Raw genomic sequence first — 49,788 nt, forward strand, 5'->3', positions numbered from 1 at the left:
GCATGCCTTTAGGTTTTTGGCTTTGTTGTGATAAAAGCCTGTTGAGTGGATGTCTTTTTCGAGTTCTGTTATGTCGGCGTTGGCGTAGTCTTCTGGTTTTTGGTATTTTTTGAAGAGGGTTTTGGTGACGTTGTTGACTTGGGCATCGGTGGTTTGGGCGGAGAGTATGGTGGCTATTAGCATTTCAAGGGGGGTTGTGTAGTGGAGTGCGGTTTTGGCTGTTGGGTATATTGTTTCTAGTGTTTGGATTATTTTTGTGCATCTTTCTTGGGGTGTGAGTTGTGTTTTTGGTGTTGTCAATTTGTTTTCCTTTTCTTGGCGGTTCTCTTTTTATTTATTGTTGGGAGTGGTAAAATAGTTTTTGAGGGCGTGGTTGGGGGTTTGCCCCTGATGCCGGGTTGGCGTGTTTTATCGAGTTTTTTCGATTATTATTGGCTGAGTGTACAGTTTTTATTATTTTTTATGAACAAATCTTAACTATGTTTATATTATGTTGAACGTATAGTGATTCAACGGAAAAGGTGAAAGACATGATTGAAATAATTGCCCTACTCTCAGTCGCGCTATACCTAATCAACAGTGTCTACTTAGCCAAAAAGCTAACCCCAAAAAGGCACTAAACCCGCCAACCAAAACACTTCTGAAATCAAAAAAAAGTTAACCATTAAACTCCACTTCAACTTCTACTTCTGAAAACATTTCCCGCTTAGCCTTACAAATCGGACAAATATACGGCGGATCCTCACGGAAAGCCACATACCCACATTGCTTGCAGTACCATAACTTCTTCTTAACCCCTATCGTTTCCTGTTTGGGTGCTTCAGGCTTTTCTTGCTCTGGTTGCGGTGTTGCAGGTGTCCCGTATGCTCTTGCCATTTTCTCTGGTGGTCTTCTTTCGGGGACTTCAGGTAAGTTTTTGCTTTCATAAACAGCCTTGCTAACGTAAAGTCGGCAATAGCATGCTCCGTATTGTGCTACGTCTGGGTCACGGTAGTCGCAGGGACAAATTATGTCTCGGTCAAACTCAAATTTTCCTGAAGCCAGCCTGCATGGGCACAGTGGGTAGCCGTATCGGTCTTCATTGGTTTTTAATCCTTCAAAAAACGCCTCTAAAAGTTCGAGATCAGGAGTCAAATAGTAACCGTTGGTTTTGGCGTCGGCTTCTGCTCGTTTGCGAACCGCATCAAGACTGGTCAAAGTTGTAGTTCCTCTTTTAGACGGTCTTTTCGGAAACCCGTAATCAAAACATTATCGTCGATAATTGTGGTTGGGTAGCTGAGACTTCCGCCTTTGCTTTGGATTGTCTGGTGGATTTTTTGCCTATCTCCATCGTCACAGAGGTCAACGTCCACGTATTCGTATTCGATGTTGTTGTCTTTGAGAAACTGCTTAGTCATCTTGCACCATACACAGGTACTAATAGCATAAAGGAAGACTTTGTGTTTACTGTTCTTTCCAGGCACTTTAGAAATATTCAAAACAAAGTCACCACTAAACCATTCTTCTGCATCAATATATCCTTTTATGCAAGCCTTCTTGGCGCTATCACACTGGTTTTAAGGCTCCAAAAGCATTTTGAATCACTTCTGGCAGGGCAGGATGAATATGCATTGCTCTGGCAATCGGACCAAAATCTCCACTACCAGTTACCATCGCATTAATTATTTCCTGAATCAACATTGAAGCTTCAGGACCAATAATGTGCGCACCCAAGATTTTTCCTGTTTCCCGCTCAACAATCACTTTAACAAATCCTTCTGGTTCCCCCATAGCAGCACCCATCGCAGTGTCTTTGTATTGTGCTACCCCGACGAGAATGCTGTATTTTTGGTCTTTAGCTTGCTGTTCTTTTAAGCCTACAGAAGCGATTTGTGGATGGGTGAAAACTGCATGTGGCACTGCAAAGTAATCCATTTTTGCTTTATGATCATGGTTTGCATTGTGCCAAGCTAATCCTGCCTCATAATTGGCTGCATGCTTGAACATGGCTTTGCCAATCGCATCGCCCAACGCCCAAATATTCTTTTTACCCGTTTCTAAGTACTCATCAACTTTTATGAAGCCCCGCTCATCCAATTGTAGCCCTGTTGTTTCAGGTTTCAAAATGTCCGTGTTGGGAACTCTTCCAGCTGCAACCATGATTATCTGTGCTAAAAATTCCTTTTGGCTCCCGTCCGCCAAGTTTTTGGCAACAACAATTTTTGAGGAACCCACCTCTTTTGCCTCCAACACGTCATATCCAGTGTAAATATCCATCTTCCTTGACACCTCTGCTTTTAGCAAATCTGAAATTTCAGGTTCCTCATTTTGCAAAAGCTTGTCGGCTCTTTGAAGCACAGTGACTTTTGTTCCCAATTCTGCAAAGAAATGTGCATACTCCATGCCCACATAGCCACCGCCAATAATTATGATACTTTCAGGTTGCTTTTGTAGGTCCAAAACGGTGTCGCTGGTGAGGTAGCCAACATTTTCTAATCCTTTTATTGGTGGAATTGCTACTCTTGCGCCTGAAACAATGAAAATTTTGTCTCCACTTATTTTTTCTGTGCCGACCTGCATGGTGTAGTCTGAGATGAACTCGCCTGTTTCTTTGAACCATTTAAGGTTAGGCGTGGCTTCAACTGCTCTGGCCTGCATTCCAGTATCGGTGTTAACCAGCGTGTGCATTCTTGTCATGATGTTGCCAAAATCAATAGAGTTCACAGATGCGTTTATGCCGATTTTTTGTGCAGCTTTAAGAGCAGCGATAACGTCGCTGGGGTAAATCAGCATTTTTGAGGGTACGCAACCCCTGTTTATGCATGTTCCGCCCATTGTGCTTTTTTCGACAAGTGCAACTTTTAAGCCCTGCTCAACTGCTTCAGAAACGATAAGCATTCCAGAACCTGAACCAACTACTATAATGTCAAAGTGCTCCAAGCTAAAAACCTCAAGAATAGTTAATCTGGTTAGGTGAAAATAAACTTTTCAGGCCTTAGGGATAGATGTGTGTAAAAGTAAATAAGTGAGTTGGAGATAGATTAAGAGCAATCTATGCTTGAGGGGTTAAATTGAAGAGAATCATCGCAGTATTGGCAATAATTGCGCTTTTAGGTGTTTTCATTTACCCAACAATGTTTACTTCAAACGTTTATGCACAAACCAGCTACCCAATCTCAACTGTTGGCCACACAGTTGAAATCATGTATTCAGGACACATAGCAATCACTGACATTATACGTTTTGGCAGTTCCAGTAGCAGCGTCAATAATACTTTGCCAAGCACGTTCACGATGGCTTTACCTGTTGAATTTGCCCAGCACTTACTTAAGGTCAGAGCCTTTACAAACGACCTTACCCTGCCAGTAACACAAAATGTGCCCATTGATGGCCACTCTGAACTCTACGGGTTCCGCATTGATTTAGCTGGTGCAGAAGGCGATAACTTTAGAATTGTATTCATCTTTGAAAATTCCCTAATAAGCCAAAATGAAACTACCTACACAATGAGTTATCCAGCGTACCCCATCTTTACCCAAGATGTTGGAGGTTTTGTCTCCTCTGAAATAGAACTGCCATCCAGCATAACTCCCACTAACATGACCATAATTAAAAGTGATGGTCAAGTAAATCAAACTACTTACAGGGTGTCCTCTTTGGCTGCTTTTACTAATATTCCAGCTACAGCAGAATTTTTCTTGACCTCTGGAAGTCTCCAGTTATCACAGGTGCCAACACTGACCCGTAAAGTTACAATTAATCCATCTGGTGTTTTAGATATAATTGATACCTATAAAATTGTTAACAACTCACCAGAATCAATAGCTACCTTCCAGTTGGGTGTGCCTCTTTCTGCTTCAAACATTATTGTTAAAGATGGGTCTGGTCGTGAATTATCCTTTAATAATCCTTCAATCTCTGGTTCATACCAACGGCTCAACGTTAGTTTACCTTCTCCGCTGGTCACTGGTCAATCCCTAAGTTTGACAGCTCAATATAACTCGCAAGAAGTTGCGGAGTCCGGGTCAATTTACCTCGTAACTGCAGAAGTCTTCCCCTACTTTGAATATTACGTTGACTTAGCAACAGTGTCTTTTTATCTTCCCACAGGTGCTCAGATACTTTCTCCCTTAGTTAATGAGGCAGATGAGGCAACATTAACAAACCAAGGTTACCAACAAATATTGACAATAACTATTCAAGGAGTAAGCTTTGAAGACCATAGTGTTCCAAACGACGGCATCATAAGCTACGGTGTAATCCCGCTGGTTTATGCCTATAATATCATCTGGTCATCTTTTGAAGCAACCTTTGTTGCTTTCATAGGTATCTCGATTGTAGTTATTATCGTGATTCTTTTAAGAAAACGTCAAGCTTCCGCTTCCGAGCGTTCCATGCAAAAAATTGCGCCTGAAAAGAAAACTGGCGAACACCCAACAGCAGGTCAAAAGTTACATGACAAAATTGACTCCTTAACCGATGCATACGAAGAAAAAACAACAATAACTGAAGAAATAAAAGCCTTAAACTATCGTGTCCAAAAAAACAAGATTCCACGAAGACAATATAAAACGCAACATCAGGCTCTTGAACACCGTCTTGAGAATCTTAACAAGAGAATCGAAAATATCAAAGGTATCCTGCGTAACTCAGGTTCTGACTATGCTACCTTAATGCGGCAACTTGACCGTGCTGATGAAAACTTGGCTGATTCTGAGGCAGATTTAACAAAACTTGAGGGTCAAAAGGCACGGGGCGAAATTTCTCTTGATACATACCGTGAATCCCAAAGTAAATATGAGAAAGAGAGGGATAAAGCACAAGGTACAATCAACGGAATCCTGCTTAGGTTACGTGAAAAAATGTACTAAAATACCTAAATCCTTTTATTTGTCAAATCTGCTTTCAATGAAACTTAATAGAGGTAAAATAAAATGGTAAAAATTGTTGTTGATGCGAAATGTACCGGATGCGAAACATGCGTTAACACCTGCCCAGTAGGTGTCTACGAAATGAAAGACGGTAAATCAGTGCCTACCAAAGAAAGCGAATGCCTAGTCTGCAGAGCATGCGAAGCTCAATGCCCTGAAGGCGCAATCCAGGTAATCGAATAAACAAAATTTCGCTTACAAAGACCGAAAGTAATCTCTCAACAATGAGAGGTCACTCCCTTCTTTTACTTTTAAAAAATTTACTTTTGAAATAACTCTTCTATGTATTGACTCACGGTTTTACCGTGCTTTTTAGCTATCCTCTTAACAGCATTATTTATGCCCGTGGAGTACTGCACTGCCTTCTTAGGCTTCTCCACCATCAACGTTGGCAAACCCAAATCCAAAGCTGCCCTACGCAAAAGAATTTTCCGCTCAGAATCCGCCACAGCATTAAACTTTAACTCACAAGGCAGACTCATGGCGAACCGTGCCAGCGCAAACTCTCCAAAAGGTACTCGCAGTTCTACATCGTGGTAGCCGCAGATTTTGAGGTCCCGCTCCAGATTGCTCTCGTGAATCCCAACTACATCATTGAACATGGTTTGTCTTACTTTGTCCTCGTTGTACTCGCAAAGCTCAGTGACGTAACGTTGGTAACCACCAAACAACTCATCCGCGCCCTGACCAGCCAGCATCACCTTAAACCCAGCTTCCGCGGCAGACTGCGCCGTCCAGAAAAATGGAACACCAATACTTGCCTTAACTGGGTCCGCTTCTTCGATTAGCTCCACAACATTGGGCAAAACTGCTTCAACATCAGACTCCTTAAACAAGCTGACTTGCAAAGGTAAATCCAATAACTCCGCCGCCTTGATTGCCTCCTCCGTTTCAGGCTGATTCTCCAAGCTCACATGAAACAATTGCACTTTAACCCCTAGCTTCTTAGCTAAAAAAGCCACTAAACTGCTGTCCAATCCCCCAGAAAAAGCCACAGCAACCTCACTTACGCCCTTAAGCCTGCTCTTAACTGACTGTTCAAGAAGGCTTTGCAGTTTTGCTGAGGCATTCTCAAGCGTTATCTGCTGCGGTGGCGTGTACGACAGCTTCTTTATGGGTCTGAATTGGATGCCTTCTTTGCTGATGACTGCCAAGTTTCCAGGCGGGAAAGAGATGGCGCGTTCGATACCCAGTTTCCAGAGTGCTCTGCGGTTTGACGCCAAAGCCACAACCTCACTGTTTTCGCCGTAGTATAGGGGTCTAACGCCAACTGGGTCTCGCGCCGCCAAAATCCAGTCCTTGTGCAGTAGGAAAAACGTGTAGTCGCCGTCAGCTTGCGCAATAAAATCCTGCAGTATTGCCTCGCAAAAAACCGTCTGCTTAGCCAGTGTTTCCAGCTCGTTTGCGTGTTCAAGAGGTGCATAAATTGTACCGTCAAAAACCATGGTTGAATCACTCAAAACCAAATATTTAACGCCGCTTAGGGCTTTAGTGTCTGAACCAGCCAACGCCGCCGCCACGGGTGCCTCTGTGGTTTGCCGTGTTATTTTCTGTGGTTCTTTTGCGGGCAAAACCAGCTTTAAGACCTTTGAGTTTTCTGGGTCTATTGTTTTGAGTGCGTTTATTACGGGTTCAACGGCGTCTTTTCCTTGCTTGTTTAGCAGGGCGATTGCGGATTTCACGGTTTTTTGCCTCAACTTACCGTATTGTATTGGTAAAACATTAATGTTTAATCTGCATAACGCTACTTGAGGAACACTCATTGCCAATCCTACCCATAGATACTGGAAGATATGGAACCCCCCAAATGCTCAAAATTTTCGATGAAGAAACCCGCACCCAAAAACTACTCGACGTAGAAGCTGCCCTAGCATACGCACACGCACAAGTCGGCAACATACCCAAGGCTGACGCGGAAGTTATAGCGGAGAAAGCCTCCACCCAATACGTCAAAGTTGAGCGGGTAAAAGCCATTGAGAAAGAAATCAAACACGACATCATGTCTCTTGTTCGTGCGTTAACTGAGCAGTGTGGTGAGAGTGGTGCGTATGTGCATTTTGGCGCAACCAGCTATGATATTGTGGATACGGCTAATGCTCTCCAGTTAAAAGACGCTATAGCTGTCCTTGAAAATCGCCTCACAGACTTCAAGGGTATTCTGCAAAAGCAGGCAGGTACATACAAGGACACAGTTATGATTGGCAGAACCCACGGACAACACGCCCTCCCCATCACGTTGGGCTTCAAATTTGCGGTCTGGGGCTACGAAGTAAACCGCCACCTGCAACGCCTCGATGAATGCAAAAAACGTGTAATCGCAGGCAAAATCAGCGGTGCCGTCGGCACACAAGCAGGTCTTGGCGAGCATGCTCCAGAGATACAGGCGCTTGTCATGAAGAGGCTTGGCATTAACGCAGCCGAAATTTCCACCCAAATCGTGCAGCGCGACCGTTACGCCGAACTAATTAGCATCTACGCCATGATTGCCACATCACTTGAGCACTTCGCCACTGAAATCCGAGAGCTCCAGCGCCCCGAAATCGCAGAACTCTTTGAATCCTTCGAGGCAAAAAAGCAGGTTGGCAGCTCGACTATGCCTCATAAGCAGAACCCTGAAATCTGCGAGCGTGTCTGCGGCTTAGCCCGAATTGTGCGCAGTCTGGAATTGCCTGCGCTTGAGGATATGGTTACTTGGCATGAACGTGATTTAACCCAGTCATCCACCGAACGCTTTGTTCTGCCAGAATCAAGTATACTGCTCGACTACATTCTAAACCTCATGGTCAACATCGTCGCTAATTTGCGCGTGGACAGCCAACGCATGCAAGCCAACCTATCCATAACTGAGGGACGCTCAATGTCAGAATCCGTCATGATAGCTCTCGTTAAGAAGGGCGCGAACAGGCAGGAAACCCACGAGTTGCTTAGGCAATTAACCATCAAAAGTGCAGTTGAAAAAAAACCCTTCAAACAAACCCTCATGGAAGACCCAGTGGTTAGCAGCAAACTCTCACCAAAAGAAATCGAAGCTGCATTGGACCCCAAAAACTATCTGGGAACCGCGGTAGCTCAAGCAGAACGATTCGCTAATTCTGCTTAAAAATCAAAGAGTCCTTTTTGTTGGGGCTCCTCAGGTGCTTTTTTGAGGTTTTCCCAAGTCTCCAATTTTACGTGTCCGCCGACTTGTTCTTTGATTTTTCTGGCTAAACGCGCCCCAACTGTGGGCAAATCAGTCAACTCCTCAACGGAAGCGTGTTTGAGGTCTTCAAGTGTTTGGTAACCAGCATTAAAGATTATGCGTCCACGCACCCTACCCACGCCTTCTAACGCCACAATCGGTAGCAGTTCCCGTTTGATTCCTTTGCCCACACGTTCCACAAGTTCATGGCTCAGTGCTGCGAATTCCTTGTTTTTGGTGACAGCCGGAGAGATTTCCTCAGTTGCGTGCAGTAGCCATTTGGCGGTTTCGATGATGCGGTAGAGGTCGCCGGGTTGCACGTTGAAGCGTGCCATGATTTTGTCTTCGGGAAGTTCTTCTATCCAATTGTTCATGACCATGGCGGTTTTGACTTCGCCCAAAAATTCTGCGTAGCCGATGTGGTCGTCCCATTCGTTGGGGGGTAGGATGAAGAGTTCTTGTTTGTGTTCTTCGGTTTGTATGGCGAGCTTGTCCATTTCACGCTGATAGGGGCGCATTATGGGTCCCATATCCGGCGTGTGACTGATTAGGTGGAGTAGGCTGAATTCACTAAGCAAAGGCACCTTGCTCTTTAACGCGTCGCGGAGGATTACGCCTGAGAGGGGGTCAATGTAGAGTTCGCTTATGCGCCTGCCAAAATCCGTCGCCATAATCCTGTCCCCAACAACCACAATCATTTCCTCATCATGCAGAAACCGCAGGATTTTATCTACGACGCTTTTGATGGCTTTAACGTCAAACTGGTAAGCGTAAAAGGTTTTGTTGAAGAACTCGTACACGCCCTGCTCGCTGCTTGCGAACCCTGAGGCAATCGTGGCTAAGACGTGTCCGCGCATGATGCGTTCCACCGCCAGCTTGCTCCATATCCGCTCAGGTTTCGCCAGCACGTAGCCGTCCATAAGATAGTCGGCTTCGTCGGCGGTTTTGGCTAAAATGACGGATTCACCGTGTTTGTCATATTTGGGTCTGCCTGCCCTGCCTGCCATCTGCTTGTAGTCGAGCACGCTGATGGGGTAGTTGCCGTAGCCTGCCTCAAAGCGGCGGTAGTCTTGGATGATGACGGTTCTTGCAGGTAAGTTGACTCCCCACGCCAGCGTGGGTGTTGCGGTTAAGACTTTGATGGTTCTGGATTTGAAGCCGTCTTCAATGATTTTTCGGTGGGCTCCTGACAACCCTGCATGATGAAAGGCTGTAGAGCAGGAAACCAACGTTGCGAGCTCATCACTGAGCTGGGTTCTTTCTCCTGCGTCAAGAATTTTTTTTGCTTCAGCATCCAAAACCTTACGGGTCTGTTCCTCTTGGGAGCGCTTAACCAGTTTTGAGCCTGACTTAGGCAAAAGCACTTTATCCATGTGCGACGCCACGGTTTTAGCTGCGGAAACCGCGTTTCGCCTTGTCGACGCAAAAATCAGTGCCTGCCCCCCATTCTTAACTGTGTCTAAGACAAGGTTGACGACAGGTAGGCGGGTTGGCTGCTCAATTTTTCTTGAACTGCCATCGTTGAATTGGATTTCGTCTTGCAAAATGACGCCTTCTTTTAGGTTGATTGGGCGCCACTCAGTCGTGATGTATTTAGCGTTTATCCAGCCAGCGATTTCATCCACATTGTTAATCGTCGCGCTCAGCGCAAGGACTTGGATGTGAGGGTTAACCTGTAAAAGTCTTGCCAGCACAATCTCCAAAGTGGGTCCACGTCCTGCATCATTGAGCAGGTGCACTTCGTCGGCGATTACTACGGAGATGCTGTCCATCCATTTGGCTCGGTGCCGCAGAAGCGAATCCGCTTTTTCGTTGGTGGTTATGATGATGTCGTAGCGTTCCAGCCAATTGTCCGCGCTGTCAAAGTCGCCTGTGCTAATGCCCACGCTGACCCGTCTGCCATCTGATTTGCGGATTTTGGTGTATTTTTGGAACTCCTCAAACTTTTCACTTGCCAACGCCCGAAGCGGCGAGAGATAAATGGCTTTTCCGCCCCGTTCAAGCACGTGCTTTAAGGCGCAGAGTTCAGCGATGAGGGTTTTTCCTGATGCGGTGGGGCTGGCGAGCACGATGTTTGCGCCGTCGAGTAGTCCTGCTTCTATGGTTTCCTGTTGGGGAGGAAACAGTTTTGTAATCCCCAAGCCCGTCAGCGCGTCTTTGACTTCTTGAGGAACCACTAAACCCGAAATATCCAAGCCTTTCGCCCTAAGTATGCTGTTATTTTGAGTTGCTTTGGGTTATTAGAATTTTTAGTTAAAGAAAAACTTGTTTTCTCAGTGTTCTCTTCTATTTGGAGCCTAATAGCCAACTTATGCAGAAACGATAGAGAGAGGTCAAAGTCTATTTGGAGCCTATTAGAAAGTCAATGCAGAAACCATAGAGGGGAGGTCCATAATGGTGTGTTTTCAAGCCTTAAATGGTGAAAACCAGTTTGTATACAAAAGCATCAACCAAACACAGTCCGAAGCTGTCCCACCAAGCCCAGATAGGTTCCGTCCAGCAGGTAAACCTCGCCAGCCGCCACATCCACCGCGTCCGAACGTAAAACAGGTCCAATTAAACCTTCGCTGTCTTGCTCGTTTATAGGTCGTCCGCCTAGGAAGTCGTTGAAGCTGGGCATTATGAAGAGTTGGGTGGTTTTGGGTTTGATTTTGAAGTGTTCCCAAAGTGTTTGCTGTGGCGTACCCGTGATTTTGATGTTGTTTTTCTCCAGCACAACTTGTGCCAGTTTTTGGGGATTGCAGGGGATTTTGAGCCAGACTTGCCGTGTGAGTTTGAAGCCTGCGGGGTCACGAAGGACAACAACGGGGTGCAGGTGCCCCATAACCCACAACTTACAAACCAAAAGCTCAGGGCTGGGCCATTTGTGCCCGTGAAACACGCCCACATCACCGATGACTGCACCGCTTGCTGGAAGCATGCGGGTTTTGGGGGTTAAGAGGGGTTCAAGGTTGGCGTCGTGGTTGCCCCGCACAATTTCGATGCTGCCCACTGCATCCTCAATTTTTTTAAGAAACACGGGAACATCTTGCCACTCGCCCAAACCGCTTTTGGTGACGGTGTATTTGACGTCGCCCAGAATTATGAGGTGGTCGGGTTTGGTTTTGGTGATTATTTTGAGAAGTTTCTCCTCAAGTTTGGGGGTTTGAGAGGGCACGTGGATACCTTTTTGTTGGAGAGCGTGTTCCCATCCGATGTGCAGGTCAGCTATGAGGAGCACTCTGGCGTTTGGGGTTTTCACGATGGCTGCGGGATTGGGCAGGAGCAGTTTGAGCATTAGGGCGCAACCAGACCAAGGATTTCTTTGTGAATCTGCAGGTTGCCTGATGCCACAAAATCCAAAGTCTGCAACGGATCCAACTTCACATTCACTTCTTTTCCGTCTGGAGCAGTTACCAAGCCACCCGCCTCCTTAACAATCAAAAAGCCCGCGGCAACGTCAGTGGTTCGGATTTTTGCACGAATATCCACAAATGCATCCGTCAACCCATGCGCTACGTAGCAGATTTCCAAAGCATTAGCGCCAAAATGTCGCAGGTGCTTGGATTTCTCGATTAGCCCGATGAGTTTGGGGGCGATTTGGCGGATTTTGTAAGTGTTCAAATCCATACCCACCACGGCATCGCCAAGGCTGCTTTGTTGGGAGGTTTGGATTTTTTTGTCTTCAAAATATGCGCCCATGCCTTTTTGGGCGATGTATGTTAGGTTGCGTGAGAGGTCGCTGACCATGCCAGCGTAAACATCACCGAGTTGGGGGGTTTTGGATATGGCAATTGAGGTAGCATAGAAGGGCAACCCGTGTGTCAGATTGGTTGTGCCATCCACAGGGTCCACCGTAACAAAACAGTTTTCAGGGCAGTCGCCAAAGCTTTTGAAACCTGACTCCTCACTAATCAACGAAAATGAAACCCCGTTTTCCTGCAGCGCGTCCACAATGGCGGTTTCCGCGGCTAAATCCACGGGTTTCATTGGGTCGCCGCCTGCGCCTCGTCCAAGGTTGGGCAAGGGTTGGTTGGGGGTTAGGTGTGGCTGGATTGCAGTGTGAACGTTTGTTTGGCATTGTTTTAGAATTTTAAACCAGTTGGGCTCTGTGCTCATAAGGGTACCTCACTGTCTTATTGCACAGACAAATTGATAAAGGCATTCACAAAGAAAATTTTGGGTTAGGGTGTTAGTCTGATGCGGTCTCTTGGGTACAGTGTGACTTCGCGGATGTTCTTTTTACCCGTCAAAATCATCGTTAATCGCTCCAGCCCGATTGCCCAGCCAGCGTGAGGTGGCATGCCGTAGTCGAAGGCTTGCAGGTGATTTTTGAAGGATTCAGGGTTTAAGCCTTTTTCTTTGAGGCGACTGATGAGCAGGTCTTTGTCACAGATGCGGGTTCCGCCTGAAACCAGTTCGATGTAGCGCCACATCAAATCAAAGCCCTCGCAGATTTTGGGGTTGTCTTCGCAGGGTTGGATGTAGAAGGCTTTGGCGTGTGTTGGCCAGTCAGTTACGAAGTAGAAGTATGGGTAGAGTTTGCCGAGTTCGCGGAAGGCTTCGGTAGGTATGTCTTCGCCCCAGGGAATGTCTATGCCTTTGGCTTTGAGGCCCTCAAGAACCTGGTCATACGTTAAACGTTTGAAAGGCAACTCAGGCACATCAACGTGATAGCCCAAAGTGTGCAGTTCAGTGGTGCATTTTTCTTTGACAACTTTGCAGGCGTGATGAATAACTTGTTCTAGTAGTGCCATGACGTCTTTGGCGTTGGCAAATGCCTGCTCAATGTCAACTGAGGTGAACTCGCTTAGGTGACGTCTGGTGTGGGATTCTTCAGCTCGGAAAAACGGGCCAACCTCAAAGACTTTCTCAAAACTTAGGGTTAATTCTTCTTTGTATAGCTGTGGACTCTGGGCTAAGTAAGCTTTTTGTCCAAAATAGTCTACGCAAAATAGTTCCGCGCCGCCCTCAGTTGCTGAAGCAATGATTCTTGGGGTGTGAACCTCCAAAAACCCATTCTCAAAGAGGTAATCGCGGATTGCTGATAGCGCGGTGTGTTGGATTTTGAACGCTGCAAGGTTCTTGTCAAGTGTTAAGTCAAGAGCTCGCGCGTCCAGCCTTGCCTCGATTAGGGCAGGGGTTTTTCCTGTGATATCTAGGGGTAACTGCTGGCTTGCTGAGCTTAGAAGTTTGATTTCTTGGGGAATGATTTCGATGCCGCGGCTGGTCATGTTGGTTTTTTTCACGGTGCCTTTTACGGCGAGGCTGTAGCGTTTCTGAAGAGATTCAACCTTGGATAACACTTCAGGGCTAGCTTTCTTTTTTAGAATGGTAACTTGGGCGGTACCTGTTCGGTCTTGCAAAATTAGAAAACTAAGTGCACCAAGATTGCGGATGTCTTGGATCCAGCCGAAAAGCGTGACGTCTTTGCCGTCGAGCTCAGGGGTGAGGTTTGCACTATAGTGTGTTCTAGTCCAGTCGCCGATGGAATCAAACTTCATGCTTATGCAACCTGATTAGTCTGCGAATTCAACACGCAAAGACATCTTGCGTACTTGCCGCGCGATTTCTTTTAAGGCGGTTAGGTCAAAGGGCAACTGTGTTCCACGTTTGCGCTTCAGAATCACACGTGTCTCTGTGCTTCCATCTGGGAGCCAGATTGTGTTAATGGTTAAGATGCTGAAGGGCACAAATAGATCTTCGAGGAATTTGCGGTCATCAACTCCATACTCGAGGATTTTGATGTTTTTGCCGCTTTCATCGCCAAGTGCCTTAACAATTTTGCCGCCGTACCCTAGCAGGCGTGGTACATCGCCGTGACCGACAATTACTGCGAGGGTTTTCTCTACGTCGACGGCTTTGTAGAAGCAGACGTTTTGCAGGGAAGGATATTTTTCTTCCAGATTCAGAAGTAAACGAGCGATTTTTAAATCTAAGTCGCTGATTTCTCCGGCTTTTACTTTAGCTGAACATTTTTGGCATAGCATACCGCTTTTTAGACAGAAACTGCATAGTTCGGTTTTCATTTACTTTTTTGCTCTCCTGCAATAAAGGAGCCGCGAAATTATGGCTGAGCGGATGGTTTAGCGTTTGAGGGTTATTTCTATGGAGCTTATGTTTGAGAGTTGGTCGCTTTCTTCGTGTTGAACCTGCTCAGTTGCGATGCTTATGGATTTAACTTTGACATCGGGCAGGAATCTTCGTCTAACAACTTCCGCCACGTCTATTGCTCTGCAGATGGATTTGCCGCGTGCTTTGATGCTGACTTCTTTTGCTCCGCCGTGGAAGAATGTGATGCATGCAAGAACGTAATTCATTATCGGTTTTTTCCCGATTAACACCGCGTTAATTTCAGACATCGCTCTTCGCTAACTCCTAGTACTTAAATGGGCTTCACTAGAGCTTTTTTCGGGTAATAAATAGATTGTGGTGTGACCTTTCATTTTTGTCTGAAAGACACTTTTAAAAAAAAATCTACCGGCTGTAGTCTCTTCCTTCAATTTTTTTGCTTGGCATTTTTCCTGCTTCGGCGATTTGGGGCAGAGGAATCGGTGGAGGAATATTTAGGGTTCGGGAAACAATAACGGATTCGATGAAAACCATGTTGGAAATGGATTGAATCACTATTGGCGGCGGGGTTCTCTTTTGCTCGAATTCTTTGAGGGTTTTTTCGAGTTCTTCCTTATCACCCATAACTATAGCGCTGCCTTTGAGGCTCATCTGCGCCACTGAAGGGTTGTAACCTATGGATAAAACAAAGGGAACTTCCAAAGAGTCATCGGTTTTTTTCTCCATACCGATAACGTTAATGTTAGTGTTAATTTGAATGGGCGGGATAGGCTTTCTGATATCCCAGAAACGCTCTGCTGAAACGCTTGTTACTAATACGTTGACTCGTAGCATAGCTAATCATCAGAGAAACAGTACGGTTAGCAGAATTTAAAACTGCTTATTTCTGCTTGTAGCGGGTGAAGCCGCAGTGACCGCAAGTGTACCTGTTATGGTGGTCTGCCATGAAGTATCCTGGTCCGCAACGTTCACAGGTTGGACGTGCCTTTGTAACTTTGCTGCCTTCAACTTTGTACATTGTATGAATGCCGTCAGCGCCTTTTTGGGCTTTGGCTTTTGCTGGTGCTGCTTTAGCATCTGCTTGTGATGGCTTTTTTGACATTATGCATTCTCCTCTTTGGGCTTTGGTGGACTGTTACGTTTTTTGATGTATTCGGGTTCAATTTTGTTGGCGTCGTCCACTTTTTGGTAAACATTCGCAATTCCCTGCGTAATGTTTGTTCCTGTTTTTGTGTTCATTTTTTTGATGAAGACAACCTCGTCGCCGACTTTCATTTCGATAGCTACTGCTTTTCTTGCGGCTAGGCGTTCGGGGGTTTTCTCTTTTGAAGCATGAACTATTGTAAAGCTTACTTCTTTGCGTTTCAGAAGCGGGTTTTCCTTAATTGATACTATTTTGATTTCCATTGGAATTCACTTGTTAGAGCATTGAAGCATACAATTTGCTTCTTATTTAGCTTTTCGTGGAAATTTGCATCGCTTCTAAGAAATCTGTAGCTTCTGCTTTTTTCTGAGGCGACGCTCTAACTAAAACTATGCCCTCGTAAGGCTGTCCATACACTATCAGAGAGTTTTCAGGCGCAACAGAAACAGCAACCAAAGTGAGCAAGTCTTCTTCGCCGTCCACAACCACGTAAACGTGCTCATTGCTTTCTAAGGCGCGTTTTATTGCAAAAACTGCTTCGTCAGTTATTGTGCCTTGAGGATTTTTGGCATAAACTGCTTGCCCAGTGATTTTTTGGGGTTGCAGGTTTTTGCGCATACACTTGTTATCTATAACTGAAACGTTAACGGGAACATTGTTTTCGTGAATGTTTTTGGTTACGGTGTCTCCCACAGAAATAAGTTTGGGCGGTTTTTCTTTTAATAGAATCTCTTTTAGCTGCATCATAGTCTGCTCTGGGCTGCCTTTGATAAGGGTGCCGAAAGGTTGCTTTAGTTTAACGCGCAGTTCCACCGTGATTTTGTGGGTGACAGCCATCACTTTGGCTTCCAAAAACCCTAAAATGGGGGATTATCGGACTTTTAGTGCGTATCGTCCTTTTTCTTTAATGTTCATGGCTTGTGCAATGGCTGACTCTTCAGGGTCAAACATTACAACTAACCCGCTAAAGTCCTCGCTAAAGTTTGTGGATTTGCATTTGGGGCACACGTTTTCTTTAGTGATAAAATGGCAGTTTGCACATGCTTTTTCGCTCATTCAATTCACCTTATTCTGCTTTTGCTTTGGCTTCTTCAGCTTTCTTTTCGGGACTTTCTTTAAGCCAGTCAAGTTTGCCAAGGAAGGGTTGTCTTGCGGTTACACCGATTTTGCCGCTGCTTCCAGCTCTGCCCATTGAAACTGCTGTTATTCTGACGCGCACTTGGTCGCTGCTGGTTAGTTTGCGTTTGGTTTCTTTGCCAAGCAGAACGCCTTGTTTTTCGTCATAGGAAATGTAATCATCCATTAGCTGTGAAACGTGGAGTAAGGCGTCGACTGGCCCGATGCGTACAAAAGCGCCAAAGTCTGCGATTTCAACCACGTCGCCTTCTACGACTTCTTGGATTATTGGGTAGAAGGTGAGTAGTGAAAAGTTTACTTTGTGGTATGTTGCGCCGTCACCTGGAATGATTTTGCCTATAGGACTTACTTCTATTGCTGTTACGGCTATAACGTAGCCTAATTCTTCGTCCACTATTCCTTCATATTTTGCTTTAACCTGTTCCCTGCCCACTGTCTCTAGTGGGTTGCCAAAGGTTTCAGGTGGAATACGGATAGTATCCTGCAACGTAATGAGTTTAAACATTATATCAACCCGTCAAGTTCTAATCGCGATTTTTGCCTCACATAAATAACCGTCACACTTATATCTCTTAGCTTCTGCCTCAGTGCGCTATCATTGGTGAAAACAGGCAAATGCCAATCTTTTGCAACCTTAGCGATGACATCATCAACTTGCATCGATTTTGGCGCATCCACGGCCACAAATTTGCATTTCTCAGCAAGCTTCAGCGCATAAAAAGCTTTTTTTTGGGCTTGAGGCGAACCCTTTGCTGTGAGAAAGCCAAGCTCCTCTTTGACAGCAGAAAGCAAAATAAACTCTACATTACGATTCAGAAGCCGCCGCACTTCCTCAAAAATGTCAATTCTGAACTGGAGCGGAACAAACAAGGCATTAGAGTCCAAAATAACCTTAAGCGGTTCTTTCTTTGGCGCAACTGACATTTCCTTTTGCTCCTAACTGTTTTTTATGAGGATTCTGGTTTTAAACTGTTTGCTACTATAACTTTTAGCAGTTTCGTGTTTTGGGTTGCTTGTTTATTTTGCTTGAATTTACATTTACTTTAAATAACACTTACTTAAAGATTCAAGCTGATATTGGTGATTTATGTGCTCAACGAAAAATCCTGTGGTGCAGTAGTATTTTTTAAAAATCAAGAAGAAACAAAATATTTACTTTTACATTACGAGGCTGGGCACTGGGATTTTGTTAAGGGTAATGTTGAGGTAAATGAAACCGAAAAAGAAACCGTTCTGCGAGAACTTAGAGAGGAAACAGGCATTGTTGATGCACAATTCATTGACGGTTTTAGAGAAAGCATAACCTATTACTATCGACGACAAGGCGACACCGTGCACAAAGAAGTCGTGTTTTTCCTAATTCAATCTCAAACAGAGAAGGTTCAATTATCCTTTGAACACGTTGGCTATATCTGGCTAAACTATCAAGACGCCATGCAAAAGTTAACATTCAAAAACGCCAAAAGCACTCTGCAGAAAGCCTGCAATCACCTGAAGGCAAAAGAAATAATCAAGGCTTAACTTTTTACTAAGCCATAACCGATAAGGCGCCAACGCGCAGTAATCTTTCGGCTAATAGCAACTCGGCTGTCTGGAAGTGCGCAGATGGGTCTTGTCAACTGGAGTTTTATTACGTTCTGCTTTATCCCGATAACTTTGCCAACGTTCACTGCTGCACCAACGTGCAAAAGCAAGGTTTCGTCAGGGTTAATTTTTTCAACTTTTAGCTGCTCTTTTGTGCCGACAGCCCGCTCCAAAACATGAGTTTCCAACGTTAACTCTTTAACGATTGGCGGAAGCATACCAGTTTTGCCAACTATGCTACCTGTTAGACCATCAGCTTTAGAATATGCAGGGTCAAGCTGGGTTCCAACACCAACTAGTCCACCGCAGGTTGCTTCTTTCACTTCTTGTGCACCTGCGTGTAGGCTGACGATTTCGCTGATTAATGGGTTGTAAACGGTTTTGCCTTCGCGTTCCATGCTGACGCCTGGGCGTATCTCGATTTCTTCGCCGACAACAAACTTGCCCTGCGCAATTGTCCCACCAATAATTCCTCCTTCAAGCTCATCAATCATGGTTCCTGGCTTGTTCACATCAAAAGATCTAATCACGTACATTAGGGGCGGTTTGGTTTCGTCGCGTTTGGGAGTTGGAATAATCTGCTCAATAGCGGTGAGCAAAACGTCAATATTGATGTTACGTTGAGCTGAAAGTGGGATAACTGGAGCGTTTTCAGCTACGGTGCCTTTGACAAAATTTTTGATTTCGCGGTAACTTTCAAGTGCACGCTTCTCATCGACTATGTCAATTTTGTTTTGTACAATAATTATGTTCTTTATTCCGCTGACTTCTGCTGCGGCCAAGTGCTCCCGAGTCTGTGGTTGAGGGCAGGGTTCATCAGCGGCAATAACCAAGATTGCGCCATCCATGATAGCTGCTCCAGAAAGCATTGTTGCCATCAAGGCTTCGTGTCCTGGAGCATCAACAAAACTGATTGCCCGCTCAAAAACTGCTTCTGAATTGCACCGTTCACAGATTGGGTTTATAGTGTAATTGCTTGGGGGTTGGCAGTTTGGGCATTTATATATTGGCATGTCTGCGTAGCCAAGTTTAATGGTGATGCCTCGTTTGAGTTCTTCACTGTGACGGGAAGCCCACCGTCCAGTTAACGCTTGAACTAACGTTGTTTTTCCGTGGTCAACGTGACCTATAGTGCCAATGTTGACCTCAGGCTGCTTGGGCAAGACTTTACTTGGGCTACTCATAGTACCTTTTCCATAATACTTAATGAATTATCACAAATAACTATAGAAGTTAATAAGTTTTAAGATACCCAAAAAGAAAGTTCTATGCTTTTACTTCTTCTTGAGGAGCCTTGGCTTCCTGAGCAACAGCAGGCTTTTCAGTGATTTTCATGTTTATTTGAACAATCTCGTCAGTGATGACATCACCGCGGACAGTCTTACGTTTACGGTCACCCTTCTTTTTAGGCTTAAAACCTGTGCCACTACTCAATATGACATTTCGGCGGACACCACCATGAACGTTGCTACGCATTGGTGCACCGTCGCTATCTGAGCCACCTGTAATTTGTACTTTGTGAGCTGGCAGGTCAACTGCTGCGCCATCTAAGGTTTCACCGATTTTTCTGCCGATCAGTGGTGTTGCGCGTGCTTCTTCAAGCTCCACTATCTTTGAGGTTCCGTTTGGGTCTGAAACTATTACCTTGAACTTTGCCATTGAAATTATTCTCTCCAGCGGAGATATGAAGTTGGGCATCTCTCTATTAAGTATTATCTGAAAAAACCACGTTTAGCTTTGAAATAGTCAGAAAAGACCTAAAAGTTTAACATAAAACATGCTTGACCTACAAGTATAACATGCAAAATTTGGCAAAAAACTGTCGCACTATTTTTGAAAATATAACAATCTTCATTTCGGCAAAAGTTGAGTGTTTTCAGAGATTTAATAATTCAACATTTTTTTAGAGGGATGGTGCACACGAACAAACTTGTATAGGAAATGTTTCGAAGAAATGATTTCAAAGCTGATTTCTCGGGCATTTTTGGAATGGAAACTGGGACAGCATCAACATAAGATATGTTGCTCTATCGAATTAACAAAATGTAAACAAAAAATAAGAAAAAAGCAAAAATTTTGTTAAAAAATAAAGCATTAAAACAACAGTATTTTTTGCTGAGCTCACTTTTTTTAGTAACAATAGGCAATGTTTTAATCTAACTGTGAAATCTGCCTTTTGCTATGTGGCGCCTTCCGTTCTTCTTTCATGATATGTCATGGGGACTACTCACGGTTTTCATACCGTTATACGTAGTAGCCTTCCAAGACACAGGCATACTAGGTGGACCGCTACTTGCACTAGGAGTCATGTCTTCCATTGCGATTTTCTGCTCCATCCCAGCATCGTTTTTATGGGGCTACCTTTGCGATAAAACACGCCACTACAAAAAATTCATCCTAATCTCGTTTGCATCCATAGCCATCATCCTTTTCCTTATGACACTGTCCTTTGCCCAAAACTTGATTGTTTTTGTCATCCTCTACATTATTCTGCAAGTGCTACATGTTGCTCATGAATCACCAAAAAACGTGCTAATCACTGAGCATTACAGCCGTAGAGACTGGGAAAAATCCTTTGGTTTCTATGAAGGACTCACTGAAATCGGCTTCATAATAGGTTTAGCTGCTGGAATGATTATTTTTGCGTCATCACTTAGTTTTGCTGTCATGTCAGCTTACGCGTTTTATTTTTGTTGTATCCTAAGCGTGATAGCATTTGTATCAGCAATTGCAATGGTTGCAGACCCCTTAATGGTTTTTGAGCGTCGTTTAGTAGGCATAGAAAGAAAAATAGAGTACACCTGTCGCGGTATAGAATGCTCAACACGACTAATGGATGGGTTACGCGGGAAGGGTTCGCTTAAACAGGACAGTTTTAGAGGGTTTGCAGTTGCGATAATTTTGTTTTCTTTGGGTTCAAGCCTGTTTTTCACGCCTTTGCCAGTGTATTTAAAAGAGGCTTTTGGGGGACTACAACAATTCGTGTACCTTGCATACATTCTCAATTCTGTGGGAGCAACTATAGGATATTTTGTGATTTACAAAAAAGCAGAAACCCTAAACACCAGAAAACAAATGCCACGCTACATACTTTTAAGAAGCCTACTTGTTTTTGGGTTATTTGGTGCAGTGTGGTTTTCAATTGCGCCTACAATTGTGATTTGTGTTCTTCTGGTCTGTCTGGGCTTTGCTTTTGCCATGTTCTTTATCATGATGACATCTTTGGCTATGGAGATTATTCCGCAGGGAAAATCAGGGTTCTTTGACGGAATGGTAGGTTTAGGCACTGGCATAGGTGCGTTTCTTGGACCTTACTTAGCCAGCAACCTAAGTTTTGTTTGGATGTTTCTGATAGCTGCAGTGATCTTCCTGGCTGCGTACATAGGACTAAAAGTATTCCGTTAAAAAAAGAAAATGTTGGAGCCAAAAAAGGGCTCAGCTTAGAATGCTTATTCTGTGTGAACTCTGTAGAGGTCGATGTCTTCGCGCATGCTTGGTGTTAGTTCAAGGAAGTCGCGTACTGAGCGTTCAATGTCGCGTGACTGCGTAACATATCTGCCAACGATGAGGATGTCTGCACCTTGCTCTAAGGCTTCTTTGGCTGTTTCTGGCACGATGCCGCCTGCAACTGCGATGAGGTATTTCTTGTTTGGGAAGGCTTGACGTATCATTTTTATGCGTTCAAGACCACTGCTTCTGCCTGTTTCTTGGTCAATGCCCCTGTGAAGTATGACGATGTCTGGCAAGTCTTTGAGTGATTTGAGTTTGGCAAGAACATCTTCAACATTTAGCATGTCGATGACTGCGTAGATTCCTAGGCGTCTGGCTTCTTGCACTGTTGCATCAAGAGTTTCTGGTGGTGCAAGACCTGCTGCGACAACTGCATCTGCAGTGTCTTCATAGGCTATGTCGACTTCAACTTTGCCCACATCCAAGGTTTTCAGGTCGGCGATGACGAATTTGTCTTTGGCTGCTTGGCGTATTTCGTTGATGACTTTTGTGCCGTAGCGTTTAATCATGGGTGTTCCGACTTCAACGATGATTCTGTCACTTCCAGGTAGCTCCGCGAGAACTTTCTTTGCACCTTCAAGGTTTGGTGCATCAAGCGCTATTTGGAGGTATGGTGGTCTCCAGAGGCGTGGAACTTTGAAGCCCATAATGGGGTGCTTTGCACGGTCTTTGTCATAGTTTACCTTGTCAATTGATGGGTACTTCTTGAGTGCTCGTTGTAGCGCCATCTTGGTTGCACCGTAGTTGTACTGGTAGATTTTGCGGTAATCAGTTGCTTGTGGGTGTATGAAAACGCTGCAGATAATTACCCAATCGTCAAGTTTGTCAACTGGGATTACGCCTTCTTCTGCTGCGTCTGCTATTGCTTTTGCAACGGCTGCTTGTGCTGGACCGAAAATTTTGCCTGTGTCTTCCATGTTTTTAACGGTGACTTTTGGAACAATAAGCGTGTGTGGTTTAGGTGGAAGGTTTGGCCTGATAACTGCGAGCAAGGGTGTGTGCCCTGCGGAGAGGCTGGTCATGCCGTTGGCAAAGGCTAACCCTACTGGACCTGATTTGTCACCTACCATGAGGTCTACGTGGGCGACTTCGTTTCCTTCACCCACTAAAGCTTCGCCTATGAGGTATGCGTTTCCTGAGGTTTGTGGTGTTTCATCTGCAAGTAGTGTCGGTGCGTAGTCAATGATGTCTTTAAAATCGACATTAAATTCTTTTAACCATGAGTAAAGTGTGTCACGGTGAATGTCCATTTCTTTTGCGGTTCCGATTATTGTCGGTTTTGTCGGCTTATTTTTTAAGCTAATTTCCTTTTTTGCTGCTTCGTTGAGGATTTTGATAAATTCTTCTCTTGTTTCTGGCTTTTTAACATCTGTTCCCGACATTTAGTTGTCCCCTTCGGTTTCTGTAGAGCAGCCTGTATTTAAGAGTGTCGGAGATAGTGTTGATTATTTAGGTCACATGTTACAGGTTTTAACGCTTTATTGTCGGAGCAAATTTCCATTCAGGGACGAAGCGTTTTTTATCATCAAACGTATATCCTTAAGGTTCAATGGTCAGTAACAGAAAATTGGGGTAGAATCAAATGTTATGGATTAATTGGGCATGTTTAGGCGCATTTATTGCAGGGTTCATTTTATTTGTTTACGGTGCCAACGCTTATGATGCATTCGTCGGCTGGACTGGAGTTTTTATAGGCATCGGCGGGATTGCAGTGTTTATTGTTTATCACGTGTACAAGGAATTAACTAAAGAGCAGCCTCCAATTCAAAAACCGTAAAGTTCACCATATTTTTCCTCAAGATACCGCAAGTAAGCTTTAGAGTCAACGGATGAGCCAGTGATTTTTTTGATTAAATCCTGTGGGTCATACAGGTCGCTTTGGCGGTGCACGTTTTCTTTGAGCCAACTGTTGATGTTTTTGAGGTTTCCATCTTTGAGTTGACTTTGCCAGTCGGGCAGGGTTTTAGCCATAGCCGCCATTATTTGACCACTGTAAATATTACCCAACGTATAGCTTGGGAAATACCCAAACAAGCCACTTGCCCAATGCGTATCCTGCATCACACCCTCCGAATCATCCAAAACATCCACTCCAAGATAATCCTTGTATTTTTGGTTCCAAACCATCGGCAACTCATCCACGCTGATTTTATCTGCAAAAAGGTCACGTTCGATTTCAAAGCGGATAATTATGTGAAGACTGTAAGTTACTTCGTCGGCTTCAATTCGGATTTTAGAAGGTTCAACCCTGTTTATTGCGTGGACAAATGGTTCCAGTTCAATGTTGGCAAGGCTTGGCGCGGCAGCTTTTAGTTTGGGCAGAAAACCTGTCCAAAAAGCCCGTGAGCGCCCAACAATGTTCTCGTATGTTCTTGATTGAGATTCATGAATGCCATAGGAACAAGATGAACCAACGGGTTGCCATTGCCATTCAGGAGCAAGGTTTTGGTCATAGAGCGCGTGTCCTGACTCGTGCAGTACTGAAAAGATTGAGCTAGCATAGTTGTTTTCGTAGTAATGGGTTGTTATACGCACATCATCATAATATCCAGTTGTAAACGGATGCTCAGTTTCGTCAACTCTGCCGCCAGCAGAAGACGACGTGGTATCATAACCCAAGGTTTGAGTGAGTAGTTGGGTGATTTTGCGTTGATTCTCAACAGGCACGGGCACATGAAGAATTGAAGTGTCAATGGGGGTTTTGCTGTTTTGGATTTTTTGCAGAAGCGGCTTTAACCCCGTCAACAGCTGGTTAAATGTGTGGGTTATTGCTGAAGTTGACATTTGAGGTTCAAAATTATCAATTAAAGCATCATAAGGCGTTTTGACCTCTTTGACAGGCATCAAAAGCTCAGCAGCCTGCTTACTTAAATCCAAAAGTTTTTGCAAATCACCTTTAAAAGTGTCAAAGTTTTTTTGGGCTTTAGCTTTTTTCCAAACATTAACAGTTAAGGCTTCCTGCTTTGCCAAGTCAGACACCAACTGGTCAGGAAGTCTTATTTGTTCACGGTAACTTTTTTTGGCAAGGTAAATGTTACGTTTTTCCACTTGACCTAAATTGTTATACTGAAGGTCTGTGGTGATTTCATCTAAAAGTTTGCCTATTTCGGGGTCAGTGCTCATTTTGTGCTGCACACGGCTCATTAGAGCTAATTGGAGACTACGTTGCTCCACAGCTTTGGGAGGCATCATGGTTTCCATGTCCCAGTGAATTATGCCTAAAGCTGTTCCAAAAACCAGGGGATTCTTGATTTTTTCAAGCAAACGGGTATAAGATAAGTTTAGTGAGGTTGACAAGACTGCTTTCGCCTAAGAAGGGTTATGGCTTTGGAGGTTTATTTACTGTTTGCAACATTCTGCGGATTTATTTTCTGAAGTGGAAAATTACCATGCTTTTGACTTAAAAATGTACTAAAAGCGTATAAACCCCTTTTTATTTTATGTCAGAAACATCAGGGACAAAGGGGACTTAAACATAGGCTGCGGTATCTTTGGAGTTATAAACTACGATAACCAACCGGTTTTCCCGTACGTTTACTGGGGTCTTAGAGCGCAAAACCATAGGGGACACCAATCACACGGATTTTTAACCTTAAAAGATAACAAATATTACATTTCAAAAAGTCTAGATTTAGTACCAAGAATAAAAAGCAGAGACATAAACGGGTGGCTTGACCGCCTACCAGGCTCCATCGGCATCGGCAATGTCCGCTACACAACCTCAGGCAAATGCGATGATGAATCACTCATCCGCGGAACCCAACCGGTCATGGGGTCAACAGACAAAATCCAGTTAGCCCTCTCATTTAACGGCAACATCGTCAGCACCGCGCACCTAAAAAAAGAGATGCAGGAAAACTTTTCTAATTTTAAGTACACCTGCGACTCCGATATTGTGTGCCATAAACTTTTGCTTGGACTAAAAAACGGCAAAAGCCTATCCGAAGCCGTCCACGATACCATGTTAGCTTTGGATGGAGCCTTCTCCGTGACAGGCATAACTGGCGATGGAAGGTTTTTTGCTTTCAAAGACCCCTACGGAATAAAACCCCTCTGTGCAGGCCATGACCCACACAACAAAACTTTTGCCTTTTCATCTGAAACAGTCAGCTTAGACATGAACGGGTTTGAGCGAGACTTTGAATTACACCCAGGCGAACTGGTCACAGTCTCAAAAGACGGCTTCACCCGTGAACAAATCATAAAAAATCCCCACCACGCATTCTGCTGCTTTGAATACGCTTATTTTGCAAGACCCGACTCACGCTTTAACGGCAAATACGTGTATGAAATCCGTGAAGAGTTCGGAAGAAACATCGTTAGAGAGTGCCCTGAAATCTCCAAGGATGCAGACATTATTTTATCAATTCCTGAAACTGGCGATGACCCCGCTATGGGTGTTCATGAAGAATCAGGATTACGATGGGAACGCGCGTCTAGGCGGCACCGTTACGTAACCGAAAGAGCTTTCATACTTTTAAACAATGAACGTTTCAGCACAATTGACAAGAAAATCAACATTTTAGGCAACAGAGTCAAAGGCAAAAGAGTAATCATAACTGAAGACAGCGTCGTGAGAGGCGACACCACAAAAGTAATCATCGAAAAACTGCGCAAGTCAGGAGCCACAAAAATCCATGTTTTCATAACTTTCCCAAGAATCATTGGACCCTGCTTCTATGGCATCGACATGTCAACTTATGGGCAACTGGTCGGTTCCAGAAATACTCCTGAACAAATCGCAAAAATTATCGGTGCAGACACAGTTTGCTACCAATCTATTGATGCCATGGTGAAAGCTACCGGACAGAAGCGTGACGAATTATGTATGGCATGCATTACGGGCAAGTATCCAACACCGCTGGCTCAGCAGATGGCTGATGAAATGAAAAAGAAGTTCCTTGAAGGCTACAAAGAGAAAGCCCGAATCTATGAAGACGAGGAAAAAACAGGCACTGAGCAGTAACAAAGCAAATTAAGTGTTGATGCATTTTCTCTTAACCAAGATACGAGTAGGTGGGCTTTGAATGGAAAAGATAGGTGTACTAGTGGTTTCTTATGGCTCAAGAGAAGCCGCCATGGTTGACGCGCTCTCCAGAAGCACAAAATATCAAGTAGAACTCTACATTGCCGATAAACAACAAAACCCCTTCAACGCAGAGAGGGCAACCAAACACGCAATAATTCCAAGTTTGGACGCGGGCGAAATCACCAAGTTCGCTCTGGCAAACAAGGACAAAATCCGCTTCGCCCTGGTTGGCTCAGAAAAACCTATCATAGAAGGCATCCGAGACCAAATCGAGCAGCAAACAGGCATCCCAGTAATCTGCCCCAAACAAAAATACGCCATAGAACTCAGCAAAGTAGAACAACGCCTGCTATTCCAAGAAATCGCACCTGAAGCCAACCCACGCTTCAAAGTATTTAACCCTCAAGACTACACAAGCCAAGACTCCGTTAAAACCGACGTTTACAGGTGGCTAGACGAACTCAATAATCAAGCGGTGGTTAAACCTGACAAGCCAGCTGCGGGAAAAGGTGTTGGTGTCTGGGGTGACCACTTCACCACGCGAGAGCAGCTTTTTGAGCATTTCATGTCCAGCTTCAAATACGGCTCAGTCATCATCGAGGAAAAAGTTGACGGAGAAGAAACCAGCTTCATGGCGTTTTGCGATGGCAAACACTTCATTGCCCTTCCAGACACCCGAGACTACAAACGCGCCTTCGACGATGATGCAGGACCCAACACGGGCGGCATGGGCTCATACAAAGGCGTAGGCGATCGTTTACCCTTCATATCTGCCGCTGAACGCGAAATGGCACTTGAGTTAGGCAACAAAATTTTCAGCAAATGGCAAGCAAAAATCGGCGACGACACCGCCCTTCGTGGTGTGCCATTGTATCTTGCGTTTATGCACACGGGAAAGGGAATCAAAGTTTTAGAAAACAACAGCAGACCTGGAGACCCCGAAATCATGAACCTGCTACCAATTATCAAGGATGATTTTGTTGATGTGTGCTTTAAGATGATTGAGGGCAACTTAACAAAAATTCAACTTGAAAAATCAGCCACCGTCTTAACCTACAAGGTTCCCGCGGATTATGGCGGCTATAGCGAAGTGTTCCCAGGCAAAGTTGACAAAACCAAAACTAACACGCCAGTTGACCTCACCAAAGCGTATGGACTGCAAAGTAAATACGGCGATAAAATCCGCATTTACCCAGGCTCAATGGAACTACGCAATGGCAAAAACTATGCGCTTAAGTCGCGGGCGGTTGGGGTTTTAGGTGTTGGTGAATCCATTGAGGAAGCCAGACAAATCAGTCTAGAGGGCATAGCGGCTATTGTTGGTGGGGAACTTTGGAGTCGAACTGACATTGCCGCCCAAAAACACATTGACCGAAGCATCGCGCACATGGAGAAGCTGAGGCAGAAAGCGTGAAGCGCATCTTTGTAACTGACTGCGAAGGCCCAATCAGCAAAAACGATAACGCCTACGAGTTAGCAGCCCAATTCATCCCAAACGGTGGCAAGCTCTTTAGCATATTAAGCAAGTACGATGACGTTTTAGTGGACGTGTTTGAGAAGCCCGAATACACTGCGGGCAGCACGCTTAAGCTGATTTTGCCCTTCTTCAAAGCCTACGGCATCACCGACACCCAAATGGAACAATTCTCACAAGAAAACATTGTCTTAATCGCAGACACCCAACAAACCATGCAACACATCCAAAACCTAACCGACACCTTCATCGTAAGCACAAGCTACGAACACTACATCAAGGCACTTTGCAACACCATAAATTTCCCCTTCAAAAACACGTACTGCACCAAATTACGCCTCGACCAATTCAGCATGACCGATATAGAAAAAGAGGACCTCAGAGAGGTAGCGCAGGAAATCGCGGGCATGTGCATAATTGAAATCCCGCCTGGCGCAAAAGACTATGAACCCTTCTGCGAACGCGACATGATCGCGGTGAATCGTCTGGATGAGATTTTCTGGGACCAAATGAAAAGAAAACACTCAGGAAAAATAATCAATGACGTAGTCACGGTTGGCGGAGAACAAAAAGCAGAATCCATCAAAGACGCCGCAGAAAAATTAGACGTTAACCTCGGGGATGTTATGTATGTAGGCGACAGCATAACCGATGTGGAAGCCTTTCAGCTTGTTAGGGAAAACGGCGGCTTAACTGTCTCGTTTAACGGCAACAGCTACGCGGTTCGCAATGCGGAAGTGGCGGTTTTGGCTGAGAGTAATTTGGTGACGGCGGTTTTAGCGGACCTGTTTGTTAAGAAGGGTAAAGAAGAAACCCTAAAAGTAATCACCGCATGGAACCCGCAGACACTGGAAAATAGCGGCGTAGACAAAGCATTGCTAAAACTGTTGCTGTCAAACCCAGATGGGTTGCCGAAGGTTCAAATAGTTACATCTCAGAATATCCAAACATTAGAAACAGAAAGCAGCGCATTTCGTAAGAAAGTGCGTGGAGTAGCAGTTGGAAGGTTAGGTTAAATGAGTAAAATTGAAGTTGAAGACACATTTATTGAAGCATTCAGTGGCATCTACTGCCGAGTAATCATAACCGCAGATGACCAAGAAACCCTGCGCAAGGCAGCTGAGCACGCCACCGCAACGCCCTCCGTTGTCATTAACAGGGTCGAAGCAGGAATCGAGCGGTACCTCAAACCAGAAGAAACCCCTGACGGCAGAGTCGGCGCGCTGTTGCAGTTTTGGGGCGGATTAAACCTGAAAACCTTTGAGGATTCCCTGCGGAAGTTCCAAAATGAACTCTCGTATCGCATCCGCCAAGACATCCTTGTCAAGCCCTTCACCGCCGTGTATGATGCGCTCCCGAATCCCGAGGGTAAACTGGACATGATGGAGACCGTTGGGCACTGCGGCGACGGCTACGAATGGGTTGAGCAGCGGCATGGCAGAGAAGTCATCGTTGTGCCGCTTATGGTTCCCGATTTTGTAATTGAGCACTATTTGGGCTGGGCACATGGGGTTTCAGGCGGCAACTTTTGGATCATGTGCACAACTAAGCAGGCGGTTAAGGAGGCGGGACAAAAAGCCCTCGACGCAGTCCACAGCGTGGATGGCGTGATTACTCCGTTTGATGTGTGTTCTGCTGGCAGCAAACCCGAAACGCATTTCCCCAAGATTGGCCCCACAACCAACCACTACTACTGCCCAAGTCTTAAGGAGCGTTTGGGTGAGGAGTCTAAGGTTCCTTTGGGGGTAAACTATATTGCCGAGGTAGTGTATGACGGTGTCTCCTTAGAAGCTGTAAAAGCAGCCACTAAAGCGGGAATCCAAGCAGTCCTCGGTGTTGAGGGCGTGGTGCGGGTTTCAGCGGGCAACTACGGCGGCAAACTCGGAGAATACAAAATCCAATTAAAAGAGTTGTTGATATGACAAAATTTGATGTTATCGGTTTTGGAGCCCTAAACGTTGATTCGCTCTTTAAAGTAGACAAAATCGCAGGCGCAGAAGAAGAAAGCTCCGTTATAGACTACTCAGAATCCTGCGGAGGCTCCGCGGCAAACGTGATGGTTGGCTTAGCACGGTTGGGCTGCAGAACAGGCTTTATTGGCAAAGTTGCGGATGACCGCGAGGGCAAAATGCACCTTGACGCTTTCAAAGCCGAAGGCGTAAACACAGAGGGCATCACGGTGGCTAAGCAGGGCAGAAGCGGCTTAGTCATGGGCTTTGTGGACAAGAAGGGGCAACGCGCACTCTACATTAACGCCGGCGCTAACGATTTTGTGGAGCCCCGAGAAATCAAATGGGAATACGTCAGCCAAACCAAACTACTCCACTTAACATCCTTTGTTGGCGAAAAATCGCTTCGAACCCAGAAGAAACTGGTTGGTTCGCTGCCGCAGGGCGTGGAAATCAGCTTTGACCCCGGCTCAGTATACGCACAAAAAGGCTTCGCAGCAATTGAACCCCTAATCAGAAACGCCTCAGTCATGATGCCAAACGCCCTAGAACTGGAACTACTCACGGGCGAATCCGACTATCAAAAAGGTGCAAGAGTACTAATTGATGCGGGTGTTAAAATTGTCGCGGTTAAACTTGGCGCCAAAGGCTGCTACGTAACAGATGGCACCGAGCAATGCAGAGTTGAAGCCTACAAAGTCAACGCCACCGACACCACAGGCGCAGGCGACGCATACTGCGCAGGCTTCCTATACGGAATAATAAACCAAAAAACCCTAACCGAATGCGGACGACTAGGCAACTGGGTAGCATCAAGAAAAGTAACAAAAACAGGAGCAAGAACAGGCTTACCATACGAAAAAGATTTGGCAACATTTGGTTGAACTAACGCCTGATAGAGATGAACTGCTGACAAACTAAGGCAACAAATTCAAGAGTACAATAACAAAACTCACTATAATCATTTAAAGCAAAGGCTAACTATTGATGCAGTATGGATAGCTTACAAAACGTTGGAAGAGGGTCATCCGAAAACAAACCAAAATCCAAATACACACCAAGTATTCCTGATAATGGTGTACCAGCAAACGCTCCATGCCAGTGCCCTTATTGTAGAACAAAAACCACTGCAACAGCTATTGAATGGACTTCAGACAAGTGGATTTGTAAGTGTGATAACGGCAAATGTGGAAAAACATTCTTTGCAGATGTAGAATACAATAGTGCAATCCAAGATTATGATGATAAAATCACACTTTATTTTGACATTCTCGCAACCTATCCCAAAGTTGTGGCTGAAAAACATGTTAGCATCCCCGAAAACATATGGGCTGACTACGCAGAGGCATCAAATTGCTTCAATGCTGATTCATACAAAGCAACAGTCGTTATGTGCCGTAGGACACTCCAAAATGTCGGCGTTAAAAAAGGCGCTACAAAGAAGTATGTAAAAGGTGGTTGGATTCCGCTTAAAGAACAGATAAAGTCAGCTTTTCCACAAAAAGAATATCCACTAATCAATCAACTTACCGATGCAATAAAATTCTTGGGTGACTATGGAGGGCACCCTAACGATGACGGCATAGACCAAGTAACAAAAGAAGATGCAGAAACAATACTAGATTTTACTTTTCAAATTCTGAAGATAGTATTTATTCAACAATGGGAAATTCAGAAAATCCTTGACAAAAAAACAGCCTCAAAAAAATAATCAAAACACTATTTCTTAACATCCACTCAATTGATACCCAAATATAAAGAGCACTGTTGTTTTTACGAGTTAAGCCCGAATTTTAATGGCGGGGGGTTCTGTTAGGTTTTAGTTTAGTTTTTGTATTGGAAGGTGTAGTGGGTTTGTTTTTTGTTTTGGTGTTTTATGAATGCTTTAAAGCCTGCTTGGTTGATGCATTTGATGAATAGTTCGCGCTGCTGACTGGGCGTCAGGTCTGTTACGTCATACTGCTTGGCGCTCTGCATTTCTCAGACCCACTTTTTTCGAGAACTGTTACTTTTTGGGTTTTTAGCAACCAATCGCACTGAAGGCTTTGGCTGATTTCTTCTTCTATTTGGCTGTTTGATATGTTTTCGGCTTCTGGAACCAAGTTAATGGTGATTATGGCTATTTTGTTCATGTTTTTTTCTCCTGTTGGGTTTCTTTTGGGTTTACATATTGGGCAACTACCCTGCCGCATTGTGGGCAGTGCACGTGGTAGCCTTTGGGATAGCTTGGGTCACCTGATACTTTTGCGCTTTTTTTGGGGATTATGCAACCGCAAGGACAGCTCCAAGCTTTTGTATTTTTTATGGGCAATTGGGGCAGGTGTATCTTTGTGGACGGCTGCGTTTTTATCCACCACTACAAATAGTATTACTTAGTAGTATTAAAGATTTTATAGTAAGAAAAAGTAGAAACAATACTTAAACTACAAGCCAAGCCATAATCAACCATGCCACGAAAAGCAAAAAAGAAAATCAGCCTATCAATCGACTCTGGCTTGCTTGAATGGATAGACCAAAACGTCTCAAACTTCACGTTCCAAAACCGCAGCCACGCAATCGAGCAAGCAGTTTGCCGTATGAAAAAAGAAATGAATCAATAATTCTTCTATTTTGTGATTTCTGTATGGTGTTTTTTGGTGTTGCCGTTATTATTTCTTAACTTATTCTTAACTTGTTATTAACTTTTTTTATATCTTTACATGAGCTTCTGCTCTACGGAAGCAACCCAAACATGGATTGGCAAAAATACGCATGGGTAAAGCGAGGCAGCAGGCGCCAAAAAACATTGGAGCTATTTAGCAAAACAAGCAACCCATTGTCGATAAATGATGTGCATGAAAAATCCAAAATCGCCATTGCCCAAGCATCGGTGACCATAGCCGAGTTGGAAACTGCTGGACTAATCAAGTGCCTAAACACTCAAGATAAAATCGGAAAACTCTACCTCATAACGGAAGAGGGAAAAGAAATAATTACAAAAATAAACGCCTAAATATGCTGTTGAGCTGGGTCACATAAAATGTTGGAAAGCGAAAGCAAAATAGTAAACCGACCAACCCAAACAGGGGGAAAACAGTACGACAAAATATTCATCTATGTCCCCACAGAAGTCGCCAAAGACAGCGCATTCCCCTTTACGGCAAACCAAAAAGTCAAAGTAAGAATTGACCCAGAAAACAAACGCCTAATAATAGAAAAAACCCAATAACCCCTCTTCATTTTGTTTGCAGCTTGAGGCAATTCCTGCCCAAATTTACAACATTCATATTTGGAGCCTAATAGCCAACCTATGCAGAATGATAGAGAGAGGTCACCGTTTCTATTTGGTGCCTATTAGAAATTCTATGCAGAATCTATAGAGGGGTAGAGTGGGGGGTTTAGGTTTTGGTTAGGTTGTCGATTATGCTTTGGAATATGAGTTTGCCATCGCCATACATCATCATTTGCTGCTGACTTGTCCAGTTGGGTTCTTGCCACCAGTACATTGCCCGTTCGGGATGCGGCATTAAGCCGAAGATGTTGCCTTCGCGGTTGCATACGCCTGCGATGTCATAGAAGCTGCCGTTGGGGTTAGTGGGGTACTTGCCGTCTGCGGTTTCGCCGTTTTTGTTGCAGTAGCGGAAAACCAGCATATCCTCATCAACCAGCCGCCGAAGAAGCGCGTCTTCTTTTTCTTTTGCAAACAGCCAGCGTCCTTCCCCATGCGCAATCGGCATAGAGAGCACTTTGCCTTGCGGAATCTTGTTGGTGAAGAGGCATTTGCCGCGGTTTTCCAATTTGAGATGTATCCATTCGCACTTGAAACCCGAAGGAATGTTGGTGGTTAATGTAGCCTCGGGAATTGGGCTCATGCCTTCAAATCCTGGCAGAAGTCCGTATTCGACAAGGATTTGGAAACCATTACAGATGCCCAATATGGGTCTGCCCTCGTCAATGAAAGCACGCATCTGCTTACCCAATAGTGCATCAAGGTGCCGAGCGAAAATCACGCCAGAACGCACATAATCGCCAAAGCTGAAGCCGCCGGGGAAAACCAGTGCGTGATAATCCATCAGGCTACGTTTGCCTTTGACCAGTTCGTTAACGTGTACGACTTCTGCTTGGGCGCCTAGTTCGGTGAATGCTCTTGCGGTTTCGGCGTCGCAGTTGGTTCCGCCCACACGCATCACGCAAACTTTGATTTGTTCGGGGTGCATTAGGCGTTCACCTCGCTGTTTAGGGTGCGTTTCCAGCTATGCATTAGCTCGGGTAGGGATGCTTCCACGATTGTTTCTCCGTTTAAGCCTGTGATTTTGAGCTTGGGTTCTTTGGTGACTACGCCGATTTGGCTGCATACTTTGCCTTTCATTAGGGCTTCAAAGTCGTTTCTGTCTTCAGGAACGATTTCGATTAAGAATCGGCTGTTGGACTCCGAGAATAAGATGAAATCGTTGCGCTCTAAATCTTTACCTAAAACCTCACGCAAATCAAGCGCCAAGCCTAAGCCGCCTGCAAACGCCATCTCCGCAGCCGCCACTGCCAAACCGCCCTCGGAGAGGTCATGACAAGACCGCACCATGTTTTCGTCGATGGCTGCTGTTACAGCTTTGAAGGCGCGTTTGGCTTTTGCGCCGTTGACTTTGGGCACGCTTGCGCCTAAAAAGCCCTTTAAGCGGTAGTATTCGGAGCCGCCCAACTCGTTATAAGTGTCACCGACGAGATACAGCAGGTTGCCTTCGGCTTTAAGCTCCATGGAAGTCACCGATTGAATGTTTGGAACCACACCAACACCAGTGATAAGCAGAGTTGGTGTGACGGGCCCCAATGGGGATTCATTGTAGAGGCTGTCTTTGCCCGAAATAAACGGCGCCTTAAACTCTTTAGCAAACTTGTAACACGCCTGACAAGCCCTAACCAGCGAACCCAAACGCTCAGGCTTCTCTGGGTTACCCCAAGTGAAATTATCCAACAAAGCCACACGACGCCCACCAACCGCGATGTTGTTTCGCATTGCCTCATCAATCGCCGAAGCCGCCATCCAATACGCATCAATCTTGCCATACTGCGGATTCATGCCACACGAAATCACCAACCCCTTCAACGAATCATCCAGCGGTTTGAGCACTGCGGCATCGTTTGGTCCCGCGTACTCACCCTGAAGCGGTTTGAGGGCGGTGTTGCCTTTGACTTCGTGGTCGTAGGTGCGAATGACGCTTTCTTTACTGGCAATGTTGGGTGCCGCGAGTAGTTGTAGTAGGATTTCTTTGAGGCTTTTGGGTTCCTCAAACTCGGGCTCAACCTGTTTGGGGGCTTCGATAACTGCGACCTTTGAGCTTTCGCAGGGGTTAAACAGGAAATCCATATCCATATCCGCAACGCATTCGCCGTTGTGGTTGAGTTTTAGCCTGCGCTCGGTGGTGAGGGTTCCAATCGCGGTTGCTGCCACATCTTCTTTCTCAAAAATTGCCATAACGGCGTCGAGGTTTTCGGGGGGCACGGTGATTAGCATGCGTTCTTGGGATTCACTGATGTATATTTCCCACGGAGCTAACCCCGCATGTTTGAGAGGGATTTTGCTCAGGTCAACTGTTACGCCACAGTTGTATTTTTCTGCGGTTTCACCTACTGCTGAGGACAAGCCACCACCTCCAAGGTCAGTGGTTGCCGAGGCTAAACCTGAGTCGCGAATTTCGATGATAGCACGTTTGACTTTTTCTTCCTCGATGGGATCGGCAATTTGAACTGCTGGACGACTGATTTCTTCGGATTTCTCTGTTAGTTCGGCTGAGGCAAAGGTTACGCCGTGGATGCCGTCGCGTCCTGTTTTGCCACCCGCAATCACTATGTAGTGTCCTACGGTGGCGTGTTTGGTGAATTTGTCAAGGGGCAGAGTGCCGATGCATCCACAGTAAACAATCACGTTGCCCGTGTAGGAATCGTCAAAGTAGATGGCTCCGTTGACGGTTGGGATGCCCATGTTGTTTCCGTAAGCGCTGATGCCCGCAGTGACGCCTCGATAAACGTACTTGGGGTGCTTAACGCCATTGGGCAACTTGTTATAATCATAATCCAGTGGACCAAAGCCCAGCACGTCTGTGCATGCGATGGGGTCAGCCCATACGCCCAAAATGTCGCGGATAACACCGCCAACGCCCGTGGCTGCTCCGCCAAAAGGTTCCACTGCGGATGGGTGATTGTGAGTTTCAACTTTTGCTGCAATTCCTACGCCTTTGTCGAATTTGACTATGCCCGCGTTGTCCTCAAAGACGCTAAAGCACCATGGGGCACGGATTTCTTGGGTGGCTTTGGCTATGTAGCTTTTGAAGAGGCTCTCGATTTGCGTGTTGCCGATTTGGATTTTGTCTTTAAACGTTTTGTGGCAGCAGTGTTCGCTCCAGGTTTGGCTGATGGTTTGGAGTTCCACATCAGTTGGGTTACGGTTCTGGCTGGTGAAGTAGGTTTGGATATCTTTCATTTCGGGTAGGCTTAGTCCGAGTGCGAGTTCGTTGCTGGCTTCTATGAGTTGCTCATCTGTGGCTGTGGCTATGTTTAGTTCGATGATGTCGGGGCGGGTTTTGTTGCGGACAAAGAGGGCAGGGTTCATTTTTGCTCCTCAATTGTAATGGTGAAGTTGTCTTTGGTTGGATTAGCCAAAAGGCGTTTGCTCATTTCTTCAGCTTTCGCTTTGGCTTCTGCGGGGCTTTTTGCTTCAAAATTTATTGTGTAGACTTTGCTTACGTCTACGGTGGTGACGTTGTAGCCTAATTCTTTGAGAAGGTTCGCTGTGGTTTCGCCTTCGGGGTTGCTGTGTCCCGGTTTGAGGCTGACTTCGATTTTTGCAGCGTAGTTCATAGCCGATAATGGCTATATTTGAGATTTAAACGCTTTCATCACATAAAATGCAAAATTAGGCTAAGAGCAATTTCTTGCCCTTGTGCTGCACTGTGATTTTTTGGTTGTCAGTTACTTTGCCTATGATTTCGGGTTTTTCGCCTGCCTGCTCCAGTGTCATCATTGCTTTGTCGGTTTCGGATTTGTCAATTATTATGCCAAAGCCCCAGCCCATGTTAAACGTAGTAAACATTTCCTCATCCGTTATAGTGTAGCCCAGTTCCGCTGCGGTTTTCTGGATTACGCCGAAGATGGGTTGTGGCTTGAAATTGTTGAATTCAAAGCCGATGCCTTTTGAGTAGTTGAAGAGGTTGCCGAATTTGGTGTAGGCGTCTCCTGTTATGTGTACGGCGGCTTTCACCTTCACTTTACGCAGAAGCGCAAGGAAGGGTTTGACGTAGATTTTTGTGGGCTCCAACACTTCCAAACCCACCTCACGGCTTAAACCTTCAGGGGTCTCCTCGGGCAGGTATTTGCCGCCCCAAGCCTTAAAGAGGATTTTTCTGACCAGTGTGATGCCGTTGCTGTGCACTCCACTGCTGGCTAAGCCGATGATTGGGTCACCAGCGTTTATGCCTTCGCCTGTGACAATGTCTTGCTTTTCCACTTGCCCAATTGAAGCAACGACCATGTCAAAGCCCGTGCCCGCGTGCAAGCCGTTGATGATTTCTGCTACGTCCCCTATTTCGCCGCTGACGATGGGGCACTCGGATTGGACTGCTCCGTCAATTACGCCTTTAAGCCAGTCCTTAACTAATTGGGGGTTGCTGGCTTGAGCATGAATATTATCGGAAACTGCAAGGGGAGCTGCACCGCTACGAATAACGTCGTTAACCGCCATTGCGACCGCATCAACGCCGATAGTGTCGTACTTGTCCATGAGTTCCGCGAGCAGAACCTTGGTGCCTACGCCTTCAATGGTGAGGTCTAAGTACGTGTTTGGGGTTTGTTGGAAAATGTTGCTATACGGCAGGTGCACGACGGGTCCAAACTTGTTAAACTGGTAAGTGTCCTTTAGCATTGAGAGGGCTTTTTTGGATTCGTGACGCTGGTCTCGGTCAACGCCCGCGTCGGTGTAAGTGTAATTTTTCGGCAACCCAGATTTCTCCTTGTTCACACCTATTTTCGGATAAGTTAGAGATAACAATTATGCTTGCGAGAAGAAATAATACGCACTGAACACAAAGACAAAACCAAATTTGGACAATCAATGAGGTTGATTTACCTTTCAGCCTTTGCTTTGAAAAGCAAAAGCTTAAATTTAGACAGATATAAAAACCAAAATGGCTTCTGCCAGCAGAGATGAAAGTAATATGGACATAAACATGAGCATGAACCCAAGTGATATAGGAAGTTTGGTTGTGCTTCCGGTTATCTTTTTGGTTATATGCATTATTAGGTCAAGAAAACCGCAAGGTAGCATTATTTTTGGCTTAATTGCAGTTGTTGCTGGAGCACTTGAGCTTATTTATGTCAGCGCAGGTGCATTGTTTGTCGTTGGTTTATTGTTAAATCCAAACCCTCCAAGTCTTAATGGTACAACTTCGCTTGATTATTATGGCTTAACATTATTCCTTCCAATACTTGTGGTAATAGCAACTGCTTCATTAGCGCTCGGCACTTGGTCGCTGGCTATGAAAGCAAAACAAAATGTCCGCTAAAGTAAATTTTTAACAATCTTTTCCTATGTTTGGATTTATAGTCTCCATAAATCTTCAGCATGGTTTCTGGCAGCATTTGCTGAGCAAGGTTTTTGTTTGTCAACTGCAGATATCCTGTGATTAGTTTGCCCACCCCAAAATATCACATCTACATACAATACGCCGAAGCTGAGAAGACCGGGTTTCGCTTCAACCTAACTCATGAGGAACTCAACCGCACCTTTACCGAATACTATTCAGCCAGCAAACCGTTTTGGTTCATGGGCAGACTCCTAAATCCCAGCAAAGTCATAAAAGCAGTCATCTTCTGGTCCTATGAAACAGCCGACAAACTAAAGTTGCCCAACGGGGAAAGTCTTGTTGCCTGCAAAGACAAAAAATACCAAATTGAAAACATCCTCAAAAGCAAAGTCATGGGCACGTATATGTGCACGGAACAATTTGTACAACCAACCCAAACCCCAGAGCCCAATTTTCCAAAAGAAGCAACTGCGACTACTCCCCGTAAGCGTCAGAGACTGTTTGTGGTTGCAGGCAAAGACCAAATGATGAGCCAAGCCGTGACGGGCGCGTTGACGAAGCTTTTTTTGGTGCCTGTGGTTTTGCAGGAGGAGCCCAGTCATGGAAGAAAAGTCTTGACCAATTTCACAAGTTATATTGATATGAAATTTGCTGTGGTTTTGCTGTCGCCAGATGATTGCGTGTATCCAAGGGAGGATAAGACAACAAAGAGCAAGCTTAAGCCGCGTCAAGACATAATTTTCCTGCTCGGGTACCTGCTGGGTAAGCTTGGCATGGAAAAAGTGTTGGTGTTGTTTAGGGAGAGCTCAAACTTTGAAATCCCCAATGATTTTGAGGGAATAAAATTTGTTGCCTTTGATGACCGCGGCAGTTGGAAACAGGCTCTTGTACGGGAACTAACCGCTAATGGTTATGGCATTGAGGGAGAAAGAATCCTAAAATAACTTCAACAGCAAAGTTTCTATACCAAATGAACCATTTCCAATAGTCTTGCATGCAATGTTGTGTTTGCGGTTGTAGTCTAGCTTGGTAGGACATCAGGTTCCCAACCTGACAACCCGGGTTCAAATCCCGGTAACCGCACCAACACAAAAGAAAAATTGAACCAACCACCATTGAATACTGGGTGAAACATAATTTTTTCAGCTTCAATCCTGTTTCCCATTCCATCGAGCACTCAATATGTTACCTGTCCAAGATGCGGTTCACAAGTAACCTCCATTTCCAATTATTGCAACTACTGCGGAGCCAACCTACACCAAACAGTACTGCTAAAGATATGCCCCCGATGCAAAAACAAAATCCCAGCCCAAGCCCATTTCTGCCCAGAATGCGGACAAAAACAGTGACTTGAGCGCAAACATCTGCTTAGACAAAGTCTATTTGCTGCCTATTTGGAGCCTATTAGAAACTCCATGCAGAAACTATAGAGGGGTCAAAGAAACCCTAAGAGGGGAGGACACTAATGGCTAATTTCCTGCTTAGCATGTTGAATTTTTAATTATAGTCTTAGTCAAGAAAGTTTGACTTGGCTTAGTCAAGAAACCTTGACAAAAACTCTTAAATCCAAAATTCAGCCACCAAAAAATGGTGTAGCTAATGAAAAAAATGCTTGCCGTGCTGATTGGGGCAATTTTGGTTTTTTCTGGTTTTCTAGTTTTTGTATCGCCTGTATGTGCTGAATTTGAAGAGTCCCAGAAAGTCATCACTGTTCCTGATGATTACCAAACAATTGACGAAGCTATACATGCTGCTGAAAGGAGGAACATAATTTTTGTTAGGAATGGAACTTATGATATGCCAGATAATCGGGAAGTAATCATTAACAAGCCCATCTCGATAATCGGGGAATCCGTCCAGAACACCACAATTGTGTTTCATCCAAACTATACTGTTGTAAACCCTTACAGTTACAAACCAACATACAGGTACTCTCACGCGTTAACCATTTTTACAGATAATTTCCAATTAAGCGGAGTTAACCTGCAAATCACGCAGGGCGGCTACATTAACGGATTTGGCGATAACATCCAGTTAATAGGAAACAGTTTTTCAGGCTGCCAAAACCTAACCATTAGAGGCTCCTACTGTCAAATAATCGACAACGACATCGGCTCCGCAGTAAACCTTGCAGTGTCTTTTACTGAATTCTCAAGAAACACCTTCTCAGGTTTATTCCTCTATGAGGGACACACAAATGATATTCACGAAAACACCTGCAGCGCAGTAAGCATCCACTGTAACTTTAACAATTTAATTGTGGGAAACAAAATTATTGGCTCGGGATATGTGGGTTTAACTTTAGGATGGTCAAATAATAATTTCTTTTATAGAAATCAGATACGCGGATTTGATAATGGCATAAAATTTGTAGGTACAAATAGCAACGTTTTTGTGGCGAACTCGATTTCGTTCGTTAGTAGAATGCATTTTTACAACTCGCAAAATAGCATTTTCTATTACAACAATTTCCTCAACAATTTTGGACCAGACGGGTTCACTCATCCAACAATCAAAGATGACCACTTCAAAGACAGCAATATTCCAATTTCAGTTAATTTCTGGGACAACGGGACAGCCGGTAATCGCTGGCATGGAACAAAAATTGCAGACAACAATGGTGACGGCATAGGGGAGTTACCATACGAGATAGACACAAACAACATAGATAATCACCCGTTAACTGATACCGTAAAAACCGATGAGATCAATGTAGAGATACCTGCTTGGGCACTGAACACCACAAATCTATATCCAAAATTACCTGTAACACCAATAACAATGTCAAGTACACCAGAAAACCACTTTAATGAAGCAATAATAGTTCTAACAAGCATAATCATTGCCACACCATTGATAACAGGTACAATCCTGACATTGTTCTATAACAAAAGAAAAAAGCAAAAAGCCTATATTCCCTGAAGGAAGCAGAAACAATCAAATTTTTGTAATTTTTCAAGTAACAGGTTTTGATACTTACTTAGGGATTAAAATTTTCGTGTCCAAACAACTTAAAATACTTTGACTGGTATCTGTTGAATCCCGCGGGAACGGAAAAAGTGGGGTTTGGGAGAGTAAGCAAGCGTTGACAATGGAAATTTGCACTTTGGATTTCTGCTTTGAAAATTCACTAGTCAAAATTGTTGCCAACCGTAACTGTCCAGAAATCAAGCTTGCAGGACTCAAAGTTGGACCTTTTGATGAGGGCAACGATTACGAAGTTTATTTTTGGGTAGCTAAAGAACTTGCTAACGCTGGAATGGTTCATTTCCGAGAAGAGGACATTTTAGATACCACCAAACTATTCAAAGCCCAATGGAAAGAAGGCGTACAAATCCCAGGGCAAATATCAGAGTTACCAGAGAATTTTTATCCTAAACTACGACGCTTCATCTCTGACCTAAAAGAGCAAGCCTCCAAAGAATCCGAAAAATATCAAGAATACGACAGGGCAAGACAGCTTGCGCGGGACATCGTAAATTCTAGACTAAAAAAACTTGTTGCCTTGTCTGCTGCTCCAACTCAAAGTGAACAGGTTCTCAAAAAGTTCACCAGTGAAGAGCGAATCATTTACGAGCAGTTGGTCAAGATTATTTCTGAGTGGAAAACCAAGATTTTAGCAAACGGGGAGCGGCAGTAACTTGGCTAATGAGCAGGAAACAATTGACCCCCAGCAGCATTTTCAGGAGTTCTTCAAGAAAGAAAAGTATCGCCAGCGCATCAGCCAGTTAGCCATCTCAGGTAAAGGCAGCTTAAGTATTGATTTTGAGGACCTCTACGGGTTTGACCCCGAACTTACCGAGTTACTCCTAAACAAGCCAGAAGAATACCTGCAACACGCTGGAAAAGGAGCATACGAACAACTACGCATTGAAGATGCTGAATACGCAGAGAAGATTGAGAAAATAATTGTCCGCGTCTTCGCATTGCTGGGCAAAGAGCAGTTGCGTAGGCTTGGCGCTAAACAGATGGCTAAGCTGGTGATGGTTGAAGGCATCGTTGTCCGCGCCACACCCGTGCGCCCAATGGTTCAAATCGCAGCTTTCAAATGCAAACGATGCGGCACAGTAAACCACATTGAACAAACAGGACAATTCCTTAAAGCACCAGCTATTTGTGGGGCGCCTGACTGTGGCAGAGATGGCCCTTTTGAGTTTGTTCAGGAAGAATCCAGATTTATTGATTCACAGGATTTGAGGTTACAGGAAAAACCAGAGGATTTGCCGCCTGGACAGTTACCAAGAACATTAGCGGTTAAACTGATTGGCGACGAAATCGTTGATTTAGCAAGACCAGGAGACCACGTTTCAATCGTGGGCATTGTCCGAGCTTTTGCACCATCACTAATGGGGATGGGAAAACTTCGCACATTCATTCTTCAACTTGACGCCAACTCTATCGAACTCCTTGGCAAAGAACCTGAATCCTCACCGCCGACGCCAGAGGAAGAAGCAAAAATCTTAGAGTTATCCAGAGACCCAGAAGTTCACAAGAAAATCATGCGTTCCATAGCACCATCCATTTTCGGCAACGAACATCTCAAAGAAGCCGTAATGTACCTGCTCTTTGGCGGAGTCTCAAGAAGTCTGCCAGACGTAAACATCAGAGGCGAAATGAACGCGCTCATCATCGGTGACCCAGGCACAGCCAAATCTCAAATGCTCCAGTACGTTTCCCGCATCGCACCCAGAGGCTTATACACTTCAGGCAGAGGAACAACCGCTGCGGGTTTAACTGCTGCTGTGGTACGTGAAAAAGGAGGCTCAATGTCACTAGAAGCAGGCGCGTTAGTGCTTGCAGACAAGGGAATCGCCTGTATTGACGAAATGGACAAGATGCGCCCTGAAGACCGCGTTGCCATACACGAAGCCATGGAACAACACACTGTTTCAGTTGCAAAAGGAGGCATCGTGGCAACCTTAAACGCGAGAACAGCCGTGCTTGCAGCCGCCAACCCGTCACTGGGCAGATATGAGCCTAACAGAACTGTGGCTGAAAACATTTCGTTACCAGTAACAATCTTGTCAAGGTTTGATTTGATTTTCGTTTTACGTGACGTGCCAAACAAGGATTCAGACAGCAAAATGTCTAGGCACATTTTGGAAATTCATCGCAAAGGAATAAGCCCAGTGGAAGCCCAAGTGGATGTGGATTTGCTTAAAAAGTATGTGAGTTATGCTAAGGGAGTTAGACCTGAATTAAGCAACGAGGCACTCAATAAACTAAGCGAATTCTACTTAGCTATGCGTTCAGCAAGCGAATCCGAAGGCTCCCCTGTTGCAATCACCGCACGACAGCTTGAATCACTGGTACGTATTGCTGAAGCAAGAGCCCGTGTTGCGCTTCGCAAAGAGGTCAGTGCAGCAGACGCGGAAGCAGCCATCGCGATTATGAAACGTTCACTTGAAGAAGTAGGAATTGACTTATCCTCGTATAAAGTTGACATTGACATTATCATGACTGGACGACCCAAGAGCATCCGTGACAGACTAAGCATTGTACTCTCAACATTGATGGATATGGAGCGAGTTACAGGCATAGTTGAAAGAGACGCCTTTGTTGAAGAACTAGAAACCAAACATAAAATCTCCAAAGCTGAAACAGAACGAATGCTTAGCCAACTACTACGTGAAGGCACAATTTATGAGCCAAGAGAAGGATGCCTAAAGAAAACCTAAAACAAATTTTTAGAAACAAGGAAAAATAAAGAAGTGATTGAGCCTACGAGATGTAGGTGGTTTTCTTGTCCTCTTGCTTGCGAGTTTCCTCTTCCTGCAAGGCACGTTTCTCTTCAATTTGTTGAAGACGAGTAACCATGACTTGAGCCCGAGAAATTTCCTCATTTAACCCTGACAGGTCAAGCTCAAAACCAAAGGTTGACTTCAAAATTTCCAAAACACTCTTTGCCGCTAACGGGTCTGGAAGGTAACCGCGCGTTTCACCTAGAAGACAGAGGGCTTCCATCTTTTTGAGGCGTGCCAACCCAAGGATTAATCCTGCCGTGCCCACAATTGGGCTACCTGAACTGCTAACAACCGCGCCCGCAGCTATTGCTTTATCGAGAACTTCTTGGCTTGTTGCTGCAATGTAGACCCCGGGTTTTTCTTTGGGTTCCATGCGGTAACCGCCGATTGTTGCGATGGTTTTAACGTTGTATTTTTGGGAGAACTCTAGCATTTGGTCTGCGATTTCGTATTGTCCCTCAATTGTTTGGGATTGACTATCGCCAGTAAAGAAGAGCAGGTCATTTCCTCCTGCAGGGTTTTTCCAGAAGTAAAATGTTCCACGTAAAAGCCTAACATTGCCCTTTTTGTTTACAAGAACAAAGTATGGGAAATGTGGTGAGTACAGGTACGCGATTTTTTTGGCTTTTAATTGTTTGATTAGGTAGCGGATGGCGATTTTTCCTACAAGTCCAAGTCCGGGGAGCCCTTCAATTAGGACGGGATTGTTTGCTTCAATTGGGGTGAATTCTTTAATGTATGTTTCTTTCATTGGGAACCGCTCCTTTTCATAGCCATTCGATACTTTAAATATTTATCATCAGGCGAAAACTTGGGTGGATGAGGAATACGAACAGGTCCGCCGCAGTAGGGACAGGACGTTTTGTTTAGAGTGTAGTGGTCGCAGTTTGCACATTTTCGAAGTTGCCAAACCAAATTATTTTTCCCTTCTAAAGGTGCCTTGTCCGCCAACTTTGGTAATGTTTGATATGACATTGTCGGCTGCTTTCTGCAGAACCTCTTCAGCCTTCTTGTAATTTTCAGCTAAGGCTTCAATGCTGTATTTTGGCGCTGCAATAACATAAAATCGGACTTCGGAACCTTTAATTTTTTCTGCTTTAACCTTCGCGAAAGCTTCCTTGATTAGTTTCACACCGTTTGGTTTCATGCAGTGGATTTCAAGTACGCCTTTAACTTTAACCATTTTAACGTGAATACGTTCTTGCGCTACTTCAACAAAAACTTTGGCAATATTTTCAGGTATACCAATTTTTGTGAGAACTTCAGGTCCTTCTTTAACTGCTTTTTCAAAACCCTCATACAAACCAAAAAATTTGTCATCCATAGCTATAGCGGCCTTTTCTATGGCATCATCTTCAGGTGGCAGAGACAACTTTTCTGCTACACCACGAAGCAGGGCTTCTGCTTTGCGCTCTTTTTTCCAGGAAAGAACTTTTTCGATTCGTTCCCTTTTCGTTACTCGCCTTAAGGAAAGGTCAATGTGTCCTTTTTCAAAGTCTACGCGGAGAACTTTGAGGACAACTTTTTGTCCTTCACGCACAAAATCGCGGATGTTACGTATCCAAGAAGAAGAAATTTCGGAAACGTGAAGCAACCCACGTTTATCATATTCGTCAAGTTTAGCATAAGCACCATAATCAGTTACAGTCTCAACTGTAGCAATTACAAGATCGCCAGCTTCTGGCCATTCGGGCTTACGCTCAGCCATTTAATTATTCCTCTTACTCATAAACTGCTTGAACGTCACCGTTAATTTTGGTTTTTCCGCCTGTTGGTGATGCAAGCATTTCACCGCAAACATTGCAGGTTACTTTGTTCACTGCGTTACTGAAGATTAACTGTTCATTGCCACATTTTGGGCATTTTACCCGCAGGAAGTTGCTGCTTGGTTTGGGAATGAGTTTATTCCAGTCTGACATATTTTTTTCCTCAGATTATTGTATAGCTACTTTTCGTAGGCGGATGCCTTCTTTGTGACGCATAAAACCGCAAGTTTTGCATTTTAAGCGGAAGGTTTGTTTTTTTGTGGTTTTGGTGAATTCTCTTTGCAGGGGATATTTCTGGCCACCGTAACCTTTCTTTTCTCGTTTGTGGTGGCGTTCGCCAACTGCCAAGGCTCTTCTTTTTCCAGCCTTGTAGAGACTAACAGCGTGAGCTTGATGAGTTTTACATTTCGGACAGTAAGTCTTTACTTCTTTGGGAACGTTCACTTTTTTCACGACCAGCTTTGCATAAAAGAAACACACATACTCTTATACTTTTTCGCTTTTATGACACAATCTTTGTTTTTCAATCTTTTCAATAAAGGGGTAGTTGGGTGTGCTTATTTCAGCGGCACATACATTGATGACCGTGAAGCACCGATACCTGGAGTTCCGTGACGCACTGGCTTGTTAGTGATTGCAAATTCACCTAGATAGTGACCTATCATGTCAGGCTTTATTTCGATAGCAACGAATTCTTTGCCGTTGTGCACGTTGATTTTTGTTCCAACCATTTCGGGTAGGACAATCAAATCGCGAACGTGTGTTTTGAGACTGGCGTCTTTGCCGTTCTGCTGGGCTTCTTTGACTTTGCGCAGTTTCTCTAGTAGTATGCGTTGTTCTGGTGTTAGTCCTCGCTGTAGGCTTCTTCGTTGGCGGGAAGGAAGCAGGTTGATGAATTCATCCATTGACATGCCTGCTAAGCTTTCCAAGCTGTGTCCGCGGTAACTAAATTCTTTTGGCATTTTTCATTCTCCTTTTTTATCTTATTGCACGTTTCTTTTTCTGTCCTGGTCCACGGGCTGCGATTAAACCGACTTTCTGTCCTGGTGGTGCACCATGTGAAGTTGTTGTTGTACGTCTTGCACTGCGTTTGCTGCTACCATAGGGGTGAACAGCTGGAACCATTTTGCGACCGCTGGTTCTTGGGTACTTGTGACCTTTGGCTTTCATCATGTGGAATTTTTCGCCTGCTTTAAGGAACGGCTTGTCAATTCTGCCTGAAGCAGAAATTACGCCGATGGTTGCCATGCAATAATCATTAATGTATCGGTTTCTTCCAGAAGGAAGCCGTATCATGGTTCCCTGTGGGGTGTGACCGACAACTGTAGCGTACGCGCCTGAGGAACGTGCCATTTTGCCTCCGTCACCGGGTCGCAGTTCAAGGTTGCAGACCAAGGTTCCTTCAGGGACTTTTCCCAAGGAGACAATGTTGCCTATTTCTGAAGTTGCGTTTCCACCATATTGGACTTGCTGTCCTGTAAAAACGCCTTCAACAGCCACAGTGTAAAATGATAATCCATTTTCAAAGTTTACCAAAATAAGTGGTGAACCTCTTCCTGGATCATGAACCATAGAGTCAATTGTGCCTTTAACTGAAGTTACAAATGCTTCTTTAGGAGCAATAGCGGGGTACTTTGCTGGGGCTACACGCTTATGAGTTGAAGCGCGGAAGTTCTGTCCGCCACGCCCTCTTCTTTGTACACGAATACGTTTTCCCATAAATCATGCCTTCTTAGAGTATTCCAAGTTTAATTGCCACGTCTGATGCGCGGAATTCAGGAGTCAGTTTCACGAAGGCTTTTTTTGTGCCTTGCGCGGTTATGAGCAGGTTAATTTTATCAACTTTTACCTCGTAGAGTTTCTCAACTGCTTCTTTTATGTCGCTTTTTCCAGCTTTGAGGCTGACTGCAAAGATTAGTTTGTTGTCGCGTTCAACCATGACGCTGGCTGACTCTGTCATTAGTGGGTACTGTATTACTTCGTTGGGATCCATTAGTTTTCTGCTCCTTTATAGATTTCATTTAACTGAGCGATTGCACCGCTTGTCCAAACAGTTAATCTTCCTGGGTGTGTTCCTGGCGCAAGCATTTCAGTGTTAAGGTTCTTAACAGTGGTAACTTCAACGCCTGAAAGGTTACTTGCCGCGTTGGAAACATTTGTTTTGTCAACAACAACGAAAAGTGGACCCACGGCTTGCTTCATTTTTCTTCCACGATGCTTGCCTTTGCCTGCACGGATTTTTCTGCTTTCTTTTACACGAGTCACATCTGGTGAAACGCCTAAGCTGATAAGCGCGTTTTCAACGTCTTGTGCTTTGGTTAAACCTTCCAGTGTATCTTCAACAATCAATGGGAACGCTAAAACATCTTCGGTTTTATGTCCTCTTGCAGTAACGGTTTCTTTTTGTGCTGTTGCTGCAATTGCAGATTGTAGGGCAAGTTTTGCCTCTTTCTTGGGGATGTTTTTTACAATGATTTTTTCGGTTTTTGGTGGGTGAGGTTGTCTTCCGCCAACTGTGCTTGGAGCAAATGCTGCTCTTCCGCTTCCCCCTTTAACTCTGGGGACTCTTGCGACACCGCTACCTGTTCCTCGTGATTCCGCTGATGTTTTTTTGCCTGCCATCAGGGCTCTTCCTTGTGGTTGAAGCCTGTTGGATTGGATGGCTAGAACTGCGCGTTTTATCACGTCTGGACGCAGGGGTGTTTGGAAAACAGATGGAAGGTCAACTTTTCCTGTTACTTTTCCTTGTAAGTCAAATATTTCTGCGGGCATTTCTATTTACCTTTTCCCTGTGTGGATTTTAGTGATATGTAGGTTACTTGTGGTGGCGCTTCTGGCGCTTCGGTTGGTGGACGGGCTGGTACACGGAGGCGTATGTGGCGTTTTTCTGTGCCTGGAACACTTCCTTCGATTAGGATGTAGGGTCCTTTTACTTCGCCGTAGCGGACAAATCCGCCTTTAACGGTTACTTCTTTGCCGTCTTTACCGATTTTGAGAATGCGCTTGTTGAATTCGAGTCTTTGATGATAACCCATTTGTCCTGCTCTTGCAACGGAGTACATGAGGTGGTGGGGATTCCATGGACCTAAAGTGGCGATTCCACGTTTGGTTTTCCTGCCTTTATGCTGCAGTTTAGTGACTCCCCAACGTTTAACTGGACCTTGATAGCCCTTGCCAACGGTGATTCCTGCGATGTCAATGTATTGTCCATCTTTGAAGACTTCTTCAGAAGCCACTGTTTTGCCTAAAAGCTGCTTGGCATATTCGAGTTGCTGCTCGATTGTTCCGCCGCCGATTTGAATTTCTTGGACCTCGGGTTTTTTCTTTGACAAGCCTGTTTGGCTGGGCTGGGTTGCAGCTACCACGCGAATGGCTACTGTGTGTTCAAGGTTTTCTTGAACTTTCTGTAGCATCGCTTCTGTGTCAAAGTTTTCTGGCAAAACCAATGCGCGGTCTAGTATTGCTGGGGGTTCTTTCATCCAGACCTCGGTTAGGTTTTGTAGTCCATAGGGTGTTTTCATATAAGTTTTAAAGCCACAAATCAGCATTGGTGGCGTTTCTAGTATGGTTGCTGCCTTCATGACTTCTTTCCCAAGGTGTGGGCTACGTTTTTTGTCTTCAATTGTGAAGACATAAGTCATGCCTGCTTTGTAAGCTGATAAACCTAAAAGCCTTGGTGCGTCAGAGTTAATTTCTGGCCAGTAACGTATACGTGCCACTGGACTCTTGGCGCGTTTCCTAGGCAAATAAGCTAGTGAAC

The 49,788-nt window shown here is 44.8% G+C and carries 59 protein-coding genes and 1 tRNA gene; 21 read left to right on the top strand and 39 right to left on the bottom strand.

Translation table 11 applies throughout. The features are described 5' to 3' along the window. From NWF01_12275 to NWF01_12290, 4 genes are all read right to left on the bottom strand, one after another. Positions 1 to 300 (bottom strand): endonuclease III (locus tag NWF01_12275; GenBank protein MCW4025786.1); only part of this gene is annotated, 300 nt, incomplete at its 3' end. Between the two features lie 357 nt (positions 301 to 657). After that, on the bottom strand, positions 658 to 1,197 hold the full coding sequence (locus NWF01_12280) for a ferredoxin:glutaredoxin reductase (protein ID MCW4025787.1): 540 nt from the start codon (positions 1,195 to 1,197) through the stop codon (positions 658 to 660). Continuing rightward, complete coding sequence (locus tag NWF01_12285; protein MCW4025788.1) at positions 1,194 to 1,463, bottom strand: glutaredoxin family protein; 270 nt, start codon at positions 1,461 to 1,463, stop codon at positions 1,194 to 1,196. Before NWF01_12285 ends, NWF01_12280 begins: the two co-directional genes overlap by 4 nt. Positions 1,464 to 1,545: 82 nt before the next feature. After that, positions 1,546 to 2,919 carry a dihydrolipoyl dehydrogenase gene (locus NWF01_12290; protein MCW4025789.1) on the bottom strand — a complete coding sequence of 458 codons (1,374 nt, stop codon included), beginning with the start codon at positions 2,917 to 2,919 and terminating at the stop codon, positions 1,546 to 1,548. 131 nt (positions 2,920 to 3,050) lie between these two features. On the opposite strand from NWF01_12290, the gene NWF01_12295 reads away from it, so the two are divergent. Both NWF01_12295 and NWF01_12300 read left to right on the top strand, forming a co-directional pair. Further along, positions 3,051 to 4,850, top strand: coding sequence for a hypothetical protein (locus tag NWF01_12295; GenBank protein ID MCW4025790.1), 1,800 nt, complete (start codon positions 3,051 to 3,053; stop codon positions 4,848 to 4,850). A gap of 63 nt (positions 4,851 to 4,913) precedes the next feature. Then, a complete protein-coding gene (locus tag NWF01_12300) occupies positions 4,914 to 5,093 on the top strand; it encodes a 4Fe-4S binding protein (protein MCW4025791.1) in 180 nt (59 codons plus the stop codon). Positions 5,094 to 5,170: 77 nt separating this feature from the next. Here NWF01_12300 and NWF01_12305 read toward each other — a convergent pair whose 3' ends face one another. After that, positions 5,171 to 6,673 carry an asparagine synthase-related protein gene (locus tag NWF01_12305; protein MCW4025792.1) on the bottom strand — a complete coding sequence of 501 codons (1,503 nt, stop codon included), beginning with the start codon at positions 6,671 to 6,673 and terminating at the stop codon, positions 5,171 to 5,173. Here NWF01_12305 and purB point away from each other — a divergent pair. Continuing rightward, positions 6,673 to 8,010: an adenylosuccinate lyase gene (purB, locus tag NWF01_12310; protein ID MCW4025793.1), complete on the top strand. Its 1,338-nt coding sequence runs from the start codon at positions 6,673 to 6,675 to the stop codon at positions 8,008 to 8,010. The two genes, NWF01_12305 and purB, sit on opposite strands and share 1 nt — an antisense overlap. Here the strand turns inward: purB and NWF01_12315 are convergent. The 13 genes from NWF01_12315 to NWF01_12375 form a co-directional block, all read right to left on the bottom strand. Then, positions 8,007 to 10,283, bottom strand: coding sequence for a DEAD/DEAH box helicase (locus NWF01_12315; protein ID MCW4025794.1), 2,277 nt, complete (start codon positions 10,281 to 10,283; stop codon positions 8,007 to 8,009). The two genes, purB and NWF01_12315, sit on opposite strands and share 4 nt — an antisense overlap. Positions 10,284 to 10,534: 251 nt before the next feature. Then, the gene (locus NWF01_12320; protein ID MCW4025795.1) at positions 10,535 to 11,365 is read right to left on the bottom strand and encodes a metallophosphoesterase; all 831 of its coding nucleotides are present in this window, start codon (positions 11,363 to 11,365) and stop codon (positions 10,535 to 10,537) included. Then, positions 11,365 to 12,186 (bottom strand): D-fructose 1,6-bisphosphatase, encoded by an 822-nt coding sequence (locus NWF01_12325; GenBank protein ID MCW4025796.1) that lies wholly within the window; start codon positions 12,184 to 12,186, stop codon positions 11,365 to 11,367. Before NWF01_12325 ends, NWF01_12320 begins: the two co-directional genes overlap by 1 nt. A 65-nt stretch (positions 12,187 to 12,251) precedes the next feature. After that, positions 12,252 to 13,571 (bottom strand): aspartate--tRNA(Asn) ligase, encoded by a 1,320-nt coding sequence (gene aspS, locus NWF01_12330; protein ID MCW4025797.1) that lies wholly within the window; start codon positions 13,569 to 13,571, stop codon positions 12,252 to 12,254. A 15-nt stretch (positions 13,572 to 13,586) separates the two neighbouring features. Continuing rightward, positions 13,587 to 14,096 (bottom strand): hypothetical protein, encoded by a 510-nt coding sequence (locus NWF01_12335; GenBank protein ID MCW4025798.1) that lies wholly within the window; start codon positions 14,094 to 14,096, stop codon positions 13,587 to 13,589. Positions 14,097 to 14,153: 57 nt separating this feature from the next. Then, the gene (albA, locus tag NWF01_12340; protein ID MCW4025799.1) at positions 14,154 to 14,429 is read right to left on the bottom strand and encodes a DNA-binding protein Alba; all 276 of its coding nucleotides are present in this window, start codon (positions 14,427 to 14,429) and stop codon (positions 14,154 to 14,156) included. 115 nt (positions 14,430 to 14,544) lie between these two features. Next, entirely contained in the window at positions 14,545 to 14,973 is a 429-nt protein-coding gene (locus tag NWF01_12345; protein MCW4025800.1) for a hypothetical protein, read from the bottom strand. A gap of 46 nt (positions 14,974 to 15,019) precedes the next feature. Next, positions 15,020 to 15,241, bottom strand: a complete 222-nt coding sequence (locus NWF01_12350; GenBank protein MCW4025801.1) for a 30S ribosomal protein S27ae — start codon at positions 15,239 to 15,241, stop codon at positions 15,020 to 15,022. Beyond that, positions 15,241 to 15,546 carry a 30S ribosomal protein S24e gene (gene rps24e / locus NWF01_12355; GenBank protein ID MCW4025802.1) on the bottom strand — a complete coding sequence of 102 codons (306 nt, stop codon included), beginning with the start codon at positions 15,544 to 15,546 and terminating at the stop codon, positions 15,241 to 15,243. The genes NWF01_12350 and rps24e overlap by 1 nt, the downstream gene beginning before the upstream one ends. Before the next feature lie 46 nt (positions 15,547 to 15,592). Next, entirely contained in the window at positions 15,593 to 16,120 is a 528-nt protein-coding gene (locus tag NWF01_12360) for a GTP-dependent dephospho-CoA kinase family protein (GenBank protein MCW4025803.1), read from the bottom strand. Positions 16,121 to 16,153: 33 nt separating this feature from the next. Further along, complete coding sequence (locus tag NWF01_12365; protein ID MCW4025804.1) at positions 16,154 to 16,339, bottom strand: DNA-directed RNA polymerase, subunit E''; 186 nt, start codon at positions 16,337 to 16,339, stop codon at positions 16,154 to 16,156. A gap of 10 nt (positions 16,340 to 16,349) precedes the next feature. Next, positions 16,350 to 16,925 (bottom strand): DNA-directed RNA polymerase, encoded by a 576-nt coding sequence (locus NWF01_12370; protein ID MCW4025805.1) that lies wholly within the window; start codon positions 16,923 to 16,925, stop codon positions 16,350 to 16,352. Beyond that, positions 16,925 to 17,344, bottom strand: coding sequence for a DNA-binding protein (locus tag NWF01_12375; protein ID MCW4025806.1), 420 nt, complete (start codon positions 17,342 to 17,344; stop codon positions 16,925 to 16,927). Before NWF01_12375 ends, NWF01_12370 begins: the two co-directional genes overlap by 1 nt. A 165-nt stretch (positions 17,345 to 17,509) precedes the next feature. Here NWF01_12375 and NWF01_12380 point away from each other — a divergent pair, with 165 nt between their 5' ends. After that, a complete protein-coding gene (locus NWF01_12380; protein ID MCW4025807.1) occupies positions 17,510 to 17,941 on the top strand; it encodes an NUDIX domain-containing protein in 432 nt (143 codons plus the stop codon). Here NWF01_12380 and NWF01_12385 read toward each other — a convergent pair. Both NWF01_12385 and NWF01_12390 read right to left on the bottom strand, forming a co-directional pair. Further along, on the bottom strand, positions 17,938 to 19,188 hold the full coding sequence (locus NWF01_12385) for a translation initiation factor IF-2 subunit gamma (GenBank protein MCW4025808.1): 1,251 nt from the start codon (positions 19,186 to 19,188) through the stop codon (positions 17,938 to 17,940). The two genes, NWF01_12380 and NWF01_12385, sit on opposite strands and share 4 nt — an antisense overlap. 82 nt (positions 19,189 to 19,270) lie before the next feature. Then, positions 19,271 to 19,663: a 30S ribosomal protein S6e gene (locus tag NWF01_12390; GenBank protein MCW4025809.1), complete on the bottom strand. Its 393-nt coding sequence runs from the start codon at positions 19,661 to 19,663 to the stop codon at positions 19,271 to 19,273. A gap of 522 nt (positions 19,664 to 20,185) precedes the next feature. Here NWF01_12390 and NWF01_12395 point away from each other — a divergent pair. Next, positions 20,186 to 21,409 carry an MFS transporter gene (locus NWF01_12395; GenBank protein MCW4025810.1) on the top strand — a complete coding sequence of 408 codons (1,224 nt, stop codon included), beginning with the start codon at positions 20,186 to 20,188 and terminating at the stop codon, positions 21,407 to 21,409. Positions 21,410 to 21,453: 44 nt separating this feature from the next. On the opposite strand, the gene NWF01_12400 is transcribed toward NWF01_12395, so the two are convergent. Then, positions 21,454 to 22,896, bottom strand: a complete 1,443-nt coding sequence (locus tag NWF01_12400; GenBank protein ID MCW4025811.1) for a bifunctional 5,6,7,8-tetrahydromethanopterin hydro-lyase/3-hexulose-6-phosphate synthase — start codon at positions 22,894 to 22,896, stop codon at positions 21,454 to 21,456. A gap of 200 nt (positions 22,897 to 23,096) precedes the next feature. Between NWF01_12400 and NWF01_12405 the strand changes: the two genes are divergently transcribed. Then, positions 23,097 to 23,291, top strand: a complete 195-nt coding sequence (locus NWF01_12405; protein MCW4025812.1) for a hypothetical protein — start codon at positions 23,097 to 23,099, stop codon at positions 23,289 to 23,291. Here NWF01_12405 and NWF01_12410 read toward each other — a convergent pair. After that, positions 23,279 to 24,811 carry a carboxypeptidase M32 gene (locus NWF01_12410; protein ID MCW4025813.1) on the bottom strand — a complete coding sequence of 511 codons (1,533 nt, stop codon included), beginning with the start codon at positions 24,809 to 24,811 and terminating at the stop codon, positions 23,279 to 23,281. The genes NWF01_12405 and NWF01_12410 overlap by 13 nt on opposite strands. Before the next feature lie 400 nt (positions 24,812 to 25,211). On the opposite strand from NWF01_12410, the gene NWF01_12415 reads away from it, so the two are divergent. The 6 genes from NWF01_12415 (at position 25,212) to NWF01_12440 (ending at position 31,677) form a co-directional block, all read left to right on the top strand. After that, positions 25,212 to 26,480, top strand: coding sequence for a hypothetical protein (locus NWF01_12415; protein MCW4025814.1), 1,269 nt, complete (start codon positions 25,212 to 25,214; stop codon positions 26,478 to 26,480). Positions 26,481 to 26,541: 61 nt separating this feature from the next. Further along, positions 26,542 to 27,957 (top strand): hypothetical protein, encoded by a 1,416-nt coding sequence (locus NWF01_12420; GenBank protein ID MCW4025815.1) that lies wholly within the window; start codon positions 26,542 to 26,544, stop codon positions 27,955 to 27,957. Continuing rightward, a complete protein-coding gene (locus NWF01_12425; protein MCW4025816.1) occupies positions 27,954 to 29,033 on the top strand; it encodes an HAD hydrolase family protein in 1,080 nt (359 codons plus the stop codon). The genes NWF01_12420 and NWF01_12425 overlap by 4 nt, the downstream gene beginning before the upstream one ends. Next, positions 29,034 to 29,939, top strand: coding sequence for a formylmethanofuran--tetrahydromethanopterin N-formyltransferase (locus tag NWF01_12430; GenBank protein ID MCW4025817.1), 906 nt, complete (start codon positions 29,034 to 29,036; stop codon positions 29,937 to 29,939). It begins immediately after the preceding gene. Then, entirely contained in the window at positions 29,936 to 30,850 is a 915-nt protein-coding gene (locus NWF01_12435; GenBank protein MCW4025818.1) for a carbohydrate kinase family protein, read from the top strand. Before NWF01_12430 ends, NWF01_12435 begins: the two co-directional genes overlap by 4 nt. Positions 30,851 to 30,960: 110 nt before the next feature. Then, entirely contained in the window at positions 30,961 to 31,677 is a 717-nt protein-coding gene (locus NWF01_12440; protein MCW4025819.1) for a DUF4145 domain-containing protein, read from the top strand. Positions 31,678 to 31,790: 113 nt separating this feature from the next. On the opposite strand, the gene NWF01_12445 is transcribed toward NWF01_12440, so the two are convergent. From NWF01_12445 to NWF01_12455, 3 genes are read right to left on the bottom strand one after another with little or no spacing between them, the layout of a single operon-like run. Continuing rightward, positions 31,791 to 31,943 carry a hypothetical protein gene (locus tag NWF01_12445; protein MCW4025820.1) on the bottom strand — a complete coding sequence of 51 codons (153 nt, stop codon included), beginning with the start codon at positions 31,941 to 31,943 and terminating at the stop codon, positions 31,791 to 31,793. Beyond that, the gene (locus tag NWF01_12450; protein ID MCW4025821.1) at positions 31,916 to 32,098 is read right to left on the bottom strand and encodes a hypothetical protein; all 183 of its coding nucleotides are present in this window, start codon (positions 32,096 to 32,098) and stop codon (positions 31,916 to 31,918) included. The genes NWF01_12445 and NWF01_12450 overlap by 28 nt, the downstream gene beginning before the upstream one ends. After that, positions 32,095 to 32,277: a hypothetical protein gene (locus NWF01_12455; protein MCW4025822.1), complete on the bottom strand. Its 183-nt coding sequence runs from the start codon at positions 32,275 to 32,277 to the stop codon at positions 32,095 to 32,097. The genes NWF01_12450 and NWF01_12455 overlap by 4 nt, the downstream gene beginning before the upstream one ends. Before the next feature lie 136 nt (positions 32,278 to 32,413). Here NWF01_12455 and NWF01_12460 point away from each other — a divergent pair, with 136 nt between their 5' ends. From NWF01_12460 to NWF01_12470, 3 genes are all read left to right on the top strand, one after another. Continuing rightward, entirely contained in the window at positions 32,414 to 32,566 is a 153-nt protein-coding gene (locus NWF01_12460; protein ID MCW4025823.1) for a ribbon-helix-helix domain-containing protein, read from the top strand. A 131-nt stretch (positions 32,567 to 32,697) separates the two neighbouring features. After that, entirely contained in the window at positions 32,698 to 32,958 is a 261-nt protein-coding gene (locus NWF01_12465) for a hypothetical protein (protein MCW4025824.1), read from the top strand. A 27-nt stretch (positions 32,959 to 32,985) separates the two neighbouring features. After that, positions 32,986 to 33,174: a hypothetical protein gene (locus NWF01_12470; GenBank protein ID MCW4025825.1), complete on the top strand. Its 189-nt coding sequence runs from the start codon at positions 32,986 to 32,988 to the stop codon at positions 33,172 to 33,174. 169 nt (positions 33,175 to 33,343) lie between these two features. On the opposite strand, the gene purQ is transcribed toward NWF01_12470, so the two are convergent. The 4 genes from purQ to purM are packed head-to-tail and all read right to left on the bottom strand — an operon-like array spanning position 33,344 to position 37,932. Next, on the bottom strand, positions 33,344 to 34,162 hold the full coding sequence (purQ, locus tag NWF01_12475) for a phosphoribosylformylglycinamidine synthase subunit PurQ (protein ID MCW4025826.1): 819 nt from the start codon (positions 34,160 to 34,162) through the stop codon (positions 33,344 to 33,346). Next, positions 34,162 to 36,549, bottom strand: coding sequence for a phosphoribosylformylglycinamidine synthase subunit PurL (purL, locus tag NWF01_12480; protein ID MCW4025827.1), 2,388 nt, complete (start codon positions 36,547 to 36,549; stop codon positions 34,162 to 34,164). Before purL ends, purQ begins: the two co-directional genes overlap by 1 nt. Then, the gene (purS, locus tag NWF01_12485) at positions 36,546 to 36,797 is read right to left on the bottom strand and encodes a phosphoribosylformylglycinamidine synthase subunit PurS (GenBank protein ID MCW4025828.1); all 252 of its coding nucleotides are present in this window, start codon (positions 36,795 to 36,797) and stop codon (positions 36,546 to 36,548) included. The genes purL and purS overlap by 4 nt, the downstream gene beginning before the upstream one ends. A gap of 55 nt (positions 36,798 to 36,852) precedes the next feature. Continuing rightward, positions 36,853 to 37,932 (bottom strand): phosphoribosylformylglycinamidine cyclo-ligase, encoded by a 1,080-nt coding sequence (purM, locus tag NWF01_12490; GenBank protein MCW4025829.1) that lies wholly within the window; start codon positions 37,930 to 37,932, stop codon positions 36,853 to 36,855. Between the two features lie 217 nt (positions 37,933 to 38,149). Here purM and NWF01_12495 point away from each other — a divergent pair, with 217 nt between their 5' ends. From NWF01_12495 to NWF01_12520, 6 genes are all read left to right on the top strand, one after another. Beyond that, the gene (locus NWF01_12495) at positions 38,150 to 38,497 is read left to right on the top strand and encodes a hypothetical protein (protein MCW4025830.1); all 348 of its coding nucleotides are present in this window, start codon (positions 38,150 to 38,152) and stop codon (positions 38,495 to 38,497) included. Between the two features lie 125 nt (positions 38,498 to 38,622). After that, a complete protein-coding gene (locus tag NWF01_12500) occupies positions 38,623 to 39,462 on the top strand; it encodes a nucleotide-binding protein (protein ID MCW4025831.1) in 840 nt (279 codons plus the stop codon). Between the two features lie 66 nt (positions 39,463 to 39,528). After that, positions 39,529 to 39,604, top strand: a tRNA-Gly gene (locus NWF01_12505). A gap of 513 nt (positions 39,605 to 40,117) precedes the next feature. Next, positions 40,118 to 41,440, top strand: coding sequence for a right-handed parallel beta-helix repeat-containing protein (locus NWF01_12510; GenBank protein MCW4025832.1), 1,323 nt, complete (start codon positions 40,118 to 40,120; stop codon positions 41,438 to 41,440). 169 nt (positions 41,441 to 41,609) lie between these two features. Beyond that, positions 41,610 to 42,158, top strand: a complete 549-nt coding sequence (locus NWF01_12515; protein ID MCW4025833.1) for a hypothetical protein — start codon at positions 41,610 to 41,612, stop codon at positions 42,156 to 42,158. A gap of 1 nt (position 42,159) precedes the next feature. Continuing rightward, entirely contained in the window at positions 42,160 to 44,196 is a 2,037-nt protein-coding gene (locus NWF01_12520) for a minichromosome maintenance protein MCM (protein MCW4025834.1), read from the top strand. Between the two features lie 43 nt (positions 44,197 to 44,239). On the opposite strand, the gene NWF01_12525 is transcribed toward NWF01_12520, so the two are convergent. The 10 genes from NWF01_12525 to NWF01_12570 form a co-directional block, all read right to left on the bottom strand. Beyond that, on the bottom strand, positions 44,240 to 45,013 hold the full coding sequence (locus tag NWF01_12525; protein ID MCW4025835.1) for a PAC2 family protein: 774 nt from the start codon (positions 45,011 to 45,013) through the stop codon (positions 44,240 to 44,242). Next, complete coding sequence (locus NWF01_12530; protein ID MCW4025836.1) at positions 45,010 to 45,177, bottom strand: RNA-protein complex protein Nop10; 168 nt, start codon at positions 45,175 to 45,177, stop codon at positions 45,010 to 45,012. The genes NWF01_12525 and NWF01_12530 overlap by 4 nt, the downstream gene beginning before the upstream one ends. Position 45,178: 1 nt before the next feature. Next, entirely contained in the window at positions 45,179 to 45,970 is a 792-nt protein-coding gene (locus NWF01_12535; protein ID MCW4025837.1) for a translation initiation factor IF-2 subunit alpha, read from the bottom strand. A 13-nt stretch (positions 45,971 to 45,983) separates the two neighbouring features. Next, the gene (locus NWF01_12540) at positions 45,984 to 46,181 is read right to left on the bottom strand and encodes a 30S ribosomal protein S27e (GenBank protein ID MCW4025838.1); all 198 of its coding nucleotides are present in this window, start codon (positions 46,179 to 46,181) and stop codon (positions 45,984 to 45,986) included. 15 nt (positions 46,182 to 46,196) lie between these two features. Next, positions 46,197 to 46,472, bottom strand: coding sequence for a 50S ribosomal protein L44e (locus NWF01_12545; GenBank protein ID MCW4025839.1), 276 nt, complete (start codon positions 46,470 to 46,472; stop codon positions 46,197 to 46,199). A 113-nt stretch (positions 46,473 to 46,585) separates the two neighbouring features. Continuing rightward, positions 46,586 to 46,990, bottom strand: coding sequence for a 30S ribosomal protein S19 (locus NWF01_12550; GenBank protein MCW4025840.1), 405 nt, complete (start codon positions 46,988 to 46,990; stop codon positions 46,586 to 46,588). Positions 46,991 to 47,006: 16 nt separating this feature from the next. Further along, on the bottom strand, positions 47,007 to 47,747 hold the full coding sequence (locus NWF01_12555; GenBank protein MCW4025841.1) for a 50S ribosomal protein L2: 741 nt from the start codon (positions 47,745 to 47,747) through the stop codon (positions 47,007 to 47,009). 13 nt (positions 47,748 to 47,760) lie between these two features. Next, positions 47,761 to 48,021, bottom strand: coding sequence for a 50S ribosomal protein L23 (locus tag NWF01_12560; protein ID MCW4025842.1), 261 nt, complete (start codon positions 48,019 to 48,021; stop codon positions 47,761 to 47,763). Next, positions 48,021 to 48,800 (bottom strand): 50S ribosomal protein L4, encoded by a 780-nt coding sequence (gene rpl4p, locus NWF01_12565; GenBank protein ID MCW4025843.1) that lies wholly within the window; start codon positions 48,798 to 48,800, stop codon positions 48,021 to 48,023. The genes NWF01_12560 and rpl4p overlap by 1 nt, the downstream gene beginning before the upstream one ends. Before the next feature lie 2 nt (positions 48,801 to 48,802). Further along, positions 48,803 to 49,774: a 50S ribosomal protein L3 gene (locus NWF01_12570; GenBank protein ID MCW4025844.1), complete on the bottom strand. Its 972-nt coding sequence runs from the start codon at positions 49,772 to 49,774 to the stop codon at positions 48,803 to 48,805. Positions 49,775 to 49,788: the final 14 nt, after the last annotated feature.

The sequence above is a fragment of the Candidatus Bathyarchaeota archaeon genome (assembly GCA_026014585.1).
Lineage (GTDB): Archaea > Thermoproteota > Bathyarchaeia > Bathyarchaeales > Bathycorpusculaceae > Bathycorpusculum.

Coding starts and splice junctions, on each gene's coding strand:
- purQ (MCW4025826.1), bottom strand. CDS start 34,162: ATGCACCCCGAACAAATCAAAGTTTGCGTGATGCGTGTGGGCGGAACC.
- NWF01_12550 (MCW4025840.1), bottom strand. CDS start 46,990: ATGCCAAAAGAATTTAGTTACCGCGGACACAGCTTGGAAAGCTTAGCA.
- NWF01_12435 (MCW4025818.1), top strand. CDS start 29,936: ATGACAAAATTTGATGTTATCGGTTTTGGAGCCCTAAACGTTGATTCG.
- rpl4p (MCW4025843.1), bottom strand. CDS start 48,800: ATGCCCGCAGAAATATTTGACTTACAAGGAAAAGTAACAGGAAAAGTT.
- NWF01_12305 (MCW4025792.1), bottom strand. CDS start 6,673: ATGAGTGTTCCTCAAGTAGCGTTATGCAGATTAAACATTAATGTTTTA.
- NWF01_12510 (MCW4025832.1), top strand. CDS start 40,118: ATGAAAAAAATGCTTGCCGTGCTGATTGGGGCAATTTTGGTTTTTTCT.
- NWF01_12440 (MCW4025819.1), top strand. CDS start 30,961: ATGGATAGCTTACAAAACGTTGGAAGAGGGTCATCCGAAAACAAACCA.
- aspS (MCW4025797.1), bottom strand. CDS start 13,571: ATGAAGTTTGATTCCATCGGCGACTGGACTAGAACACACTATAGTGCA.
- NWF01_12335 (MCW4025798.1), bottom strand. CDS start 14,096: ATGAAAACCGAACTATGCAGTTTCTGTCTAAAAAGCGGTATGCTATGC.
- NWF01_12400 (MCW4025811.1), bottom strand. CDS start 22,896: ATGTCGGGAACAGATGTTAAAAAGCCAGAAACAAGAGAAGAATTTATC.
- NWF01_12470 (MCW4025825.1), top strand. CDS start 32,986: ATGTTGGAAAGCGAAAGCAAAATAGTAAACCGACCAACCCAAACAGGG.
- NWF01_12405 (MCW4025812.1), top strand. CDS start 23,097: ATGTTATGGATTAATTGGGCATGTTTAGGCGCATTTATTGCAGGGTTC.
- NWF01_12540 (MCW4025838.1), bottom strand. CDS start 46,181: ATGTCAGACTGGAATAAACTCATTCCCAAACCAAGCAGCAACTTCCTG.
- NWF01_12450 (MCW4025821.1), bottom strand. CDS start 32,098: ATGAACAAAATAGCCATAATCACCATTAACTTGGTTCCAGAAGCCGAA.
- NWF01_12390 (MCW4025809.1), bottom strand. CDS start 19,663: ATGGCAAAGTTCAAGGTAATAGTTTCAGACCCAAACGGAACCTCAAAG.
- NWF01_12345 (MCW4025800.1), bottom strand. CDS start 14,973: ATGCTACGAGTCAACGTATTAGTAACAAGCGTTTCAGCAGAGCGTTTC.
- NWF01_12350 (MCW4025801.1), bottom strand. CDS start 15,241: ATGTCAAAAAAGCCATCACAAGCAGATGCTAAAGCAGCACCAGCAAAA.
- albA (MCW4025799.1), bottom strand. CDS start 14,429: ATGTCTGAAATTAACGCGGTGTTAATCGGGAAAAAACCGATAATGAAT.
- NWF01_12320 (MCW4025795.1), bottom strand. CDS start 11,365: ATGCTCAAACTGCTCCTGCCCAATCCCGCAGCCATCGTGAAAACCCCA.
- NWF01_12445 (MCW4025820.1), bottom strand. CDS start 31,943: ATGCAGAGCGCCAAGCAGTATGACGTAACAGACCTGACGCCCAGTCAG.
- NWF01_12555 (MCW4025841.1), bottom strand. CDS start 47,747: ATGGGAAAACGTATTCGTGTACAAAGAAGAGGGCGTGGCGGACAGAAC.
- NWF01_12495 (MCW4025830.1), top strand. CDS start 38,150: ATGGACATAAACATGAGCATGAACCCAAGTGATATAGGAAGTTTGGTT.
- NWF01_12560 (MCW4025842.1), bottom strand. CDS start 48,021: ATGGATCCCAACGAAGTAATACAGTACCCACTAATGACAGAGTCAGCC.
- NWF01_12395 (MCW4025810.1), top strand. CDS start 20,186: ATGTGGCGCCTTCCGTTCTTCTTTCATGATATGTCATGGGGACTACTC.
- NWF01_12535 (MCW4025837.1), bottom strand. CDS start 45,970: ATGGCTGAGCGTAAGCCCGAATGGCCAGAAGCTGGCGATCTTGTAATT.
- NWF01_12465 (MCW4025824.1), top strand. CDS start 32,698: ATGGATTGGCAAAAATACGCATGGGTAAAGCGAGGCAGCAGGCGCCAA.
- NWF01_12515 (MCW4025833.1), top strand. CDS start 41,610: ATGGAAATTTGCACTTTGGATTTCTGCTTTGAAAATTCACTAGTCAAA.
- NWF01_12460 (MCW4025823.1), top strand. CDS start 32,414: ATGCCACGAAAAGCAAAAAAGAAAATCAGCCTATCAATCGACTCTGGC.
- rps24e (MCW4025802.1), bottom strand. CDS start 15,546: ATGGAAATCAAAATAGTATCAATTAAGGAAAACCCGCTTCTGAAACGC.
- purS (MCW4025828.1), bottom strand. CDS start 36,797: ATGAACTACGCTGCAAAAATCGAAGTCAGCCTCAAACCGGGACACAGC.
- NWF01_12360 (MCW4025803.1), bottom strand. CDS start 16,120: ATGGCTGTCACCCACAAAATCACGGTGGAACTGCGCGTTAAACTAAAG.
- NWF01_12420 (MCW4025815.1), top strand. CDS start 26,542: ATGGAAAAGATAGGTGTACTAGTGGTTTCTTATGGCTCAAGAGAAGCC.
- NWF01_12325 (MCW4025796.1), bottom strand. CDS start 12,186: ATGAGCACAGAGCCCAACTGGTTTAAAATTCTAAAACAATGCCAAACA.
- NWF01_12300 (MCW4025791.1), top strand. CDS start 4,914: ATGGTAAAAATTGTTGTTGATGCGAAATGTACCGGATGCGAAACATGC.
- purL (MCW4025827.1), bottom strand. CDS start 36,549: ATGAACCCTGCCCTCTTTGTCCGCAACAAAACCCGCCCCGACATCATC.
- NWF01_12375 (MCW4025806.1), bottom strand. CDS start 17,344: ATGTCAGTTGCGCCAAAGAAAGAACCGCTTAAGGTTATTTTGGACTCT.
- NWF01_12525 (MCW4025835.1), bottom strand. CDS start 45,013: ATGAAAGAAACATACATTAAAGAATTCACCCCAATTGAAGCAAACAAT.
- NWF01_12430 (MCW4025817.1), top strand. CDS start 29,034: ATGAGTAAAATTGAAGTTGAAGACACATTTATTGAAGCATTCAGTGGC.
- NWF01_12365 (MCW4025804.1), bottom strand. CDS start 16,339: ATGAGCGAAAAAGCATGTGCAAACTGCCATTTTATCACTAAAGAAAAC.
- NWF01_12385 (MCW4025808.1), bottom strand. CDS start 19,188: ATGAGTAGCCCAAGTAAAGTCTTGCCCAAGCAGCCTGAGGTCAACATT.
- NWF01_12370 (MCW4025805.1), bottom strand. CDS start 16,925: ATGTTTAAACTCATTACGTTGCAGGATACTATCCGTATTCCACCTGAA.